The sequence below is a fragment of the Lachnoclostridium sp. An169 genome (genome assembly GCF_002160525.1).
Taxonomy (GTDB): domain Bacteria; phylum Bacillota; class Clostridia; order Lachnospirales; family Lachnospiraceae; genus Mediterraneibacter; species Mediterraneibacter cottocaccae.
Map to the genome: position 1 here is coordinate 1 of NZ_NFKT01000036.1, position 47,028 is coordinate 47,028.

The following is a 47,028-nucleotide window of genomic DNA, read 5'->3' on the forward strand; positions in this document are numbered from 1 at the left end:
GTCGTTAGCCATCTTTTTCTCTTTTTTATAGGATAAATTTCAGGGGAAGGCGTGACTCGCATGAGTCACGCCTTCCCCTGTTTAAAACTGTCTATTTCCCGACAGCCCCCTGCTTTTTCTTTCTCGTTCAATGGTCTGCTTGTCCTCGTCCTGCTTCAGTTCCCCGACGAAGTTCCAAATAATCTGGATTTTCTGCCGCCGGTGGCCGCTGGACTTGTCCGGCGCATGGACGATAATCTTCTTTACAAACTCGTTGACAATCGTAGGCGTGAGTTCGGTAATCCCTACATACTTCCGAATAACCGCCGCAAAACTGTCAAAATCCGCTTTGTCCTGCTCGTAGGTGCTTACCATTTCCCGGTCTGCCTTGACCTTTTCCGTCAGTTCTTTCTGCTCCGCTTCATACTCGGCAGATAACTTCAAAAACCGTTCGTGAGAGATTGTGCCGGATATATCGTCCTCATAGATACGCTTGAAAATCCGGTCGAGTTCCGCTATCCGTTTCTCGGCTTGGGCGATTTCCCGTTTACGCTTTTTTGCCGCCCTTTCCGCTTCCTCAAACCGCTGCTCATACACCGCTTTTTGAAAACGCATAATATCCTCAAAAAACATGGCGGTTACATCGAATATCCGGCGCAGCACAAACCGTTTCAGCGTTTCCTCGCGGATAAAGTGCATGGTACAATCTCCCGTATTGCTTTTGTACCTCGCGCAGCGGTAACAATCCTGCTCCGGGGTCATGTTCTTGCCCGTAGCAAAATGCAGTTTGCTTCCACAATCGGCACAGTAGAGTAAGCCGGAGAACAACCCTTGCCGTTCCGCTTGTTTGGCGGGGCGGCGTTTGTTTGCCCGAAGTTCCTGCACACGCTCAAATATATTGCGGTCAACAATAGCGGGTTGTGTGTCGGGGAAAATGCGGCAATTCTCCGGGGCGTTTTGCAGACGCTTTTTCAGTTTGTGGGATTTGGAGTAGGTTTTGAAGTTCACCGTACACCCCGTATATTCGGGGCGTTCCAAAATCCCCCGTATGGTTTCCATAGACCAGCGATAAGGATTGTCCGGCATGGGCTTCCCGTCCCGTTTTGCGTAGTACGCTTTGACGGTCAAAACCTTGCCGGTGGTCAATATCTTTGCTATCTGCATCGGCCCTTTCCCAGCAACGCACAAGTCAAAAATCCGCTTGACGATCTCGGCGGCTTCCTCGTCCACAATCCACTTTTTCTTGTCATTGGGGTCTTTTGCATACCCATAGGGCGGGTTGCTGCAAAGATGTTCCCCGGCGTTGCCCTTTGCCCGCATAACCGCGCGGATTTTCTTGCTGGTATCGCGTGCGTAGAAATCGTTGAACAGATTGCGGAATGGGGTAAAATCGTTGTCGCCCTTGTCGCTGTCCACACCGTCGTTGATGGCGATATACCGTATATCGCGCTCGGCAAAGAAACTCTCGGTGTAATAGCCGACTTTCAGATAGTCCCGCCCCATGCGGGACATATCCTTGACGATAACCGTTTTGACCTTTCCCGCTTCCGCAAGCCTTATCATCTCATTCCAACCGGGTCTATCGAAAGTTACGCCGGAAACGCCGTCGTCGATGAAAAAGGTTGGGTTGGGAAAACCGTTCTCCTCTACATATTTGAGCAAGATTTTCTTTTGAGACGGGATTTGTCAAGGGTATTTTCTGCGCAGAAAACGGAACAGGGATACGACTATGCTGCATAGTCGTATCCCTGTGTTCATTTTTCGCCGCATAGATATTTCTGAACGGCGGTAAGGCTTGCGAGTCCGTCTTTCACGCCAAGGTCGTAAACGGACTGGAGTATATCGGAATTTTTCTCCATCCGCCCAATTTGTATGGGACTTGAGGGACGGATGACAAGGGCTTTCCCCGCGGCTTCCAATTCCTTGAGTTCTTCGATTGTGTGATGATACAGCGCATGGCGATGCAGCAGCTTTTCAGCCATCGGGCTCTTTCCAAACCACAGTCGAATCAGAGCAGGCGACATGGGCTTTTTGCGGTATTCCATATCCCGCGTGAGAATGACAATCCGTTTTTCGCAGCCGAGGCTTTCGGCAAAGCGGAATGGAATGCTGTCGGAAATGCCGCCGTCAAGATAGGGCTTTCCGTCAATTATCACCGGTCTTGACACAAACGGCATGGAACCGGATGCCCGAAGTGCATCCATCTGGGCAAAGACGCTGTCGATTTTGATGTACTCTGGCATTCCGGTTTCCACATTCGTCACAACTGCGTAAAACGGAATCCCGGATTTTTTGTATGCCGCATCGTCAAAGGGGTCAAGCCTGCGGGGGACATCCTCATAGGCGTATTTTGTGCTGACGATGTTTCCCTCCCGCAGAAGCGGACGGAGACCCATATAATTCTTATCCGAATTGAACCGCTTATTATAGCGAATCACACGCCCCTTTTGCCCGGACAGGAAATTCACGCCAAACAACGCTCCGGCAGATACGCCCACAACACAGTCTGCCCTGATTCCGTGCTCCAGAAAAACATCCAGCACGCCGGCGGTATACATCCCCCGCATGGCGCCGCCTTCCAAAACCAAACCGACACGCATCATGACCGGTCACCTGCAAACCGGGCAAAAACCAGCTCCTCAATTTTTGCGCTGATGTAGGAGCCAGAGCCGCCAAGATCGGTGCGGTTTGTGACCCAGACGCAGGAGAGCTTATCGGCGGGGCTGATAAAAAAGTGGGTGCCAAATGCACCGCTCCAGCCGTATGTTCCGGCAGTGACAGGCAGTTTGCCCTTTTCGGGGTCCTGGCGAATTTTCACGCCCAGTCCCCACACCTGTCCGGGATCGGGCTCCAGGTGCATGGCAGGCGCTTCCGTGTGCATCCGTTCCACGGTTTCCGGTTTCAGAATGACTTTGCCCCTGTATGTGCCGCCGTTTGCCAGCATCTGGACGAAGCGGTCGTAATCCGTAAGGGTGGAAAACAGGCCACCGCATCCGGCAATATAGCCGGGACCTCGGTGGAGCATCCCGTCCATATCCTCCTTTGTTCCGGTAACATCCACCAGTTTTCCCTTTTTGCGCTTGTAGGCGTGGACAAGGCGGGCTTTCTGGGCTTCTGTCGGCCAGAATGAGGAATCCGTCATCCCCAGCGGTTCAAAAATTTCCCGCTGAAAATACTCTGCTGCATCCATGCCGGAAACCACCTCAATAACCCGGGTCAGCATATCAAAACCAGCCAGCGGGGAGTATCCCGTGCCTGTCCCCGGCTGAAAATCCAGCACATACCGGCTGAAAACATCTGCCTGCTGGGAGAGGCTCTCTCTGACCGACTTGTCTTTCATCATGGCAATCAGGCCCACTATGCCCTGTGCAAGGCCGGAGGAATGGCTCAGCAGATCTCTTATGGTGATTTCTCGGTCAGCAGGGACTGTTTTCACCCGGTCCATTCGGAAAAAAAGCAGCTTTTGCAGCAGTGAAAGCATATTCATTCCCGGCTTGAACTCATATCGCTTATCGGCGCAAACCTGCATATCTTTGAATTGCGGAAGGAATTTGGACAACGGGTCATCCAGGGTAATCAGCCCCCGATCCATCAATTTCAGAATACCCACCGCTGTTACAGGCTTGGTCATGGACATCATGCGGTAGATGGAGTCGTATTCGACAGGTGCACCTGCCGCCACATCGGCATAGCCCCACTTGTTTTGATAGACAACCTCTCCCGCCTTGCGCACCAGCAATGCTCCGCCGGAGATTTCATTGTTTTTGACATACCCGCTGATTGTTTGATCAATCTGATCCATATCTACTACAACTCCTTTTTGGTTAAAGCTTCCTGCCTGGGCATCAAATTGATAATTTTTCGGATGCTGAAATTCTCCGGCAGGCTGCCCATTCCCCGCTTGATCCATTCATCCACCATGCCGTACAGCGCACCCGCCAGCGCTGCTCGGGCATAAGACTCTTCCTCATCGACCTCAAATGTGGTGCGGCAGCAGGCAAAAATGTGATCTTTAATGAGGTGAGACGCATTGTTTTCATACAGTAGGCGAACCAGATGTCCGTTTGCGCGGTACTGCTCCAGAAGCTCCGGCCAGAAGTCCGTATAAAAGCTTTCAACCTCTTTCTGGCTGAAGTCCCGCCACCATTCGTCAGTGCATTTTTTCAGGTGCTGGACAAGAATATCGTCCATGGAATCAAAATTCCTGTAAAACGACACGCGCCCCACACCGGCGCGGGTACACAGCTCGGACACATTGATTTTGCTCAACGGCTTTTTCTCCATGAGCTGCAGCAGCGCCTGGGTCAGGCTTTCCATCACCATATCATGAGCTTCGTTTTTTCGTTCCGTCATCTGTTACACTCCCTGCAGCTTTGTTTCACTTGCTGAAAAAAGCCGCTTTTTTTCTTGCATTTTTTCCGTAAAGTGTTACACTTGTTTCATAGCAATTGTACACAGGCGTTCCCGATTTGTCAAGGCGAATTTCGGCATTTTCACAGGCAGGAGGTCGGAAGCATGGGATTCACAGAAAACACCCGGCTCAGGGAGATTTACAATGCAGAGCACCTGAAGCCGATCCGGGACAGTCTGATTTCCGGGGGGAAATTCTTTGCGGAAAACAGCTGCCTGACGCTGGCACAGGTTCAGCAGCGGAATCCCACATGGTATGTGGGGGATATGCTCTACGGCCTGCGGCGGCTGGAAGAGCCATACAAGGTCTGCTCCGTATATGGCGGTGAAGAAGACCCCCGCATGGCCGCCGTGAAGCTGACCTGGCTGCCCGCACGGGAGAAAAAACACGAGACCTTTTTCATTCTGCTGGCAGGCGGTGCTTACGGAGCGGTGTGCACCATGGTGGAGTCGCTCCCGGTGGCGGCAAGGCTCAATGAGCTTGGGTATTCCTGCTTCTGCCTGAACTACCGCACCGCGGTGCAGGAGAGTTTTGTTCACGGCTTAATGCCGCAGCCTTTGGAGGACCTGGCGGCGGCATGGCGGTATATCCGCGGCCATGCCGATGAATTTGGCGTTGACCCGCAGGACTACGCAGTGTCCGGCTTTTCCGCAGGGGGCCATACCGCAGCCCTCTGGGGGACGGAAAACCTGGGTGCAAGAAAATACGGGCTGCCCCAGCCGAAATGTCTGATTCTGGGCTATCCGCTGATTACCATGGAAAACGTGCCGGAGGGCCCTGTAAAAAAATATATGTGCACCGGAATGTTTGGCGCAGGCTTTACGCAGAAGGATATCCGGAGATATGATGCCAGCCGCCATATTGACGCAGGTTATCCGCCCGTATTTCTGGTTCGTGCATTGGATGACCCCACGGTTTCAAAAAAGGACGGAGACGGCATGAAAATGGCACTGGGCGAAAAATGCCGCATTTTTGAGGCAACAACCGGCGGACATGGATTCGGCCTGGGCAGCGCCACACCACTATGCGGCTGGGTGGAAGCCGCAGCACACTGGATGGAGGAATTGTGATGCTGGAAAAAGACAATGTTCATTTTTTTGATACCTCCGGGCTATCGGAAACCCCGGGTATCCGCGGGCGCTGCAATGCGGACTATCTGACCAAAGCGCTGAAGGCCCGATTTCCCGGCGAAGAGTTCACAGTCACCCGGGCGGAGATCAACGACACAGGTAAATACAAAAGCAATGTTAATATTCTGGTAAAGCTTCTGTGGGCAAAAACCGACTTGGAGGGCCTGCCGCCCTTCTGTCATGTAGTTATCAATCACAAAACCGGGACGGCAGAGGAAAACATCATCATCTGGAGCCCCCTTGCCTGGAATGACCGGTTTGCCGGGACGGCGGGTGGCGGCAGCAGCACCGGCAGCTACAGCCACATTACCGTGCCCAATAATGTGAGCCGGGGCTGGACGATACCCTATGCCCTCATCAACGGCTTCACTGCTGCCATCACAGATGCGGGCAACGAACAGTACGGCAATACCTGGGGGCAAAATCAGCAAACCGGTGAAATCTATTGGGACAGAATTGAGAACTGGCGTGCCAGAAGCACCCACGATATGACGGTGTTCGGCAAAGCTGTGGCGGAAATTCTCCACGACCGACCGGTTCGGTATGCCTATATGAACGGCGGAAGCGGCGGCGGGCGGCAGAGCATGGCGGAAGCGCAGGAGTTCCCGGAGGACTATGACGGAATTTGGGCCTGCTGCCCAGCCATTAACTGGGCAAAATTCATCATCTGCGGCTTCTGGCCACAGGCGGTGATGCGTTCCTACGGGTGTCCGCTGCACCCCAAAAAGCTGGAGTACTTTGCCGATGCCCTGCAAGCTTCCGTAGGCGGCCCGGACGCCTATTATCGTCTGGAGCAGCATCCGGTGAAATTTGACCCCGTTGTGCTGGTTGGGCAGAAAACCAAAGCGGGGGTGATTACCCAGACCGATGCCGAAATCATGCAGAAAATCTGGGAGGGTCCACGGCGGAAAGACGGCACGCCCTATTGGTTCGGTTTTCAGCCGGGGCAGAAAAACTGGAACAAAATCATCCCCATCGGCTGGTTTTACTATCCTCTGTTCAAAAAATGGCCCAAGCCTTTCCCTCTTGCAGATATCTGGGCCCGGTGGGTCACGGGTGACCCGAAGCAGAACTTTGACAAAATTACCATGGAAGAGCTGGAGCCGCTTTTTGACGCCAGCAGCGAAAAATTTCCCACCTGCAACATTGATAATGCAGATCTGCGGCCCTTTGCTGCCCACGGCGGCAAACTGATGATCGACCACGGCTGGGACGACCCCTTGATCCCCACCATGGGAACCATCGACTATTATCAACGGATGGTTCAGATTGTCGGGGGCCGTGAACAGGCGGACAAATTCTGCCGCCTGTATATCACCCCCGGCGATAATCACGGCAACTGTGTCGGCAACGGCCCGGGTATCACCCAGACCGACGGCATAAAGGCGCTTATAAACTGGGTGGAAAATGGCATTGCACCACAGGAGATCCGTGTAGTACAGGTTGACAAAAAGACCGGCAAAACTATCTGCGAGAGAACACAGAAACCATATTAAAAACCGGAGGGAAACATCATGGCAAAAAATCAGAAGCCCCAGCCCGAAGGCTGGCGAACCACAAGGACAGAGCGTATCAACTACTATATTGGCGACATCGGCCGCAGCCTGGAAGGGTACATAGTTACGGCGATGATGACACTGTTCCTGCTGTTTCAGGGAATTGACCTGATTAAGGTTTCTGCTGCGATTCTGGCAGTAAAGATCATTGATGCCTTTGACGATATTATTTTTGGATTTTTCATCGACAAGCTGGATATCAAGAAAAGCAAACTTCTGGGAAAGCTGGCAGGAAAGGGCAAATATCTGCCCTGGTATCGGGCGACCTTCTTTCTGTTCCCGATTTTTACCGTTATCTTCTTCCTGATGCCCCAGAATGCGCCGGAAGCAGTAAAGCTGATCTGGTTCACTGTCACCTACCTGCTGTATGATTTCACCTACACGCTGGTGGAGGTGCCCATGAACTCCATGATTGTTTCACTGACCGATAATATGGAAGAAAGAGATACCATCCTCAAGAACAAGGGCATTCTTGCCGGCATATTTACCATGCTGGCAGGTGTTATCTGGACGGTGCTCATCAGCGAGCATGTCGGCCTGCCTATTCAGGCAGTGGCATTGGTTTCCTCGGTGCTGTTCTTCTTTATGATGCTTCCCCTTGCAACCAAGGTCAAAGAACACAACGCCGAACTGAAGAATACGGAGGAAGCACAGTCCGCAGAGCACTATTCCTTTAAGGATATGCTTGGTTGTATCAAGACAAACAAGTATATGTTTATTATTTTGGTCAGTGTTCTGCTGTATACCGGCCTGCAAACCGGCGGTTCTCTTGGTACCTACGCATCCTTTTACCTTTACGGAAATTCTCTTATTCTGATTATACCGATTGCCATTGCATTTATTCCGCAGACCATCGCTCAGTTGAATACAGACCGGCTGTGCCGTAAATTCGGCAAGAAAAAAGTCTTCCTGGTATGCGGCTTGCTGGGGGCAGGAATCTATTCCTTAATCTACTTCAGCGGCTATCATAATTTTGCGCTGATCACCGTGCTTCTGGTGCTTCAGGCTATGCCAGGCAATATTTCCCAGATTGCAAAGACATTTTTCACTCCGGACACCATAGAGTACACCCGCTACAAAACCGGCAAGGATTGCTCCGGCATCTTCTTCTCGCTGAACGCCTTTGTCAATAAGCTCAGCAGCAGCATCTCGGCTTCTTTGGGCCTGTTCCTGCTGGGTCTTTCCGAGTGGGTGCCTGTAAAAGCGGAAAGCTTTGAGGAACTGGCCGCACTCAATATAACCCAGACGCAGGGCGCGCTGGATTCTCTGTGGATCATTTATATGCTGATTCCGGCAATCGGTACAATCCTCAGCGTTCTGGTCATGGTTTTCTATAAACTGAAGGACAAGGATGTTGCCCTAATGGCAAAATGCAATGCGGGCGAAATTACCCGTGAGGAATGCGAGGCACAGCTTTCCAGAAAATATTAAATGCACTGCAAACGCGCCTGTGGGCTTTCACGGGCGCGTTTTGAAAAGGCGGAGAAACTATGCTGAAAATACTCGATTTAAAAACCAATCACCGTAGCGAACCTTTGGGGATTGACGGCGTCCCTTACTTTGGCTGGAAGCTTTGCAGCAGCGAAAAAAATGTGACCCAGCAGGCCTACCAGCTGACCGTGGAGGATGTGCAGACGAAAGAAGTCGTTTGGGACAGCGGGGCGGTGTCCTCTTCCCAAAACAGCTTTGCAGACTATGCGGGCGCACCCTTGCATTCCTGCACGGAATACCGCTGGACGGTTCGCGTTTGGGATAATCACGGGGAATGTGCGGCGGCGAGCGCAGACTTTGAAACGGCGTTCCTTTGTACGGAGGACTGGAAGGCCCGGTGGGCGGAAAGCACGCTGGAGCGGGTTCCCGACCCGGATTATCCCATCGGCGCTTCCTGCGCACCGGTGCTGTTCCGGAAGAATTTTCGGCTGCCGCAGCAGCCCGTCCGCGCCAGACTGTATTCCACAGCATACGGCGTGTATCAGATTAAAATCAATGATCGCCGACCGGATGACCGGGAATTTGCACCGGAGTTTACCTCCTACGCCCATCGGCTCTACTACCAGACCTACGATGTGACAGCGCTGCTTCGCAGCGGGGACAACATGATGGAAATGTATGTAGGCGACGGCTGGTACTTCAGTGCCTTTGCCAGCCCTGTTGCAAAACACCCCCACGCATCCCCCGGCGTTCTTTTTCAGCTGGAACTTTGGTATGAGGACGGCACTCGGGGGCATATCATCAGCGACGGCGCCGAAAGCTGCGAGCTGTCCTATATTCTCTGCTCTGACCTGTTTCAGGGCGAAAAGCAGGATTTTACGCAGAGGCAGCAGATCCCGCAGCCGGTGGCTCTTCGGGATTACCCCATGAATATTCTGAGGGCCCAGCCCATGGATCCTATTCGGCCGGTGGCAGAGCTTCCTGCGCGGAGAGTTTTTCGTTCCCCCAAAGGGGAATGGATTGTCGATTTCGGTCAGGTGCTCGCCGGGCGTGCCCGGGTTCTGCTGGACGCCCCGCGGGGGACAACCGTAACGCTGGAATATTTTGAAGAGCTCGACTGCGATGGAAACTACCTGAACACCATGTTCGCCCCACAGCGGGATGTGGTTGTTACGGGGGATCTGCCCTTTGTCCACGAGGCACTGTTCACCTTCCATGGCTTCCGCTATCTTCGGGTGACCGGGCTGGATATTGTCCGCAAAGAGGACTTCACAGCGGTGCTTCTGACCACAGAGAAAGCAAATATCGGCAGCTTTCACTGCTCTGATGCACGGCTGAACCGGCTGTATCAGAATGTCCGCTGGTCCCAGGCCGGGAATATGATGTCGATTCCTACCGACTGCCCCACCAGGGAAAAGGCAGGGTGGACGGGAGATATGCTGATTTATGCGCCCACAGCGCTGTTGAACGAGGATGTGACACCATTTTTTACAAGCTGGCTTGCCGCTCTGCGGGATGAACAGGCAGAGGACGGCGCAATCATGGTTACAGCCCCTTATGCAAAGATGTACCATTCTGTGATTTTGGACGCCTGTAAGGTATTTGGAGACACAAAGCCCACCGGGGTGGCGGGGTGGTCGGACGCCATCGTCTGGGTGCCCTATGCCATGTATCAGAGCACCGGGAATATCCCTGTATTGCGGGAAAACTATGACGCCATGTGCCGTTGGGGCGACTACATCCTGCGCAGATCAAAAGAAAAACGCGGCAGCATGAACATCCCGTATGAATACGACCAATATCTCTGGAACACCGGCTTTCACTTCGGTGAATGGCTGGTGCCCTCCCGCCCGGACAACACCGGCCGGCAGTACGGCATCTGTGAAGAATCTGCTTTTTATGCAGCCCCGTTTTTTGGTTACAAGACCATCCGCTACCTGGCAGACATTGCAAAAGTGCTGGGAGATAAAGATAAAGCAGCCTGTTACCGGGAAGAGTCCGAGAAAATGCGCAGAGCAATTCAAAACGGAATTCTCCGTGCAGATCTGCTGCCAAGGCACCTTATGGGCGGATATGTACTGGCCTTTGCCTTTGACCTGGTGCCGGAGGACCTGCGGGACGATTTCAGGCAAAAACTGGTGTCGCTCATCCATGAGCGTGGAGACTGCCTGGACACCGGATTTCTGGCAACGCCGTTTCTGCTGGATGTACTGATGGATTTAGGAGAGGAAACGCTGGCAGAGACCATCCTCTGGCAGTCCAAACGCCCCGGATGGCTCTATGAGGTGGATCACGGAGCAACCACGATCTGGGAAGCCTGGGATGCGGATGAGGCGAGAAAAGGAGGCCGCTTTGTCAGCTTTAACCACTACGCCTTTGGCTGCGTGGATGATTTTCTTGCCCGCCGCATCGCGGGGTTGCAGCCGGAAGCGCCAGGATATACAAAGGTTCGCATTGCTCCCCGGCTCATGGGTGGGCTGACTTCTCTTGACAGAACCTTTTACTCGGAAAACGGAGAAATTCGTATTTTCGTAAAAAAAGACAAGCTGTCGGTTACCATTCCCTGCGGTGTGACCGCAAAAGTTGAATGGGGCGGAGGCGTCACGCAGACAGGAAGCGGAACCTATACCTTTGACCGCTTCGGCAGAAAGGAGTAAGGTCATGCTTTTTCACGCACAGGTGGCAGAGGGAATATTTCTGATTTCCTCGGATATCAGTGGGCCGAACAGCGACGGCCGCTCCTTAAAACCCGGCAGAGCCACAGCCAATTCCTATCTGGTCGTCGGGGAGGATAAGGCGCTGCTGTTTGATTTGGCTGTCAACGAACCGGGGGTTGTGAACTATGTCCGGAGTCTGACCGATCGGCCTGTATTCCCGGTTCTCAGTCACGGACATATTGACCATGTGTATCATCTGGAGGACTTTTCCGAGGTTTGGCTTCACAGCGGGGATATTCCCCTGCTGAAAGGCAAGGGGATCGGCACACGCAAAATAAAGCCCCTGCCGGTCATTCACGAGTTGGCAGACGGCGATACCATCGACCTCGGAGGCAGGCTGCTGGATGTGATCCATATTCCCGGTCATACCATGGGAAGCATTCTTCTGCTGGACAGAAATACGAAGGTGCTGCTTTCCGGGGACACATTTACCCGGCGGCTGCTGTATGGGATTTCGGGGGTTGTGCCGATGGATGAATTCTGCAATCGGCTGCGGCGGCTGTGGGACGTCCCTTTTGATTATGCGCTTTCCGCCCATGACCGCTGCGCACTCCCCAAAGAACATCTGCGTACCATGCTGGATGCGATTACCCATGACCTGCCCAATGCAGAAAAGAAATTTTCCATTCCCTTTGCAGGAAAGCTGTTGTGCCTGACACGGGGGGTTGAAACAGAGTTAGACTACTTTGATATGGCATATTGGAAGAAAGCGTGAGGTAATATTATGATTCATAACAACAGGATGGCAACATCTGACCCATTACCAAGCACCCGCGAAAAAGCAAACCGGGAGACTTCTGCCCGCGTCGCAGAGGAAGGTATTGTTCTGCTGGAAAACAAAGGTGTTCTGCCCTTTGACAGCGGTGTAAGCACCATTGCCCTGTATGGCAGCGGAGCACGGCACACCATCAAGGGAGGAACCGGCTCCGGGGATGTAAATGTACGGGATTATGTTACGGTGGAACAGGGACTGCTTAACAGCGGGTACTCCGTTGTGACCGGGGAGGTTTTGGCCGAATACGACGGGATTTTGCAGAATGCCCGGCTTATCTATGATGCCTCCGTCCGAGAGCGGGCAAAGGCCGGTGCTTTTGCAGGGCTGATTGCCATGATGTCCAATCCTTTCATCCCTCCCGTATTCCCCGGCCTGACGGAAGAAGTCCTTTGCCGGCATCCGGCGGATGCGGCGGTTTATGTTCTGTCCCGGAATTCCGGGGAAGGTGCTGACCGCAGAGCGGTCCCCGGGGACTATTACCTGAGCGAGCAGGAGATCAGCGACATCACCCTACTGGCAGGTCAATATCAGAAATTCGTCCTGCTTTTGAATGTGGGCGGCGTAGTGGAACTGTCCCCGGTGAAAGACCTGCCCGGCGCAATCGTTCTTATGGGGCAGGGCGGCAGCGGCTGTGGGGATGCCGCCGCAGCGGTGCTGTCCGGCAGAGAGACACCCTCCGGCAGGCTGACGGCAACCTGGGCCGTGCAGTATGCGGACTACCCGTTCGCCGCAGAATTCGGGGACATATATGATTCCTATTATAAAGAACAGCACCTCGTTGATGTGCCTGCCATCGTACCACTCAGGCCACGCCTGCGGTGTCATATCCATTTTCCAATTCCTCCTTGTAAAGTTCCTCTAATCTCCTTCGCAGGCTGTCCAGCTTTCCGTCCGCCATCTGCTGCTGAACCACTTCGGCACGTTCAAAAGAATCGCCAGCACAAAGAATATCTAAGTAATATTCCGTCTGGTCGAGTTTGTGACAGGCTTCCACAAACCGTGCGTGAACAGGTTCATAAGACAATTTTGGCGCATACCGCACCTTCCAGTCCCGCAGCACACGGGCATAATCGGACAGAACAGAAAAGCACAGCCGCTCGTTTTCCATAAGCTGCTGTGCTTCTGTTCGGATGCGCTTTGCATGGAGCGCCACTGCGCTGGGCGGTTTATCCGGGGAAAGGTGAAAGTCTGCTGCCAGCTTCTGCGCTGCATCATAGAGCGGCAAGCCGAACAGCTTTGCGGTGAAATCAATCACATCGCCGTGTTCCCCACAGGCAAAGCAATAATAGTGGTCGTCTGCCACATATAAGCTGGGATGCCGGTCGTTGTGAAACGGACAGAGCGCCATGCCGTAATGGTTGACCTCCATGCCGTATCGCTCCGCTGCCTCCCGGCAGCTTACGCCGTATTTTACAATTTCAAAAAGATTCATCGTACCTCCATTTCTGCGCAAAAAACAGCGGCCTACCCGTTTAGGGGCAAGCCGCCGTTCGCGTCTTATCTTATGCTGATTTCGTTTCTTTCTCCGGCGCTGCCGGTTCGTTCTTCGCTTCTCGCAAGGCTTTCTTTCGTGCGCCCTGCCGCTTGATCTGTGCCGCATACCGACAATCATCACTGCAATATTTCACATCTGACCTCGTTGTAGTGAACACCTTGCCGCAGTTTTCGCAGGTACACGCCCGGCTGCGGCTCTCCGCCGCCTCCTGCCGGTAAAATTTGGAGCGGCAGTTGGGGCCGCAGAACAGGGTGTTCGTCCGCTTGGATGCAAATTCCTGCCCGCAGCACTTGCAGGTCAGCGTGAAGGGCTGTCCGACAGCGTGTTCACCAGCCTTGATTTTCTGATAGCGCTCCCGGCTTTTGATTCGGTGCCGTTTGAGCTGCTCCTGCCGCTTGATTTCTTCCTCGCTCAGCTCCGTGACAGGCAACTCAAACCGCCCGATGAACCGCAGATGGATCTCCACTTCCTGCATCCGGTCACCGTCGATCTTTTCCGGGGCGTGGACGATGATTTTCTCAATAAACTCGTTGATCATGGGCGTGGTCAGCTCGGAGAAGTCCGTGTACTTCTTTGCCAGCTCCAGAAACTGCTTGGCTCGGTCGGTGTCCTCGGCAAAGGCGGACATCTGCGTTTCCATTTCGGAGACAGATTCCGTCAGTGCTTTTTGCTCCGCCTCATATTCCGCCAGCAGACTGTCGAAGCGTTCGCCGGTAATGCGCCCGACGGCAAAGGATTCATAGAGCTTCTTGATGATGGTATCCAGCTCAGAAATCCGCTTTTTCTCCTTGTTCAGCCTCCGCTTGGTTTCCTTGGCCGCTTCTGCCTGTCGCAGTTGGGAGGCGGAGCGTACCTTCTCCAGAAAAGCGTCCCGGTCAGAGATGGCAAAGGTACTGGCTGCCCGGATGGTTTCCAGGATCAGCTCCCGCAGCACCTTGCTGCGGATATAGTGTCCGCTGCAAGCGTGGGTGCGTTTCTGATGTGCCAGTGTATAGGTGGAGCAATCGTAAAAATCCGACGGATAGAGATTGTTCTTCGTGCCACCTCTTGAGCGGTGGTTCATCATCTTGGCTCCGCAATCGGCGCAGTACAAAAGGCCGGTCAGCGGATTCGCTTCACCCAGCGTGTCGATGCGCTTTGGCGTCTTGCGGAGCTTTTGCGCAAGCTCCCATGTTTCCTTATCCACGATGGCCTCGTGGGTGTCCTCAAAAATCAGCCAATCCTCCTTGGGATTCATCACGGCATTTTTATCCTTGTAGGACTGCTTGTGGGAGCGGAAATTCACCGTATGCCCCATATACTCCGGCTTGGAGAGGATTTGTCCCACGACATAGCCGCTCCAGTTATAGGGATTGGAAAATTCCTCTTTGCTTTTCCAGATGCCCTTGCCCTGCTTGCCAAAGTACACAGCAGGTGTTTCCACCTTATCCTCAAAAAGAATACGGGCAATATCGTAGGGACCTTTGCCCTCGATGGTCAATCGGAAAATACGCCGCACCACGGCAGCCGCTTCCTCGTCGATCAGCCAATGGTATTTGTTCTCCGGGTCTTTCTTGTAGCCATAGATGGCACAGTTGGTGGTGGGCTTGCCGGATTCCCCCTTGACACGAATGGCGGTTTTCTGCTTGCGGCTCAGGTCGCGCAGATACCATTCGTTCATGATGTTGAGGAAGGGGGCAAACTCATTGCTGTTCTGGTCGTCACTGTCCACGCTGTTGGCGATGGCGACAAAGTGAACACCGTGCTGCCGGAAGAATACCTCCGTGTAAAAGCCAGTTTGCAGATAGTCACGCCCCGCCCGGCTCATATCCTTGACGATCACATGGGCAACTTTGCCTGCCTCAATATCTGCGATGAGCTGCTTCCATGCCGGGCGCTCGAAATTGCCGCCGCTCCAGCCGTCGTCCGTATAGTGCCGGCAGTTGGTGTAGCCCCTCTGCTGGGCATAGCTTTCGAGATATTTTTTCTGATTCACGATGGAATTACTATCCCCGGCGTTGTCATCGTCACGGGACAGCCGCTCATAGAGAGCGGTAATTTTGCTTTCAGTCTGTTTCACGCTCATGATGCGCTCCTTTCAGACTGTCGGCTCATTTGTGGTGTCTCCATTATACCATAGGTTCCGTCACTTGTAACCATATCATTGCGTACAATCCGTAAAATTTTATCCTCCATGGTCTCGCCGCCGCTTTCGTTGAACACGACTCTGACCTTGTAGGTGGTGCCGCCGATTCGGCGGATGATAAACTGTTCTCGTTTGTTCTGCTCCATACTGTCCCTCCTTGAAAAACTCATCGTATTTTGGTATACTGATTGTGGTTCCGGCGATTGTAAGCCGAATGTGTCATATCTCTTTTCCATGGCGTTGCCGCGCTCTGCGTTCCTCCTTTTCCTTTGTTCTGCGTTGAGAAAGTAATCCGAGTAACTGTACATCAAATTACTTCTCACTAATAGGAGAAATACGGGGTGTAAATCGGAACTGTTTTTGAAAAAAAGAAAAATTCTTTTTCGGGGAGGTGAAGCTGTCGTGGAACCATGGGAGGATGAACTGCTGTGGGATGATGATTTTTCCGATGAGGAAGAAGATACCGAGGAGCAAATAGAGGAAGCCGACCTTGAAATGGATGAGGATAGCTTTGCCGATTGGGAGGATGCGTCTGACGGTGCGCCGGAGGACGAGACGCTGGAGGAAGCGCTTGCCGAGGAACGCACGCTGGAGCTGGAAAGCGAGCTGGAGCAGGACGAACACCCCAGAGACTATCATGCCGAGCTGGAGGACGAGGAAGAGGAAGCCGCGCCCACCAGCGAAAAACGGCTCAAACGGGAAATTCGCGCAGAAGCTTTGCGGCGTTTAGAGGAAGCAGCCAGGACGGAATCCGATTTTCTGAGCGTGGTAGACGAGTGGAACAAGCTGGACAGAAATCGGGAGCGCCGGGAACGTGACCACGAAAACCTGCGTGGGGATGTGCCGTTGGAGTTTCAGGCGGTACCTGATCCGAAGATTGCTCCCCTCTGGATGAATCTGCCGAGGTTCCGTCAGCTCTGTCAGGGAAACTTCCTCGACATCATCTTCTCCTGTCCCTACGAGTTGCACGAGCTGACAGCTAACCGCTTTCTCTCCAAGCTCTTTTTCACCCTCAGTGATGAACAGAAAGAAGTGCTGTATTACCTGTTCGTCAAGCAATACAGCACCACAAGGCTTGCCGCCATCCGAGGTCAGTCCGACCGGAACATCCGAAAGCTGCGGATGACCATTCAGAAGAAGCTGCAAAAGCGGATGTACGAGCATCTGAGCGAAAAGCTGGAAAACGATCATGGCCTTACGCTGCGGGAGCGCGAGTTCATGGAGGAATATGAAGCGTTGCTGCAAACCATGGGGAAGGATGCCGTGATTCGCCGGGAAAACAAAACAAAACCGAGAAAAAAGAAAGCCGCCCTTGACGATGCCAAGGACGGTTGATACAATAGTAATACGGTTAATATATAGATGGATTACGAATTGAGAGGAACAGCGTTATGAACAATCTGTTTGCGCAGTCCCGTTCCCACTGGGTGCGGTATGACCGCTATGAGATCAAGACCGGCAAGGACGGAAAACGCTATATTACGCCGGAGAAAACGGCAAAGCCCGATGTATATAACCCGCTGAAGGAATCCTCCGAGATGGTGCTGGAGGCGCTGAATGTGGGAATGCTGATGATGAACCGCAGTCTGGAGGACGAGGTGGAAAAGGCAATCATGGCCTTTGTGACCCATTACGGCCTGTTGGGGCTGATGACGGCGCTGCCCACCACGCCGTCCTTTATGGACTATGAGGCAGTCTATCTGCCGAAGAATCACTTCATCAAGGAAGAAAGCATGGCGACAGAGGATTACCTTGCTCTGTTCTATCCCTTTGACGAGCTGGATGTAGTGAAAAAAGGCGTGGAATCCAACTGGAATGTCTCCAATGACAGAACGATGATTGCCCTGACGATGACCTTCATGGATGAGCCGATGGCGAAGAACATGAGCTTCCAGCGGGAGTATGCTGAGCCGTATGACTGGGTAGCGCAGCAGTTCAAGGATTGGGCGTTCACGCTGACCACATCCATTCTGTACTACAACGACTACGACAGCATTGACGAGGATACAAGGAATCTTTACCGCAAGGCCATGGCTGCCTTCGGTGGCATTGCGCCTACTTATCATATTGAACTGCTGGAGAAACCGACCATCTATTGGGACTTCCATTCGTTGCTGCTGGGCATCCAGATGATGTTCAGCTTCATGCTGGTGGACGATGCGAAACCCCTGCGGCTGTGCAAGCACTGCCAGAAGGTGTTCCTCGGCAGCCGGGCCAATTCCGCGTTTTGCAGTGCCCGGTGCAAGAATCAGTATAATGTCTATAAAACACGGGCAAAGAGCCGGGAGGATAAAGACAATGGATGAGAATATGGCGCTTACCCCGTATGAAACAAAAGAAATTTTGTTTTATAAGACCGATAACGGGGATGTCAAGGTTGAAATTCTGCTATATCAGGAAAATTTGTGGCTGACACAGGCAAAGATGGCGGAGCTGTTTGAAGTGCAGAAAGCGGCCATCTCAAAGCATCTGAAAAACATCTTTGCCTCGGGTGAGTTGATGGAGGATTCAGTTGTTTCCATTTTGGAAACAACTGCGGCAGACGGGAAGAATTATCCTACAAAATACTATAATCTGGATGCAATCATTGCGGTCGGCTATCGGGTAAACTCCAAAAAGGCCACCATGTTCCGCATTTGGGCAAACAGGATATTGAAGGAGTATATTATCAAGGGCTATGTCATGGACGATGAGCGCCTGAAAGAGCCGCAGAACTTCTTCGGGAAAGATTATTTTGAAGAACAGTTAGAGCGCATCCGTGACATTCGCGCCAGTGAACGGCGCTTTTATCAGAAAATCACGGACATATACTCCCAATGCAGCGCAGACTATGATGTGGACAGTCCTGTTACAAAAGAGTTTTTCGCCACCGTACAAAACAAGCTGCATTACGCCATTACAAAGCATACCGCAGCGGAGATCATCTATGACCGGGCAGACAGCACGAAACCGAATATGGGCCTGACAACATGGAAAAATGCACCAAGCGGCAGAATCCGAAAATCCGATGTTGTGATAGCGAAGAACTATCTGGACGAAACCGAGATGAGTAGCCTGAACGAAATTGTCACAATGTATCTGGATTATGCTGAGCGGCAGGCGCGTCGTGGAAACATCATGTATATGAAGGATTGGGTCGCACGGCTGGATGCGTTTTTGCATCATAATAAATTCTCTGGACTACGCGGAACAGATGCAGGAAAAGAGCCGGGAAAGATGGCGTCTGACCGGTTTTATTTTCCTGATGTTTCCACTGTTCTGCGGTCTTCTCCTGTTTGCCGGACTCTGCTTTTTCCTGCCGTTCCTTGACACTGCCGCTGATCCGGATTCCGGATTTGGCGCCGCCCTGCTGACGATTGCCATGACCGCTTTTCTCATGAGGACATGGCTTCCCTCCATGGTATTATATGGACTCATAAACTGGTACTTTTCCCGATATATGAGCCAGGGGAGAAAGCTTCTCATCAAACGGATCATATCGGTTGCTGCTGTCATTCTGATTCTGGCGGGAATTGCCGCAGGTTTCTTTTATCCGCTCATCTGACGGAAGATGAATGACCATTTTCCCGCTTCTTCATCCACCGCAGCGAGATCACCAGCGTCACAATATTCAATATGAATCCCGGTATTACTTCGATCGTCGTTGTGCCGATCAGCATGATCCACTGGGCGTAGTCACCGGTCCCTGAAATGAGGGGACCGGCAATGCTCAGAATCAGTCCTGCTGCCGATATCGCCGCATATATCAGGTACTGCTTCTTCCCGCCTTTTTTCCCGCAGGATGCAAGAAAATATCCCGCCAGGCATCCGAGGATAAGCCCGGCTGATGTCAGCCAGTATCCGGCGCCCGAGCCATTGCCGACTGCTGTTCCTGCCACAAAAATTGATGTAGGGCCATCAGCACCGCCGATCAGATTTTCGATTCCCGCCATCTTCCGTCTGATCTGCCACAGATTCATTCCGTACTGCACAGCTCCAAGAACAATAAGCACGATCAGGAAAAGAAAGAGAAACCGTACCGGGCTTTTTCTTATCCGGTAATCCGAAAATTCCTCGTTAAATCTCTCTGCGACTTCTTCCGGGCTTCCCAGCTCCGCAAGTACTTCGTCCACCGTCTTCCCTTCCTCCAGTTTCAGATGAATCTCTGTTCCGATATCGCCGTTTATCCTGGCTTTCATCTTCGATGGAAGTTTTAAGTTTCTCTCCAGTGCATTTACATATTTCTTGATCTTTTTCTGTTCTTCTGTCATTTTCCTTCCTCCCCGCACAGACGGTCCACACATGCTGAAAACCGCTCCCATATTTCCTGATACTCTTCCAGAACACGTTTTCCGTCTTCCGTAATCTGGTAATACTTTTTCGGACTTACGCGTCCCTCCCCTGTCTTCCAGGAAGCCCGGATCAGTCCGTTATCTTCCAACCGGTACAACACAGGATAAAGCGTCCCTTCTTTCAATCGAAAGAAACTTTCTCCTTTCTTTTCCAGTTCCTGAAGGAGCTCATATCCATAAGTATCCCTCTCACAGATCAGTCTCAGCACAACCATATCCAGAACTCCCTTTTTCAACTGCTGCGCAAAACGGCTCTCCATGCTCCTCCTCCCTTCTCTTTCCGACAGCACATTCGGCATAATTTTTATATATATTTTGTTATTTTATATATTTAGTATTACTAAATATTTTATAACATAAATCCACAAAAAAAGCAAGCAAATACAGAGTGATTATTTCTAATCCGCTTCTCTTCTTTGCCTGCTTTATTTTCAGCTTTATATTTATGGCTTGCATCTGCCGCACGGCTCATATCCCTGACTGATCAGATCCTCGCGGCTTCCGGTATAAACTTCCTTATTTTTCTCCTTCATATCATCAACACTTGCACAGTCCGGATTATGGAATTTCCGGGTATTCGTATTCAGGACGTATTCCTGTTCCGCTGCCGTATGTGAATCTTTCTGCTCATCTTCCGCATCTGTCTCTTCCCAGTTCTCTCCGGTGGAGTAATCGATGACAATCTCCGGCTGCACGTTGTAGACATAGACATTAAAGCAAATGCCCTCCCCCTGATCCTCCACGGATTCGGCTTCCATCTGCACACCCGATGCCACCAGATTATCTCCTTCAAATATCGGAGTCACCCGGTACAGAACATGATTCTCTGTCTCATGCACGTACTCGGCAACCATATTTTCAAAGGGGAGCATCCCCTCGGTATTCATATATCTTGTGCCGGTAATCAGATTCTCTTCATTGGCATTTTCTCCGGAAAGCTGATAGCCGATCAGGTGACAGCGGTTGTACACATATCCGCCGTCTACAATGTCATATTCATGGTTTTCCCATCCGGTAGGGACAACGCTGCTGATATCCTCCCGGTCTTCCGTGGGCATCAGATCCTCTCCGATACACGCCTGGGCCGTACCGCATCTTCCCAGCCCGTCCAGTTCGCTGTATGTCTCATAAGACACCGTTGTGAGCTGCTCTTCTTCAAACTCCGGCTGATTTTCATTGATTTCCACATAGGGTTCCCCTGTATACTCGGGAACTTCCTGGACTGTCTCATAAGTCTCCGCGGAAGAATACGCCGCCGGTGTTCCTTCTGTAGAGGCAGGTAAGGCGGGCACTGTGCCGCAGGCTGTCAGCCCGACAACCAGAACTGCCATGACTGCGCTTACCCGGCACCACTTCCGCTCCCCATGCTGCGCACGTATTTTCTGATTCTCCCGATGAATAATCTGACTTAATTTATTCTCCCTGAACATTTTCTCCCCTTTTCCGAACGCATAAAAGGAAAGCAGCTCTCATCTGATCTGATAAACTGCTCTCCTGTTCGAGTCATTCCGCATATCTTTCATATGCCTGCTGCCCTGCACGCCTTTCCTAGCGGATATTTCCGCCTCTCCTGCGCGGATCCTGCGGCGGCCTTACGGGGACGCGCACTCTCTGAGGTTCGGGAATCAGTCCCGGAAACAGCCCGTTGAGTACGTCCTTTACTTTTTCTCCAAGATCTGTATATAAAATAAATTCATAGAAATATTTCTTCAACATCTGTATTACCTCCTGTCCAGATTTTGCTTCTGAAAGTATTCTATCAGAAGTTTTCTGTAAAGTCAGCCGTTTTACCACTTATTTTATAATTGTTTATAATTCCTTTATCTTTTTTTCAAATGCTTTTCTATTGAATTTTCTTCTGTCTGCCACTAAAATAACGTGTATGATCATGACCTTCCGCCCGACGGCGGAACGACTGCTGATCGAGGACTGATCATAATAAAGACTGATCAATAAAGACTGATTTAGTGGAGACTGACTTAATGGAGACTAAATTTATGAATGTACAGGCAAAGACAATTCTGATTGTTGACGATGATATCTATATCGGCGATATGCTGGAGGAAGTACTCACAAAGGAAGGCTACACTCCTGCACGTGCCTATTCGGGTACAGAGGCGCTTTTATATCTTTCCTCCCGCAGGCCGGATCTGATTCTTCTGGATCTGATGCTGCCCGGGCTCAGCGGGGAGGATCTTCTGCCTGCCCTGGAAGGAATCCCGGTTATCGTTATCAGTGCGAAAGCCGAAACCAGTGATAAGGTAGACCTTCTGATGGCCGGGGCATCCGACTATATGACCAAGCCATTTGATACCGCAGAACTTCTGGCGCGGATCGCGGTACAGCTCCGGAACGCCCCTTTTTCCGGCCGCACATCCATCCTTGCTTTTGGTGGCATTGCCCTGGACACGATGACACATTCCATCACCGTCTCCGGCACTCCGGTCCATCTGACAAGGACGGAGTATGCCATTTTAAAGCTCCTGATGCAGAACCCTTCCCAGGTAATCACCAAGTCTCTTCTTCTCGACAGAATCAGCCGGGATACGCCGGACTGCGTGGAAAGCTCTCTGAAGGTCCACATTAGCAACTTGCGAAAGAAACTGAAAAATGTCGATAACAACGATTACATTGAATCCGTCTGGGGAATCGGTTTTAAAATGCGTTCGGAACTTAACTGAATCTTTACCATTTCCTTTACCGTTTTCTTTACTCCTGCACGGTACATTCATTCTGTAAAAACACTGTAACAGGAGGTTATGTTATGGAATATATTCTGACAGCTGATTCGCTGTGCAAACATTACCGGCGCTTCAAGGCGCTCGACAATTTCTCTATTCATGTACCCAAAGGGGCGATCTATGGCTTTATCGGGAGAAACGGGGCAGGAAAGACAACCCTGATCCGCCTCATATGCGGGCTGCAGATTCCCACTTCCGGCACATATACGCTGTATGGAGTCAGCCACCGTGAAAAAGGGATCAGGAAATGCCGCCGCAGGGTCGGCGCCGTTGTCGAGACACCTTCCATCTATCTTGGCATGACTGCCGAAGAGAATCTGAAAGAGCAGTACCGGATTATCGGACTTCCTTCTTTTGACGGAATCGAAGAACTTCTGGATCTGGTAGAGCTTAATAACACCGGAAAGAAAAAGGCCCGGAACTTTTCCCTCGGAATGCGCCAGCGCCTTGGTATCGCCATCGCTCTGGCAGGGAATCCGGATTTTCTTATCCTCGATGAGCCGGTGAACGGGCTCGATCCCCAGGGAATCATTGAGATGCGGGAACTGATCCTGAAGCTGAACCGGGAAAAAGGAATTACTTTTCTGATCTCAAGCCATATACTGGATGAACTCTCACGCCTTGCCACCCACTACGGTTTTATCGATTCAGGGCGCATGGTGCGTGAGATCAGTGCACGGGAACTGGATGCTGCCTGCCGCAAATGCATTCGTGTCCAGGTATCCGATATCCATGCCCTGGCGCGGGTTCTCGATGAAATGGGAGCCGAATACAACATTTTTTCTGACACAATGGCCGATATCTATGCGAAACCCAACATTTCCCAGCTCACACTTGCCCTCTCCGAACAGGGATGCGATGTGATATCCCTGACAGAACGCGAGGAAAGTCTGGAAAGCTATTATGTTAATCTGGTAGGAGGGAAGAGCGATGAGTAGATTATTGAATGCGGAATTTAGCCGCTTGTGGAAAAACAGATTTTTCTACATGCTTCTTCTGTTTATGTTTGCCTTTGGGCTGGTCGTACAGATTTTTCAGTATCTTGACCACACATACACCGGACTGGACTGGCAGACAGAAACAGGCTTTTTTGCCTACTCCTGTGTAATCGGTATCCTTCAGGCAGCTTTTATCAGCCTCTTTACCGGGACGGAATATAGCGACGGTACGATCCGCAACAAACTGATTCTGGGACACAGCCGCAGCGCCATATACCTTGCCGTACTGATCGTAAACACAGCCGCCGGGCTTTTGATGTGTATCGCCTTCATGTTCGGCTCACTGCTGACCGGCCTGCCCCTGTCCGGCTTTTTTACCAATGATATCCGGATGATCCTCGTGATGGTTCTGTGTACTTTTTTCATGACTCTGTCCTTCACATCACTGGCTCATCTGACAGCTATGCTCTGCCAGAGCCGGGCGGCTGCATCTGTGATCAATCTTCTGTGCGTATTTCTCCTGCTGTTCTCCTCCGTCATGATCCAGGCACGGCTGCAGGAACCCGAATTATATGAATATTATTATCTGAACGATGCGGGGGAAGTAAGTCTGAGTGATCCGGAGCCCAATCCCGGCTATCTTCGTGGTACGAAGAGGCAGGTATATGAATTCCTGGATGATTTTCTTCCCACAGGACAGTCCCTTGCACTAACGCAGCTTGAAGTGGAAAATCCTCTCAGACTGGATCTTTACTCCGCAGCAATCACCATTGTATCAACAGGCGTTGGGATCTTCGTATTCCGCAGGAAAGATATCAAATAAAATTCAAACCGGGCAAACACGGTTCAGAAAAGTTTTAAGGAGATTTTGTATGGAATTCTGGTTATGGCTCACTGTTTTCATTCTCCTGGCTGCCGTCCTGTATCTGGCAGTCAGTCTCTGTCTTATCAGAAAATCGGCAGAGGAAATTCTGAATACACTGGAAGACAGTCTTTCTTCTAACACCAATGTTCTCATCAGTATATCAAGCCGCGACCACAGCATGAGAAAACTTGCGGACAGACTGAATAAAGAACTAAAGAAACTAAATTATGAACGGCGCCGCTATCAGATGGGCGACTGGGAACTAAAAGACACCATAACCGGGATCTCTCATGATCTGCGCACTCCGCTGACTGCGGTCTGCGGTTACCTGGATCTTCTGGATAAAGAAGATCTCTCCGGAGATGCCGCACGTTATCTGAAAATCATCCGAAGCCGCACCATGACTCTGCGTCAGCTGACAGAGGAGCTCTTCCGCTACACGGTCTCCGCTTGCCCCACATCCGGCGGATCCGGTTCTTCCGGAGATCCGGTCATTTTAAACCGGGTTCTGGAGGACAGCATCTCCACATTCTACGCAGCCCTGATCAGCCGGAAGATCACGCCGGAGATCTGCATCTGCGAGGAAAAAGTTTCCCGGATTCTAAACCGCAGCGCTCTCTCACGTATTTTCGGAAACATTATCAGCAATGCCCTGAAATACAGCGACGGCGATCTCCGGATCACCCTGGAAGGAAACGGAACCGTCACATTCTCAAACCACGCCTCCCGGCTTGACGAAGTCAAAGTCGGAAGGCTGTTTGACCGCTTTTATACAGTGGAAACCGCATCGCAGGAATCCACCGGACTGGGGCTTTCCATCGCACGGGCGCTGACCGGGCAGATGCACGGTACAATTACGGCAGAATACGAAAACGGGGTGCTGACTGTGCGGGTGGTATTTCCCGATTAACTATATCATTCTGTTGAAATACTCCTGCGTAACCTGGAGCTGCTTTTTCAAAATCATCTTCCACATAGCAGGATGAATCTCTCCGCTTCCCTTGGAAACTTTTGTACGCCGAATGCTGCCGTCTGCGTCTATTTTTCTATAAAAGTAGTGATCTGTGTCTTTGTACATTTCCCACCCATCCCGCTCGCAGAATCTCTTTAGTTCTTTCCATCTCGGCATACAATACCCTCTCCTATTTTCTCCGCATCATCCGTGATCAGCGCTTTAAATATATAGGGCACATGTCCCTTTCTGTTCGGCGCTTTGCTGTACATCTGGTAATTCTCATAATACTCTGATGCATAATCCATAATCGAGTAAGCAAGCAGCCTTCTCGCAGCTGCCTCCGTGGGTGCATTCTCCACCAGATCAATTTCATTCAGAGAAAGCGTAACTGACCCGTCCTCTTCATCAAACCGTTCTGCAGTAAAGGTGTAGCCGTCCAGAATTTCCTGCATTGTTTCCAGATTTGACAACCACATTCTGTCCCGTGTTCTTTTTATAAACTTCGGCTTATCATGAACGACAGAATCAACCACACTGCTCCATTCTTTTCTTACATCCGTTGCATTTTCCATTACCATTTCTATCATCTCCTTTTCGTACCTCCATTATAGCAAAAGTGTACACTATGTCAACAGTGTACACTTTTAATTATATGTCATTCATTCTGTTTTATTCTCAAAATAGGCTGCCTGCCAATTTTAATTCGAACTTATTATGTATACCAGGCACGCTCCTAGCAGCCCAGAATTTCTTTCACCGCCGCAGCAATCTCGTCATCCTGACAGTTTGCGAAGAAATATTCCTGGAATTTCTCACCGCTTAATGCTCCTTTGACAAGATCCTGATCCAGTTCTTTTAAGATATCTGTCAGCTTTCTGTAAGATACCGCTCTCACACCGTCGAGGATCTTCTTGTTGCGCTGCTCCGGTACGGCGCGCTCTCTCGGATATCCCTGTCCGCTCTCTTCCACATACAGTTTTTCAAAGATATATTCCAGGTTCAGGTCGCCGCCCCATCCGTATCCTTTGGCAAACGGGATGGCGATCGCATTTCCGTCGTTGATCTGTGCAAATGTGTAAGCGTCAAGCGGGTCTTCCACATGTCCGCAGATTACGCCCGGGAAAGAATTGCAGGCGAGCATCGCGCCTTCTCCGGTTCCGCATCCTGTGATCACATAATCCACAGCTTTGGAGTTCAGCAGCACTGCCGCAAGAATTCCCACCTGTACATATGTAAGCTGGCACTCGTCGTCTGCCGTATACATTCCATAGTTAAATACTTCGTGTCCCATAGGTTCCACAACTTTTTTCAGCGCGTTGCAGATCACTTCATTTTTTGCCGCCTGGCTGTTCTCATTGATAAGTGCGATTTTCATCCTTATCTTCCTCCTGATCATCTGAAATTTACGCACCGTATCATTCTTACGGTACTCATGCGAAAAAGGACTTCCCGCGATGGTTCGGTCCTCTCCCTCATTTTTTTCTTATTGTAACATAAAAAATAAGCAATTTCCCGTGTTTTATTTGCAAAAATGTTGCAAATCTTTTCATCCTTTATGCTCTGCTTCTGTCACTGCATCTCCTCCCCGTCCTCAATCAGCAGGGCATCGAGCTGCTTCATGTCCTCCCCGTCAATCTCATAATCCCCGTCATCATTCCTTCTTACATGCAGGGTGATATCCTGTGCCGCCCCGTAGAGGGGACCGTTGTCCATTCCTTCTTTGAGCACCTCGTAGTAAATGCGGTACACCTCTGTCTGCATTTCCTCATCTCCGGGCATGGCGCCGCCCTGCATGACACTGTCCGTGATCTGCTGCGCATATTCCTCCGCCCGCCGGGTAAACGTCTCATATGTATCCACAAACAGGCTGACCGGCTTCACTTTCAGAGGCACTGCAAAGCTTCCGTCCTCTTCCTTCTGCGCTTCTCCCACCGTGTAGTTCACGCTTCTGGCGATCTCCCCGAAAAGCTCCCGGTACTGGGGCTGCAGATCTTCCGGCATGGCGGATGACTCGAACTCTCCCATGGTAGCGTCCAGATTGTTTTCAAACACTGCGTCCGCCTCTTCTTCCGACGCCCCGGTGATCTCCATATATTCTTCCGTCTCATTTTTATAAGAAACGTCAAGCACCGCCTGCACATAGGCGGAAGCGTCAAAACGGTTCAGCCAGAGATATGCTCCGATCCCGGCCGCCGCCACTATGCAGAGGGCAAGAACTATGACCGCTGCTTTTTTTCCTGTTATTTTTCCCATATCTTTCCTCCCTGGATTTCTGTTATTTTCACACCGCAGTATAACATCCCGGTACAGGAAAAAAGGGCGAATCCTGTCGCCCTTTTGAGAAATTTCTGTTTACTCGATCCTCTGATAGCAATCCACGGTCAGCGTGGAGTTGGACCGTTCGTCCGTTACCGATGCACGGATCTCGTCGGAGTAATTCAACGGGTAAAGAAGCGGCTGCAGATCCAGCTCTTCCGGAACCAGTTTCTGTCTCCACTGTTCGATTTCTTCCGGCGTATCATACCACTGCATACTCACGCCGCCTGAAGCTCCCGCTCCGGAAGCGAATACGGTGCGGCGCACTTCCACAGATGTTATCGCGTAACCGGCAATGGTTCTGTCCGTCTGCACGCCATACTTTTCCAGAAGCCGGCAGGACCGCTCGAAAAACGGATAGATCACGAGCTGGCCGGAGTTCCTTACATTTTCTCCTGTAATCTCCACAAATCCCAGAGGGAGAGACGATGTCAGCTGTCCCATAGTCATATCCAGAATATCCTCACGGTAAGCCTCCACCAGAGTGTCTTTTTCCTCAGCGCTGAGTTTCATTACATTTTCCGTCACCCCGTCGTTCCACGAAAAACGTTTTTCTCCCGTATTCTCCAGTTTCATCCCCGGATAGGCGATCTCCTTGTACTCTTCCGTATCATAGACCGAAGCAAACGCCATCAGATCCTCCTGTTCCACCGGATAACGGCGGTACTTTCTGCTCCCGTCCTTCATGTGCCAGCACACCACGGCCTGGGTATATTCCCCGCTCATATCCCGGTGCTCTCCCTGTTTCTCTTTTTCGAGAAGGGAAGACGCCCATGCGGTTCCCGCCGTCTTTCCCTCACCGGAAAGGACGTACTGATCCAGCTGGTCATCAATCTCCATTCTTCCGCCTTCCAGAACAATACTGGAATAATAATGGTTGTTCATCCCAAGCCCGTATATGCTCACCGCCATACTGCTGACTTCGCCCTCTCCCGGGAAATATCCGTCATACACGGAGGCTCCCGCAAGAAACAGCCCTGCTACGATCCCCGCAGCCCCGCAGGAGGAAACCATCTGCCATCTGCGGCGGAAGAAACATCCCTTATTTCTTCCGGTCACCGCCCCGAATACTCCATGGACAACCGCAGCCGCAATCGCACCGGAAGCCACCGCTGCTGCGCCGGCGAGCGCTGTATTCAGGGAATCCCCGGATGTGTTTCCGCCATTTCCCATCAGCTCCGTCACAAAGCTTCCCATCCACGCTCCGGCAAAAAAGGAGAGAACCCACTGCGCGCACCGCTCGGAGGCAGCAAGCGCGAACGCCCTTCCGGAACCTTCGGTTTTCCGCTTTTTCTGTGCCGCGGCAAAGAGAAGGAACGAAAAGACAATCCATAGTACCGCCGCCAGAATATGCCCTTTTTCCGGGAAGAATCTCATCAGGTCGGCCTTCTCATAATAACTGCCGCCTCCCAGGGCACCGCCAAGCGCCATGGGGTCAAGCACCACCGTCAGGTTTTCAAGAAGGGGGATCCTGTAGTAAGTATGAAAATAATGTTCCGCGTAAGCTGTCAGGGTATAGCCGGTAAAAATCCCTCCCCCGACGATCAGGAAGAGACAGGTCAGCGCCGCGGAAAGTCCGTGCCCGCACACCGCCGCAGACAGAACCGCCAGATGATAAAAAACCAGAAATACCAGAGCCGAAATCATCACCGCCGTTCCTGTATACCCTGCCGCATACGCAGCGAACTGCACGTCGATCATGCTCTGATACAGACCGCAGGCAGTCAGCACGATCGCCATGGGGATCAGAAAATGAATCAGGCCGTGGACATATCTGCTCCAGAACACGGTTTCCCTTTTCACCGGGAGACTGTAATAGAAATCAAGCTTTTTCGGCTGAAAAAGATAAAAGAATTCGATAAATCCAAGGGCAAGTCCGAGTATTTCACTGATCCAGATCAGTTCCCTGCTCCCCGCTCCGAAGAAATTATAGTTTGTGTCAAGCGTAAGCTGGGCCGCTGCCAGGAATCCGTAGATCAGGAGGAGCCCCCACGACAGGAACGCCGCCGCGTGCCCGCGCCCCGCCTCTCTGATCCATTTACTGAAGTACTTTTCTGATGTCATAACCGGTATCCTCCATTTTCGCAATAAACGTTTCTTCCAGACTTAAGGGGATCTCTTTCATGAACAGCGGTCCCAGGCTCCGGATCTCCCGCACGATCTCCTCTGTCCCGTCCGTCACTGTCAGGGTAATAAAATTCTCCACCTGGCGGACTCTTAAGACACGGGGATCGTTTTTCAGTCTGTCCAGGTTCGTCTGATCCGGAAATACACACTGGAATTTGCGGACATGTTCTGCCCTCTCCCGCAGATCTCCCGCCGTCACCACACCGCCCTTGTGCAGAATGGCAATGTTCCCGCAGAGATCTTCCAGGTCCCCCAGCTTGTGGGAAGCCATAATAACCGTAAAATTCCGCTGTTCCATGGCTTTTTTAAACAGGTTCTTCATCACCTCTGTCACAATGGGGTCCAGACCGTCAAACACCTCATCGCAGAGAAGATATTTTGTTCCGGAACAGAGCGCCATAATCAGAAATGCCTGTCGCTTCATCCCCTTGGAAAAGGTCCTCAGCGGACGCATGGTGTCGAGATTCAACGTTTCTGCCATATACTGCGCCTCCTCCCCGTCCATGTCCGGATAGTGGTTCCCGTACAGCCGGATCATGGAATTCATGGATGCATTGGGAAAATAATAGGGATCATCGGGCAGATAGAAAAACTGTTTCCTGCAGGACGGGCAGAACGGATCCTCCTCCCCGTCAATCTGTATCTCTCCGGAATCCGCCTCCAGAATACCCGCGAGAATACGCAGAAGCGTGGTCTTCCCGGCGCCGTTTGTCCCCAGAAGTCCGAACATCTCCCCGTCCGGTATATCAAGCGTAATATGATTCACCGCGCAGATATCGTCAAATTTTTTTGTCAGTTCACTGATATGTATCACAGACAGCTCCCCTTTCTTCTCCTGTTTCTGTCATGTTTTTCTGTTATCTGTTCTGTTTTTATGCTGTTTTCCACAGAAGGCCCCGGACCTGTCCACATCATTTTTCAGACCTGTCCGCTGCTGTGATTATAACATTGTTACAATTTTATTACAACATCAGTGCTATATATTAATAATTTATTAATATTTAACCTGGATTTATATTGAATCCTCCCCCGCTGTGTTCAAAACATATGAAGTCTTCTGAAAATGACCGCCTGAAAGAGCATTACGGCACCACTGTTGAGATTCCTGTCTGCCGCATCGGCGCCACCATCGGCGTTCACGCCGGCCCCACCTCAATCGGGTATGGACTTATCCGGCACGCGCAGCTCCCCGGCGGAGAATAAAAAAAACGGGAGATACACCGCTGAATTACAAACCATATCATTCAGCCTGTGTATCTCCCGAAATTTTCTCTGCTTTTTATTATACCTTATATCATACTTTCTGTTATGATTTTCTTTACGCCTTATATATCTGCCCCTGTCGTCAGTCCTGCAGATCAAAGCGGATCTTCATATATGCCCGGATCTCATCCACACATTTCTTAAATCCGAGTTTTCCGCTGTTCAGACAGAGATCGTAGTTTCTCGCATCTGCCCATTCATGTCCGGTGTGGTAACGGTAGAAGTCTCCTCTGTACTTGTCTGTCTTTTCGATGTATTTCTGCATCTCCTTCTCCGTCATACTGTGGCGCTCCATAGCGCGGTCCAGACAGAACTGCCGGTCCGCATGAACAAACACGCTCACCACATTCGGATAATCCCGGAGCACATAATCTGCACACCGTCCGATAATCACACAGGATTCCTTCGCAGCCAGTTCCTTGATTATCTTCGCCTGATAGTTGAACAGATTGTCATCTGAGACAAAATCCCGATCCTCCGGAGTAAGCAGTTCTCCGTCATAAGGACGGCTCAGGATCTTAAACCAGGGCGCATGTCTCATTTTCTCGTCCGACATGCCGAACAGCCTCTCGTTGATGCCGCTGTCCTCGGAAGCCATGCGCAGGATCTCCCTGCTGTAGCAGTTGATGCCCAGCTCCTGTGCCAGCATCGCACCGATTGTCTTACCGCCGCTTCCGTACTGCCTCGAAACTGTAATCACAATATTTCTCATAAGATGCACCCCCTATTCGCCGAGATAAGCTTTCTTGATGGAATCATCTTCCAGAAGATCTTTTGCCTTTCCTTCCAGTACGATGTTTCCTGTCTCCAGAACATATGCACGGTCCGCAATGGAGAGTGCCTTTTTCGCATTCTGCTCTACAAGAAGAACTGTAGTTCCGCTCTTGCTCACCGCCTGGATAATATCGAAGATCTCATTTACCAGAATCGGTGAAAGTCCCATGGACGGCTCATCCATAAGAATGATCTTCGGCTTTGACATCAGCGCGCGCCCCATAGCGAGCATCTGCTGCTCACCGCCGCTTAAGGTTCCCGCCATCTGGTTCTTTCTCTCCTCCAGACGCGGGAATCTCTCATAGACATTTTTCAGGCTCTCCTCGATCTCATTTCTGTCTTTCCTTGTATAGGCGCCCATCTTCAGGTTCTCATATACACTCAGCTCCGAGAACACCCGGCGCCCCTCCGGCACATGCGCCATTCCCATGGAAACGATCTTGTGCGCCGGAACTTTTGTAATGTCCTTTCCCTCGAACATAATGCTGCCTTTCTTCGGAGACAGCAGGCCGGTAACAGTGTGCAGGATCGTCGTCTTTCCCGCGCCGTTGGCGCCGATCAGTGCGATGACCTCCCCCTGGTCTACATGGAAGGATACCCCCTTGATCGCCTGAATCACACCGTAATATACTTCCAGATCTCTGACTTCAAGCATTGACATAGCAGTTTCCCTCCTATTCTCCCAGATATGCCGTGATAACCTGCGGGTTGTTCAGCACATCTGTTGTTTTTCCCTGTGCAAGCACTTCTCCAAAGTTCAGAACAGTAAGCCGCTCGCAGATTCCGCTGACCAGTTTCATATCATGTTCGATCAGCAGGATTGTCATATGGAAATTCTTTCTCACAAACCGGATCATCTCCATCAGCTCCCCGGTCTCATTGGGGTTCATGCCCGCTGCCGGCTCATCCAGAAGAAGGAGTTTCGGCTCTGTGGCGAGGGCCCTGGCAATCTCCAGTCTTCTCTGCTTTCCGTAGGGAAGATTTGCCGCGGTAAGGTCTGCCTCCTGATCCAGGTTGAACACTTTCAAAAGCTCCATCGCCTGCTCGTCCATCTCACGCTCCACCTTCCGGTAATTGGGAAGCCGCAGGATCCCCTCGATGGTGGAATAGTGATGTTTGTTGTGAAGTCCTGCCTTTACATTATCCAGAACGCTCAGTTTCTGGAAAAGCCGGATATTCTGGAATGTCCTGGCGATTCCCGCCTTGCTGATATCGATGGTCTTCTTCCCCGTGATGTCCTGCCCGTCAAGGAGAACCTTCCCCGTATCCGGCTTATACACACCGGTCAGAAGGTTGAATACCGTCGTCTTTCCCGCTCCATTCGGACCGATCAGGCCGTAGAGCTCTTCCTTTTCGATAGAAATGTCAAATCCATTTACCGCACGGAGACCGCCGAAGGAAATACCGAGATTTTTCACATCCAATAATGCCGCCATTATTTCACAGCCTCCTTTTTCCTCTTTCCGAAGGAAAGGTATTTTTCTCTCCACTCGATCGCCTTGGGAGCCCAGTTAAAGAGCATCATAATAATCAGGACAATCGCGTAGATCAGCATTCTGTAATCGTTAAGTCCGCGGAGCATCTCCGGGAGAAGGGTCAGGATCACAGCCGCAATAATCGATCCGCGGATGCTTCCGATTCCGCCCAGGACAACGAATACGAGAATGGAGATGGACATATTATATCCGAAGTTGTTGGTGTTCGCAGTCAGTGTGGAGAGGTTGTGCGCATAGAGAACGCCGGCGCCTCCTGCCAGTGCTGCGGAAACCGTAAACGCCATCAGCTTGTATTTTGTCACATTGATGCCGATGGACTCCGCTGCAATCCGGTTGTCACGGATTGCCATAATCGCACGTCCGTCCCTGGAATTAATCAAATTCATCACAATGAAAAGTGTAATCAGGATCAGAACCACTCCGATCAGGAATGTAGCGTCCCTCGGTGTTCCCGTAATCCCCTGAGGTCCGTTCATGATTACCGTCCCGTCCGGTTCCATGTTCAGGCTCATCACATCCTTTGTAGAGAAGTGGAAACCGTTGGAATCCACACCGATGAACATGACATTGACCAGATTCTTGATAATCTCGCCGAATGCAAGAGTGACGATAGCCAGGTAGTCTCCTTTCAGGCGGAGTACCGGGATTCCGATAATGATTCCAAACACTGCCGCCACCGCAATACCGATCAGCAGGGCCAGGAAGAACCGCAGCGGCGCCACTGTGATAACGTCTTTCATGCATTTCGAGAAAAATGCGCTGGAAAAGGCGCCCACACACATGAATCCCGCATGTCCCAGACTGAGTTCACCCAGGATACCGACAACAAGATTCAGGGAAACCGCCAGTATTATATAGATACACAGCGGTACCATCAGACCCTGGAGCAGGCTGGAAATATTCCCCGTACTGATCAGAATCTGCATAACGAGGAACGCGACGATCACGATTCCATAGGTAATCATATTGCTTTTTGTAGTTTTCTTCATATTCTTTAACTTTTTCATCTTCCCTGTCACCTACACTTTCTCCTGAATCTTTTTCCCTAAAATTCCAGTAGGTTTCACAAGGAGCACAATAATCAGCACTGCAAACACAAGGGCGTCCGCCATCTGTGATGAAATGTAGGCGCGTCCCAGAATCTCGATCACACCGAGAAGAATGCCGCCGACAAACGCTCCGGATATGGATCCGATGCCTCCGAATACCGCAGCCACGAACGCCTTGATTCCCGGCATGGCCCCTGTATACGGATCCAGGCTCGGGTAGGCGGAACAGAGAAGCACGCCTGCGACCGCCGCCAGAGCGGAACCAATCGCAAAGGTCAGGGCGATGGTACCGTTTACATTAATTCCCATCAGCTGTGCAGCGCCGCGGTCTTCCGACACCGCGCGCATTGCCTGTCCCGGTTTGGACTTCTGCACGAACAGAGTCAGCACAATCATGATCACGATACATGCCGCAATCGTCACGATCGTAACACCGCTGATCTTAAGCTGTCCTCCTGCAAGGCTTAATCCGCTCCATTTCACAACAGACGGAAATGTCTGTGTATTTGCGCCGAATACAAGCAGCGCGATATTCTGGAGCAGATAGCTGACACCGATTGCCGTGATCAGCACCGCCAGAGAAGACGATGCATTCCGCAGAGGCTTATATGCAATCCGCTCGATCACAACGCCGAGTACCGTACATACCACTACCGCGATCAGAATTGCCGGAAGAACCGGGACGCCAAGCTGGGTCATACTGATCAGCGCCGTGTATGCACCGATCATAATGACATCCCCGTGGGCAAAATTCAGCATCTTAGCAATACCGTATACCATGGTATATCCAAGAGCAATGATCGCATAGACGCTTCCCAGGCTTAATCCATTGATCAGATACGATATAAAGCTCATAGTCATTCCCTCTCATCTTTATTTTATCTATAGTTTTCGCGTATCGGTTAATTATATCACAGCCGTCGCAAGGATGGCAATAAAAAAAATCAATGTGCGCCGCCGTGGATCAGCTCCAGAGCGCGCTTCAGTTCCGCCGCATCCGTCTGTCCAGGAGCCGAAGCCCTTCCCGCTGTGCCGAACGTAACTGCCGATCCGAATACGCCTCCGCCAAGCCGGCTGATCACTCCCAGAGCGCCCATGGCCATCGTGATGACAGGACATTTTGCATATTTTTCCGTCATCTCCTGCGTAGCCGAAAGCAGAGTCAGGACATCCCTCCTGTTCTGCGGCATGACTGCAATCTTCACAATATCTGCCCCAGTCTCCTGCATCCGGCGCAGCCGGGAAATAATTCTCTCCTCCGGAGGCGTCTTTTCAAAATCATGGCTGGACGCAACCACCTTCACACCGCATCCGTGCGCTGCCTCTATAATCTCTTCTGCTGTTCCGGTGTCCTGTACGTTTTCTTTCCCGCCGAACACTTCCACATCCACCAGATCCGCCAGCCCTGTCCTTATGACATTTCTGTTCAGTTCCACATAAGCATCCGGTTCCACGTCCTTCTCTCCGCCTTCCTTCGCCGTGCGGAAAGTAAACAGAAGAGGCATCTCTCCAAGTTTTTCCCTGAGAATTTTCAGCATCTTTTCCACCTCAGCCGGGCAGAAAACATTCTCATACCAGTCTGCTCTCCACTCCGCCAGATCTGCCGCACTCTGCCTGAGCATCTGTGCCTGCTGCACGATCTCCTCTTCTGTTCTTCCTGTAATCGGAACGCATATCTTCGGCATTCCCGCTCCGATTTCCACATTTCTGACCTTTACAGTCTTCATTGTTCTTCTCCTCCGGTTTCAAATCAAAACCGGGGAGATGTGTTTTTCTCTCTCAGCACATCTCCCCGGTCGTTTTTCATCACATTTCAGCCCGGCGTCTCTCCGGCGGACTTCTGCAACTCTTACATTACAGTGTAAGCTCCGTCATGAATTACAACAACGGTAGGCTCTTTGGATGGCTCGCCGTCCTCGCCCCATGTGATCTGCTTTCCTGTAAGACCGTCAACTGTAATCTCTGTCATTGCAGTCTTCATTGCATCACAAATATCGGAAACGCTCATATCCGGCGTAATACCTGCCTTCTCTGCCGCTGCCTTGATTACATACAGGCAGTCGTAAGCATCTGCTGCAAACTGAATCGGGGTATCACCGAACTCAGCTTCGTAATTCGCAACAAATGTCTGTGTCGCCTCATCATCTGCAGTCGGAGTAAACGGTGTCAGGAACATAACGCCCTCTGCAAGCGATGCGTCAAATCCGTCCAGGTTAAGGATTCCATCCATACCGTCCACGCCAAACCACTTCGGCGCATATCCCATTCTGTCTGCCTGAGCAAGAATCAGGGAAGCCTCCTGATAGTAAATCGGAAGGAATACAAGCTCAGCGCCTGCATCTTTTGCCTTCTGAAGCTGTACATTGAAATCGGAATTGCTGTCAGATGTAAATGCCTCTGCAGATACAATCTCCAGTCCCTTCACATCAGCCTCAGCCGCAAAATTCTGATAAATACCTGTAGAATATGTGCTTGAGCTGTCGTAGATCACACCGATCTTTGTAGCCAGTCCGTTATCTGCAATGTAATCTGCAGAAACAGTACCCTGGCTCGGGTCTGAGAAGCACATACGGAATGCATTGTCATACTGAACACTTTCCACAGATGTAGCTGACGGAGTGAACTGGAACATATTGTCCACATGTGTCTCCTCAACTACCGCAACACACGGAGTGGAAGTAACTGTTCCGACCAGCATCTGCATTCCCCAGTCTTTCAGAGTATTGTAAGCATTCACGGATTTCTCGGAATCACTCTGGTCATCCTCAAACTTATAGGAGATCTGGTATCCGTTGATTCCGCCTGCCTCGTTGATCTCATCAACTGCAAGCTGAATACCGTTCTTTACTGCTGTTCCGTAGATTGCGTTATCTCCTGTCGTAGGTCCGATGCCACCGATCATGAATGTATCGGAACCTGTAGATCCTGAATTACTGTTGCCGTCTCCACCGTTGCTTCCGCATGCAGCCAGGGAAACAACGAGTGCCGATGCAAGTGCAACACTTGCTGCTTTTTTCATCATTTTCATAATAATAACTCCTCCTTCTTTCGCTGCTAATGGATATATTAACCTTGAAGGAGGAGTTTGTCAAGCGAAAAAACAGATTGCGCTCTATTTTTTTTATTTCTACGCCACAATAAATCTGATATCTTTCAGGTGATACAGCGGAACCAGCGGAATCAGGATAGGCGTGCTCTCCACATATTTCCGGTATTCCGGATCAGCTCCGTAATTCTTGTTCTGCCGGATTTCCAGGCGTTTCGCCCCGCTGAACATGACATAGACAATCAGGATATAGCCGAGAACTGCAATCACCCACTGTATTGCTCCTTCCAGCGCACCGAACCCGGAGATCAGCACACCTGTCCAGAAGAGCACTTCCCCGAGGTAGTTGGGACAGCGCACGATCCTGTACAGCCCCGTATCGCAGAACCGCCCGGGATTCTTCTCCTTTGCAGCGGATTTCTGTTTATCCGCGATGCTCTCAATAATCAGAGCAGCCGCCATAATCACAGCCGCAACAACCGCCGTAATACTGTCGGATGATCCTCCGTCTGCCGCGCTGCCTGCCGCCCGGTAAAACACCGGGGAGATCTGAAGCACATACATAACAGCAACACATACCCAGATTGCCGCTTTTACAAACACCGGCATGGGCTTATCCCCGCCTGCCGTTTTCAGCGTTTTCCGGTAGGAAGCGCTCCGTATCTCCCGCCAGAGCAGGAAGCCTCCGAGCCGGATTCCGTAAACAACAAACAGCAGACAGAGTATTATCGTCCATATTCCAAGCCCCCGTCCATACAGAACCAGAATCGCAATTCCCGCTCCGCACACGGCAAAGCCGTATCCCACGGAAAGGAAATAGACAAACTTATAAAAACCAACTGCACACAGTACCGCACAGACGATTAAAATAATCCAGATCTGTGGCGGGAATGCCGCCTGCACCATTTCGCCAAAACTCATCGTTCTCTCCTCACTTTTCTCTCCTATTTTTTATAGCACTCTTTGATATATTCTCTGAAACTCAGCTTCCCGTATTTATCTTCGCCGACTAGCTCGTTTGTCAGAGTCCACTTTGAGAAACGGATAATTGCTTCCTTTCCGTTTTTCTTACATTTATTAATGAAGGCAAGGACACTGAACAGCCATACCGGAGCGCGTTTGATAACCGGCTCCTTTCCTGCTGCCGCGAAGAACATCCTGGCAATCTCTTCATATGAATAGGTCTCGTTTCCACCCACATTGTATACCTTGTTCCGGTCTTTCATATGCAGAACGATGAAATCCGCAAAATCACTTGTATCGATTACATTAGCATGAGCATCCTGCTTTCCGAGCAGAGTAACTTCTCCTTTCTCAATCATGGGCATAAACACTTTCGCAATATCATAGAAATATCCGGTAGGACGGTGAATCACATAGGGAATTCCGCTCTTTTTCAGCGCCTCCTCAAACATCGCCTTGGCGTGGAGCATGGGAACCTTCGGATCGCTGTCCGCCTTGATCACGGAAATGTAGGTGAATCCTTTCACTCCCGCCTTTTCTGCCTCTTTGAGCAGATTCAGATTTCCCTGCGATTTCCGGCGTACTCTTTTCCGTCATATCCGCTGCCACAACCTCATATCCATCCCGGATCAGCGCCTTTAAAATATCCGTACCAAGTTTTCCAAATGCACCTGCAAGAACTACTTTCATTTCTTCCTCTTCACTCCTCTTTTACGCCCGCCGGTCACTGAAAAAAGCGATTTAAAAAGTCCGACAGCTGCTTGCCGGAAATATCTGTCCTCGGTCCGATTGCAAGCACCAGTTCCGCCAGAATCGGGGCGAATCCGGCATCCTCCCGCCGTCCGTTTCGGGCAAGAAGGCTCCGGATCTTCTCTTCTATCTGTCCCCGGAGCATAAGATGCCTGCTGTCCACCTCCGAGGAAGAACCTCCGGACTGGAGAAACTGGGACCACACTTCCCTGTAAATGGAAGAGAAACGCTCAACCGCCGCGTGAATCTCTATGATCCCGTCCGTGATTCCGTCCGACGCGGCGATTCCCTCATCCATCTCGGAAAGCGCCTGAAACCAGTCATCAAGCATAATCGAAGCCACAAGGCTGTCCTTACTGTCAAAGTAATTGTAGATCGTTCCCACCGCAATGGAACATTCCCTTGCAATTTCTCTTAAGGATACTGCGCCGTACCCTTCTGACAGCAGTTTCTTTCTCGCGCTCTCCAGTATCTTCTTTCTCGCTTCATCAATAATCTTTGGCATGATTTTCACCTTTCTGTTTTTATGAACATGTTCATTTAGAGAGTAGCAGAATTTGTCAGCATTGTCAATTATTTATCAATTACTTGTCGCAAATCTTTAGCACATTCTTTATTTTTTCTGAAAATTATTGCAGACAGCAAAAAAAGCCGTAAGTACGAAGCAGCTTTAAAACATCACGTTCCGATAATATATCGTCCAAAACTGTTTTGGCTGTTTCCTGCTTACGGCGTTTGCATACACCATACATAACATGTCTTATAATCATAATTTTTCAATGTGATTGATTTCATACCTGATAATAACTGAACACATCGAATGCCCGCGCATCATCGGTCACTGCGTTGAGCACAAGAGGCCGTGACAGATCCAGGCTGAAGATTCCCAGGAAGGATCTGGCGTCAATTGTTTTTCTTCCGGAGATCAGATCGAACTCTCCCTTAAAATCAGCGATTTCTCTCGAAAACTTTTCTACCATATCGACGGATTCAAAACGGATATTCATTGTTTTTTTCATATTCCCTACCTCCTGAAAAAGAAAAGAGACAACAAATACGCTGTCCGTCTCTGGACCAACTTATTTATTGTCTCTTTCTTCTGCAACTGCAGTTACAAATTTTTTATAGATGTATTCTATCAGATTCGACGGGGAAGGTCAAGAACTTTTTTCATTAACCTTACCTGATCCCGTGCTTTACAATATCCGCCTGCACGCTTCCCTTCACATCAAACACGATCCGGTCTGCCGTCTGGGGCGTCAGGATGAGAGATGTCATCACGTTCTCTCCATCGTTTGCGAAGATCTCTGCAGAATACCGGTCAAGCAGAATCCTAAGCCGGATCTTTCCTTCCCGGATTCTGACCTTCATGCTGCGCCGGCATACACAATCCCTGCGCAGCCCGGACCATGTCCGGTCAAAGGTAAGGATTTCATTTTCCGGATCAAGGCTTATCTCCGTATAGAAGCGCTCGTCCTTTGCCACAAGAATCCGGAGACCGCTGCACTCTGACACATCCAGGTCCAGGGAAAGGTCCATCACTCTCCCTCGGATTCCCTCCAGCTCCATCTCTCCCCGGAGAGTTTCGCCCCTGTATTCCGTCCGATCCGTATAGTGCTCCTCCAGTTCCCTGACCGGAACCGCGCAGAGTCTTCCATCTCTTACTGACAGTTCTCTGGGGCAGGTCATCATGCCGTTCCAGCGGTGTCCTTCCGGGAACAGATTCATGTCCCAGGATTTCATCCAGGCAATCATTATTCTCCTGCCATCCGCTGTCCCAAGGGTCTGGGGCGCATAAAAGTCAAGCCCGTAATCCGGAGACTGAACCATTTCCCTGTGGAACTGATATTTCTCCCTGTCATAGCTTCCGATCAGTCCGATCACACCATTTCCGTTGTGGAACTCCAACCCCTCTGCCATCATGTCCTGAGGCGATGTAAGAAGGATTTGCTTTTCGTCCAGTGGGAAGAAATCCGGGCACTCCCACATTTTTCCGTATCTGTTTTCGCATTTATCAAGAATGGAACAGAATTTCCAGTCCTTCAGATCCTCCGAGGAAAACAGGGCGATCTGTCCGCTTCCATCTGCCGCACGACTTCCCACTACTGCATAATACATCCCGTCCTCTTTCCACACTTTCGGGTCACGGAAATCCTCCAGGCTGCTTCCTTCCGGAAGCTGGGATGCCGTAATCACCGGATTCTCCTCTGCTTTCACATAGTCGATACCGTCGCCGACTGCCACGCACTGGTTCTGGCGCACTGCCTTTTTCCCATCGGGAAGGTCAATCTCCGATACCCCCGTATAGATCAGGACCTGCTTTCCATCCTTCTCCACAGCTCCGCCGGAGAAGACTCCCGCTTCGTCGTAAGGCTCATCCGGCGCAAGTGCTGCCGGGAGATACTCCCACTTCACGAAATCTTTTGTTTTCACATGTCCCCAGTGCATGGAATCCCATCCGGTTCCATAGGGATTATACTGGTAAAACAGGTGGTACTCGTCCTGATAGACGGAAAAACCATTTGGATCGTTCATCCAGCCCACCGGCACAGACATATGAAAAACAGGTCTCTGTTCCGCCGGTATTTTTACTGTCTCTTCCTTTTCATATTTTCTTGCTCTGTCCAACTTTGTACTGCCCATTTACTTGTCTCCTGCTCTTTCTTTTAATTGTTTTCTTTTTTACTGATTCTCGCTGCCGAGAGATTCCTGATACTGGTCGAAATATTTCTGCTTGATGGCAAGATAGTCTGACAGACCGTAATCTTCCATTTTCTGCAGATATTCGTCCCATTCTTCCTCAATACCGCCGTTTAAGATCCAGTCCGCCTTCTTCTGCTCGGCATATTTTTTGATGTCCGTATCGTACTGGGACACTTTGTTGGTATCATCGATACTCATAAATACATTCGGGTAAACATACTCGCTTTTCATATCTTCCAGATAAATTTCATGCATGTTGTCCAGACGCCATTTTGCATCGTCGGGCTGGGTCACATACACATCATAATAGTCGTTGAGCACTGCCAGCGGTCCGTTCACCGACTGCGCCTGTCTGACCTCCACCGGTGACTCGTCTCCCAGGTCAAGATGCCTGAGCATCGGTCCGCCTTCCGCATTGGTGCTCATCTCAAATATATTGGCAGCGCCCTCTTCCCCGTAAGTTCCCCAGTTGTTCTGTATCGACTGAAGCGGCGCATACATCTGGTCGATCCATGCCGCAGCCAGAGCCGTGTCCCGGCAGCTGGTAGTCAGAACACAGCGTCCTCTGTCAAATCCGCTCGTCTCGCTGCCGTTCTGACGCGTAATGTTTACCAGGCCGTCGGGACCTGCAAGCGCCGGCATCATCACATAGTCGTCATAGTTGTCGATGTTTGCAATGTCCCAGGTAAAGCAAAGCCCGTATCTGTGGTTCTTTCCCTTTGCCACATAGGTTGACCATTCCTGGGTAAATGCCTCCGGATCAGTCAGCCCCTGCTCGACCAGAGAATGAAGCCACTCGATACCTTCCTTATATCCTTCCTGAACCGTCGTATAGATCACTTCTCCCTCATCAGTCACTGCGAAATGATCTGCCGTATCACCATATCCTTCTCCGAAACCGTTAATCAGGATCGCCGGATCCTGGTCGCCGTTGTTGATAATGAAGGACATGGGAATCACATCTCCCTGGATGTCAAACTCTTCCTCCAGAGCATCTGCATTATCCCGGAATGCGATCAGCGCCTGTTCCAGTTCATCCACGGTTTCCGGCACATCAATATCCAGGAAATCCAGCCACTTTTTGTTAATGTACGGAATTCCGCCGATTGCCTGAATAGCTTCCTTTCCCTCGCCGAGCTGCTCGATCCACGGGAAGGAATAAATATGTCCGTCAGGGGCGGTACACATGGTCCGGTACTCCGGATACTTTTCAAATACAGCCTGAAGGTTCGGCATATATTTGTCGATCAGGTCCTCCAGGGGAATGATGATTCCCTGCTTTGCATATCTTAACAGGTCATAATCGCTCATCCCCGCTGTAAACAGGCCGTCCGGCAGATTTCCGAACTGGGCAAGCGCCAGGTTCTTCTTGTCCGCAAACTGGTCGTCCACAAAACAGGTCCAGTCAATATGTACGTTTGTCTGTTCCTCCAGTCTCTGGAAGATCAGTTTTTCATTGGGCTCCTGGGTTGTCGTTGCCGGAGCGCTTGTGATAAAGGACAGTTCCGCCGTCTCTTCCAGCGGGAAAGCCACGTCCTCAACCGGGGTATCCGGATCCGGGTCTGCCCTGCGGGCGTCACTGCTGCTGCATCCAAACAGTGAAAATGTTAAAACGAAGGACAGTCCAAGCCCTGTCAGTCTTTTCCATCTCTTTTTCATTGATCATCGGCCTCCTCTAACCTTTTACGGAACCTACCATGATTCCCTTGTCAAAATACTTCTGGAAGAACGGATACATTACGATCAGCGGCAGACTTGATACAACAATCGTCGCATATTTCAAAAGCTCCGCAACTTTTGACATCTCCGCCGTGCTCTGGATATCTGCGATCATTCCCGGCTGCGGCGTATTCTGCACCAGAATGGATCTCAGCACAAGCTGCAGAGGCTGAAGGTCTGCATCGTTCAGATAGATCATGGCGTCAAAATAGCTGTTCCACATACCCACGAATGACCAGAGGGCAAGCACTGCGATGATCGGTTTGCACACCGGCATCATGATCTTGAAGAAATGCTGGATCTCATTGGCCCCGTCGATCGCGGACGCTTCTCTGAGCTCGCCCGGGATGGACTGGTAGTAGGTCCTTGCAAGAATCATGTTCCACACATTAAATGCTCCCGGGATCAGAATCGCCCAGATCGTATTGACCATGTGAAGGTTGTTGATCAGAATAAAGGTCGGGATCAGGCCGCCTCCGAAAAACATGGTGATAATAAATATAATGTTAAAAAACTTCCGTCCCACAAAATCTTTCTTCGACATGGGATAGGCTGCAAGCAGTGTTACAAAAACCGAGATAACCGTAAATGCCGCCGAATAGAACAGGGCGTTGAAAAATCCGCGCCAGATCATCTCATTTTCCAGGACTCTCCGGTATGCATCCAGTGTCCAGTCCGCAAAATGGAAGCTGATTCCCTGGTTATTGAGCACGTTCGGATCCATAAAGGATGCAATCACAATATATACAAGCGGGACGAAAACAGCCAGCACAAATAATCCGAGCAGCGTGTACCCGACGCCGAGAATAATGCGGTCCGATGTCCCGAGTTTCATTTTTCTTCTTGTTTCCACAAAACAGCCCTCCCTTTTATAATCCTTCTCCGTCGTTTAATTTCGACACGATCCAGTTCACAAGAATCAGAAGAATTACATTGATCACTGAGTTAAAAAGTCCTACCGCCGTTGAATAACCGTAATCGCCGTTCAGAAGACCGATCCGGTATACATATGTAGAAAGGATCTCGGAAGCCGGAAGGTTCATGTCTGTCTGCAGTGCATAGGCTTTCTCGAATCCGATGCTCATAATATTTCCCGCCTGAAGGATAAACTGAATCACGATAATGTTCTTGATTGCGGGCAGCTGCACATAGCGGATCTGCTGCAGGATATTGGCTCCATCCACAATCGCCGCCTCTTCCAGATCCTTGCTTGCGTTCGCCAGCGCCGCCGTGTACATAATGGAGGACCACCCTGCGGTCTGCCAGATGCCGCTGGCGATATAGATGGTACGGAACGCTTCCGGCATGGTCATCCAGTTTGTATTAATCCCGAGCAGTGAGTTGATCGGTCCCACCGGCGAGAGAAAGATGCGGACCATACCGCAGAGGACGATAACGGAAATAAAGTTGGGCGCGTAGATCAGAAGCTGAATCTTTTTCTTGATTCCCGCCCTGCGGATCTGATTTAACAGAAGCGCAAGAATTATCGGAATCGGGAATCCCCAGAGCAGTCCGTAGACGCTAAGCTTCAGTGTGTTCAGCAGATAATCCATAAAATCGGGCGAGGACAGGAACCTCTGGAAATACTCCAGTCCCACCCACGGGCTGCCCAGAACGCCCTCGATTACATTGTAATCCTCGAATGCAATCAGCACGCCACCCATGGGTCCGTATTTGAAAATCAGTGTCAGCAGAAGCCCGGGCAGCAGAAAAAATACGTAAAGCTGCCAGTTTCTTTTTACATACCTCAGTTTCTCCCCCGGCGATTGTCTCACAGCCGCCGTGGCTTTTTTCCGAAGAACTTTCATTTTCTTCTCCCTTCCTTTTACATTTGCACATTTTGTAACTTTCGACCGGTCATTTTATACATAGCGTTTTGTTATGTTGACATTATATTAACATCAATTATGCATAATGTCAACATTATTTTTACATTTTCACCATTATTTTATTGTGCATTTGCACACTTTCGTGTGAATTCATTTTACATAAAACAGCTTTCATATTATTATATTTTCTGATTGCACCTTCTCTATTTTACATTTGACAAATCTTCCATAATCTATTAAAGTAAATGTAACAGTAATTTCGCCGCTTTTCCGGGCGGCAGATCGGAGAACAGAATGGGTAAAAAAGTTACGATTCAGGATATTGCAGACAGCCTTGGACTTTCCAGAAACACTGTTTCAAAGGCATTGAATAATACCGGCGTACTGGCAGATGATACCCGCCGCAGAATTCTTGAGAAAGCTGCAGAAATGGGGTACAGCAGATTCATATACGTGCAGCAGGAACCTTTCATCCAGACAGGTGAGGTCAAAGAACTTGCGCTGATCACCCAGAATATGCCATATGGTTCCCATTTTGGAACCTTTGCTCTGAATACCTTTCAGGAGAAAATCAGCCAGAATAACTTCCGGCTTTCCATGTTTCCGGCACGTGACGAGGAAATTCGTGCCCTCCAGCTGCCTCTTGGCCTGGATAAAGATAACATTGAGGGAATCGTATGCATGGAGCTGTTTGACCCGGATTATATAGAAATGCTGGGATCGCTCGGTCTGCCTCTTCTCTTTGTCGATACGGCTTATGATACTGATTTTACACAGATTGACGCAGACTTTCTGCTGATGGAAAACCATGCCAGTGTGTTCCGGCTGACGGATACCCTTATCCAGAACGGGTTCCAGAGACTCGCATTTGCCGGCGACTGCCGTCACTGCCGTTCTTTCTTTGAACGCTATCAGGGATTTGCTGACGCGCTCAGGGCAAACGGACTCTCCCCGGTCAACACACAGTTTTCCGACCCGGATACTTTCTCTGATTCCGGACTCCTTGCAGAAGCCGTAAAAAGGCTTCTCGTCCTTCCCGACGCCTTTATCTGTGCAAACGACTTTGTCGCAGTTGACCTGATCCGTTCTTTCAAAAAACAGGGGATCCGTGTACCGGAAGATGTCCGCATTACCGGATTCGACAACGCCGCCGAATCCAGGATCATCGAACCACATCTCACTACCGTTGACATCCCCAGCTCTAAAATGGGATATATTGCTGCGGATATGCTGCTTTCCCGGATCGCAGATCCGGAGATTCCCTACCGGATTACCCATGTGCGGACAACAGTAAAGTACAGGGAGTCCACAGGTGTTCTGAAGATATAAAAGGGAGGAAAAATCCTCCCTTTTTTTGTGCGGATATCTGCCATAAAACAGATAAAAAGAACCTCTGGGATATTACTCCCAGAGGTCCCGGTATCTGCCGTACTTTTATCATGTACCTTCAAAACTACATACAAAGAATCAATCATCCGTCTGTTCCCTTCCTGGTTATGCCCTCGACCTATTAGTAGCAGTCAGCTCCATGCCTTACGGCACTT

47 protein-coding genes and 1 pseudogene are annotated in these 47,028 nt (G+C 50.6%); 16 read left to right on the top strand and 32 right to left on the bottom strand.

Annotation, left to right across the window (positions count from 1 at the left end; all coding sequences use genetic code 11):
- Positions 1-81 precede the first annotated feature (81 nt).
- The 4 genes from B5F07_RS18705 to B5F07_RS18720 all read right to left on the bottom strand — a co-directional run bounded on the left by B5F07_RS18705 (position 82) and on the right by B5F07_RS18720 (position 4,332).
- Positions 82-1,662: a DUF4368 domain-containing protein gene (locus B5F07_RS18705; protein WP_087162735.1), complete on the bottom strand. Its 1,581-nt coding sequence runs from the start codon at positions 1,660-1,662 to the stop codon at positions 82-84.
- Positions 1,663-1,733: 71 nt separating this feature from the next.
- A complete protein-coding gene (locus B5F07_RS18710) occupies positions 1,734-2,582 on the bottom strand; it encodes a patatin-like phospholipase family protein (protein WP_330397886.1) in 849 nt (282 codons plus the stop codon).
- Positions 2,579-3,781, bottom strand: coding sequence for a serine hydrolase domain-containing protein (locus B5F07_RS18715; RefSeq protein ID WP_162613175.1), 1,203 nt, complete (start codon positions 3,779-3,781; stop codon positions 2,579-2,581). Before B5F07_RS18715 ends, B5F07_RS18710 begins: the two co-directional genes overlap by 4 nt.
- A 5-nt stretch (positions 3,782-3,786) precedes the next feature.
- Positions 3,787-4,332, bottom strand: coding sequence for a TetR/AcrR family transcriptional regulator (locus tag B5F07_RS18720; protein ID WP_087162737.1), 546 nt, complete (start codon positions 4,330-4,332; stop codon positions 3,787-3,789).
- A 162-nt stretch (positions 4,333-4,494) separates the two neighbouring features.
- Here B5F07_RS18720 and B5F07_RS18725 point away from each other — a divergent pair, with 162 nt between their 5' ends.
- The 6 genes and pseudogenes from B5F07_RS18725 to B5F07_RS23750 form a co-directional block, all read left to right on the top strand.
- Entirely contained in the window at positions 4,495-5,460 is a 966-nt protein-coding gene (locus tag B5F07_RS18725) for an alpha/beta hydrolase (protein WP_087162738.1), read from the top strand.
- Complete coding sequence (locus B5F07_RS18730; RefSeq protein ID WP_087162739.1) at positions 5,415-7,016, top strand: tannase/feruloyl esterase family alpha/beta hydrolase; 1,602 nt, start codon at positions 5,415-5,417, stop codon at positions 7,014-7,016. Before B5F07_RS18725 ends, B5F07_RS18730 begins: the two co-directional genes overlap by 46 nt.
- An 18-nt stretch (positions 7,017-7,034) precedes the next feature.
- Positions 7,035-8,507: an MFS transporter gene (locus B5F07_RS18735; RefSeq protein ID WP_087162740.1), complete on the top strand. Its 1,473-nt coding sequence runs from the start codon at positions 7,035-7,037 to the stop codon at positions 8,505-8,507.
- Positions 8,508-8,566: 59 nt separating this feature from the next.
- Positions 8,567-11,164, top strand: coding sequence for a family 78 glycoside hydrolase catalytic domain (locus tag B5F07_RS18740; RefSeq protein ID WP_087162741.1), 2,598 nt, complete (start codon positions 8,567-8,569; stop codon positions 11,162-11,164).
- A gap of 4 nt (positions 11,165-11,168) precedes the next feature.
- Positions 11,169-11,939 carry an MBL fold metallo-hydrolase gene (locus B5F07_RS18745; RefSeq protein ID WP_087162742.1) on the top strand — a complete coding sequence of 257 codons (771 nt, stop codon included), beginning with the start codon at positions 11,169-11,171 and terminating at the stop codon, positions 11,937-11,939.
- Positions 11,940-11,966: 27 nt separating this feature from the next.
- Positions 11,967-12,716: pseudogene (locus tag B5F07_RS23750) on the top strand (glycoside hydrolase family 3 protein); the annotation flags it as partial.
- A gap of 85 nt (positions 12,717-12,801) precedes the next feature.
- Here the strand turns inward: B5F07_RS23750 and B5F07_RS18755 are convergent.
- From B5F07_RS18755 to B5F07_RS18765, 3 genes are all read right to left on the bottom strand, one after another.
- On the bottom strand, positions 12,802-13,431 hold the full coding sequence (locus B5F07_RS18755) for a CHC2 zinc finger domain-containing protein (RefSeq protein WP_087162744.1): 630 nt from the start codon (positions 13,429-13,431) through the stop codon (positions 12,802-12,804).
- A gap of 70 nt (positions 13,432-13,501) precedes the next feature.
- Entirely contained in the window at positions 13,502-15,559 is a 2,058-nt protein-coding gene (locus tag B5F07_RS18760) for a recombinase family protein (protein WP_087162745.1), read from the bottom strand.
- A complete protein-coding gene (locus B5F07_RS18765; RefSeq protein ID WP_009260070.1) occupies positions 15,556-15,765 on the bottom strand; it encodes a transposon-encoded TnpW family protein in 210 nt (69 codons plus the stop codon). The genes B5F07_RS18760 and B5F07_RS18765 overlap by 4 nt, the downstream gene beginning before the upstream one ends.
- A gap of 256 nt (positions 15,766-16,021) precedes the next feature.
- On the opposite strand from B5F07_RS18765, the gene B5F07_RS18770 reads away from it, so the two are divergent.
- The 4 genes from B5F07_RS18770 to B5F07_RS18785 are packed head-to-tail and all read left to right on the top strand — an operon-like array spanning position 16,022 to position 19,163.
- Positions 16,022-16,954, top strand: a complete 933-nt coding sequence (locus B5F07_RS18770; RefSeq protein ID WP_087162773.1) for a hypothetical protein — start codon at positions 16,022-16,024, stop codon at positions 16,952-16,954.
- Between the two features lie 56 nt (positions 16,955-17,010).
- Positions 17,011-17,925, top strand: coding sequence for a hypothetical protein (locus B5F07_RS18775; RefSeq protein ID WP_087162746.1), 915 nt, complete (start codon positions 17,011-17,013; stop codon positions 17,923-17,925).
- A complete protein-coding gene (locus B5F07_RS18780; protein ID WP_242972594.1) occupies positions 17,918-18,928 on the top strand; it encodes a virulence RhuM family protein in 1,011 nt (336 codons plus the stop codon). Before B5F07_RS18775 ends, B5F07_RS18780 begins: the two co-directional genes overlap by 8 nt.
- A complete protein-coding gene (locus B5F07_RS18785; protein WP_087162747.1) occupies positions 18,864-19,163 on the top strand; it encodes a hypothetical protein in 300 nt (99 codons plus the stop codon). The genes B5F07_RS18780 and B5F07_RS18785 overlap by 65 nt, the downstream gene beginning before the upstream one ends.
- Here B5F07_RS18785 and B5F07_RS18790 read toward each other — a convergent pair.
- From B5F07_RS18790 to B5F07_RS22695, 4 genes are all read right to left on the bottom strand, one after another.
- Positions 19,156-19,869: an HAAS signaling domain-containing protein gene (locus tag B5F07_RS18790; protein WP_087162748.1), complete on the bottom strand. Its 714-nt coding sequence runs from the start codon at positions 19,867-19,869 to the stop codon at positions 19,156-19,158. The genes B5F07_RS18785 and B5F07_RS18790 overlap by 8 nt on opposite strands.
- A complete protein-coding gene (locus B5F07_RS18795; RefSeq protein ID WP_087162749.1) occupies positions 19,866-20,210 on the bottom strand; it encodes a PadR family transcriptional regulator in 345 nt (114 codons plus the stop codon). Before B5F07_RS18795 ends, B5F07_RS18790 begins: the two co-directional genes overlap by 4 nt.
- Positions 20,211-20,393: 183 nt before the next feature.
- Positions 20,394-21,380: a DNA/RNA non-specific endonuclease gene (locus tag B5F07_RS18800; protein WP_242972595.1), complete on the bottom strand. Its 987-nt coding sequence runs from the start codon at positions 21,378-21,380 to the stop codon at positions 20,394-20,396.
- Positions 21,381-21,498: 118 nt separating this feature from the next.
- Positions 21,499-21,666 carry a hypothetical protein gene (locus B5F07_RS22695; RefSeq protein WP_162613176.1) on the bottom strand — a complete coding sequence of 56 codons (168 nt, stop codon included), beginning with the start codon at positions 21,664-21,666 and terminating at the stop codon, positions 21,499-21,501.
- Between the two features lie 266 nt (positions 21,667-21,932).
- Between B5F07_RS22695 and B5F07_RS18805 the strand changes: the two genes are divergently transcribed.
- The 4 genes from B5F07_RS18805 to B5F07_RS18820 all read left to right on the top strand — a co-directional run bounded on the left by B5F07_RS18805 (position 21,933) and on the right by B5F07_RS18820 (position 25,404).
- The gene (locus B5F07_RS18805; protein WP_242972596.1) at positions 21,933-22,631 is read left to right on the top strand and encodes a response regulator transcription factor; all 699 of its coding nucleotides are present in this window, start codon (positions 21,933-21,935) and stop codon (positions 22,629-22,631) included.
- 83 nt (positions 22,632-22,714) lie between these two features.
- Positions 22,715-23,629: an ABC transporter ATP-binding protein gene (locus B5F07_RS18810; RefSeq protein WP_087162750.1), complete on the top strand. Its 915-nt coding sequence runs from the start codon at positions 22,715-22,717 to the stop codon at positions 23,627-23,629.
- Positions 23,622-24,452, top strand: coding sequence for an ABC transporter permease subunit (locus B5F07_RS18815; protein ID WP_087162751.1), 831 nt, complete (start codon positions 23,622-23,624; stop codon positions 24,450-24,452). The genes B5F07_RS18810 and B5F07_RS18815 overlap by 8 nt, the downstream gene beginning before the upstream one ends.
- A gap of 49 nt (positions 24,453-24,501) precedes the next feature.
- Positions 24,502-25,404 carry a sensor histidine kinase gene (locus B5F07_RS18820; protein WP_087162752.1) on the top strand — a complete coding sequence of 301 codons (903 nt, stop codon included), beginning with the start codon at positions 24,502-24,504 and terminating at the stop codon, positions 25,402-25,404.
- Here the strand turns inward: B5F07_RS18820 and B5F07_RS18825 are convergent, their stop codons facing one another.
- From B5F07_RS18825 to B5F07_RS18850, 6 genes are all read right to left on the bottom strand, one after another.
- Positions 25,405-25,623 (bottom strand): hypothetical protein, encoded by a 219-nt coding sequence (locus tag B5F07_RS18825; RefSeq protein ID WP_087162753.1) that lies wholly within the window; start codon positions 25,621-25,623, stop codon positions 25,405-25,407. It abuts the gene before it with no gap.
- A complete protein-coding gene (locus B5F07_RS18830) occupies positions 25,602-26,027 on the bottom strand; it encodes a hypothetical protein (RefSeq protein ID WP_162613177.1) in 426 nt (141 codons plus the stop codon). The genes B5F07_RS18825 and B5F07_RS18830 overlap by 22 nt, the downstream gene beginning before the upstream one ends.
- A 155-nt stretch (positions 26,028-26,182) precedes the next feature.
- On the bottom strand, positions 26,183-26,824 hold the full coding sequence (locus B5F07_RS18835) for an RpiB/LacA/LacB family sugar-phosphate isomerase (protein ID WP_087162755.1): 642 nt from the start codon (positions 26,822-26,824) through the stop codon (positions 26,183-26,185).
- 194 nt (positions 26,825-27,018) lie between these two features.
- Positions 27,019-27,702, bottom strand: coding sequence for a hypothetical protein (locus B5F07_RS18840; RefSeq protein WP_087162756.1), 684 nt, complete (start codon positions 27,700-27,702; stop codon positions 27,019-27,021).
- A 99-nt stretch (positions 27,703-27,801) separates the two neighbouring features.
- Positions 27,802-29,829 carry a DUF6449 domain-containing protein gene (locus B5F07_RS18845; RefSeq protein WP_087162757.1) on the bottom strand — a complete coding sequence of 676 codons (2,028 nt, stop codon included), beginning with the start codon at positions 29,827-29,829 and terminating at the stop codon, positions 27,802-27,804.
- Positions 29,804-30,706, bottom strand: a complete 903-nt coding sequence (locus B5F07_RS18850) for an ABC transporter ATP-binding protein (protein ID WP_087162758.1) — start codon at positions 30,704-30,706, stop codon at positions 29,804-29,806. The genes B5F07_RS18845 and B5F07_RS18850 overlap by 26 nt, the downstream gene beginning before the upstream one ends.
- Before the next feature lie 233 nt (positions 30,707-30,939).
- Here B5F07_RS18850 and B5F07_RS22700 point away from each other — a divergent pair, with 233 nt between their 5' ends.
- Entirely contained in the window at positions 30,940-31,095 is a 156-nt protein-coding gene (locus B5F07_RS22700; protein ID WP_162613178.1) for a hypothetical protein, read from the top strand.
- Positions 31,096-31,237: 142 nt separating this feature from the next.
- Here B5F07_RS22700 and B5F07_RS18855 read toward each other — a convergent pair whose 3' ends face one another.
- The 15 genes from B5F07_RS18855 to B5F07_RS18925 form a co-directional block, all read right to left on the bottom strand.
- The gene (locus B5F07_RS18855; protein ID WP_087162759.1) at positions 31,238-31,867 is read right to left on the bottom strand and encodes a cytidylate kinase-like family protein; all 630 of its coding nucleotides are present in this window, start codon (positions 31,865-31,867) and stop codon (positions 31,238-31,240) included.
- Positions 31,868-31,879: 12 nt separating this feature from the next.
- Positions 31,880-32,590 (bottom strand): ABC transporter ATP-binding protein, encoded by a 711-nt coding sequence (locus B5F07_RS18860; RefSeq protein WP_087162760.1) that lies wholly within the window; start codon positions 32,588-32,590, stop codon positions 31,880-31,882.
- Between the two features lie 13 nt (positions 32,591-32,603).
- A complete protein-coding gene (locus B5F07_RS18865) occupies positions 32,604-33,365 on the bottom strand; it encodes an ABC transporter ATP-binding protein (protein WP_087162761.1) in 762 nt (253 codons plus the stop codon).
- Complete coding sequence (locus B5F07_RS18870) at positions 33,365-34,432, bottom strand: branched-chain amino acid ABC transporter permease (protein WP_087162776.1); 1,068 nt, start codon at positions 34,430-34,432, stop codon at positions 33,365-33,367. Before B5F07_RS18870 ends, B5F07_RS18865 begins: the two co-directional genes overlap by 1 nt.
- Before the next feature lie 12 nt (positions 34,433-34,444).
- On the bottom strand, positions 34,445-35,329 hold the full coding sequence (locus B5F07_RS18875) for a branched-chain amino acid ABC transporter permease (protein WP_087162762.1): 885 nt from the start codon (positions 35,327-35,329) through the stop codon (positions 34,445-34,447).
- A gap of 89 nt (positions 35,330-35,418) precedes the next feature.
- Entirely contained in the window at positions 35,419-36,201 is a 783-nt protein-coding gene (gene aroD / locus B5F07_RS18880; RefSeq protein ID WP_087162763.1) for a type I 3-dehydroquinate dehydratase, read from the bottom strand.
- Between the two features lie 122 nt (positions 36,202-36,323).
- Positions 36,324-37,502, bottom strand: a complete 1,179-nt coding sequence (locus B5F07_RS18885) for an ABC transporter substrate-binding protein (protein WP_087162764.1) — start codon at positions 37,500-37,502, stop codon at positions 36,324-36,326.
- Positions 37,503-37,601: 99 nt separating this feature from the next.
- Positions 37,602-38,441, bottom strand: a complete 840-nt coding sequence (locus tag B5F07_RS18890) for a DUF1295 domain-containing protein (RefSeq protein WP_087162765.1) — start codon at positions 38,439-38,441, stop codon at positions 37,602-37,604.
- A 23-nt stretch (positions 38,442-38,464) separates the two neighbouring features.
- Positions 38,465-39,010, bottom strand: a complete 546-nt coding sequence (locus B5F07_RS18895; protein ID WP_242972597.1) for an SDR family oxidoreductase — start codon at positions 39,008-39,010, stop codon at positions 38,465-38,467.
- A 197-nt stretch (positions 39,011-39,207) separates the two neighbouring features.
- Positions 39,208-39,738, bottom strand: a complete 531-nt coding sequence (locus B5F07_RS18900) for a TetR/AcrR family transcriptional regulator (RefSeq protein ID WP_087162766.1) — start codon at positions 39,736-39,738, stop codon at positions 39,208-39,210.
- 286 nt (positions 39,739-40,024) lie between these two features.
- Complete coding sequence (locus tag B5F07_RS18905; protein ID WP_087162767.1) at positions 40,025-40,252, bottom strand: hypothetical protein; 228 nt, start codon at positions 40,250-40,252, stop codon at positions 40,025-40,027.
- 160 nt (positions 40,253-40,412) lie between these two features.
- Positions 40,413-41,876, bottom strand: a complete 1,464-nt coding sequence (locus B5F07_RS18910; RefSeq protein ID WP_087162768.1) for a glycoside hydrolase family 32 protein — start codon at positions 41,874-41,876, stop codon at positions 40,413-40,415.
- 39 nt (positions 41,877-41,915) lie between these two features.
- Positions 41,916-43,595: an extracellular solute-binding protein gene (locus B5F07_RS18915; protein ID WP_087162769.1), complete on the bottom strand. Its 1,680-nt coding sequence runs from the start codon at positions 43,593-43,595 to the stop codon at positions 41,916-41,918.
- Positions 43,596-43,611: 16 nt separating this feature from the next.
- Positions 43,612-44,490 (bottom strand): carbohydrate ABC transporter permease, encoded by an 879-nt coding sequence (locus B5F07_RS18920; protein ID WP_087162777.1) that lies wholly within the window; start codon positions 44,488-44,490, stop codon positions 43,612-43,614.
- A gap of 34 nt (positions 44,491-44,524) precedes the next feature.
- Positions 44,525-45,463 (bottom strand): ABC transporter permease, encoded by a 939-nt coding sequence (locus tag B5F07_RS18925; protein WP_087162770.1) that lies wholly within the window; start codon positions 45,461-45,463, stop codon positions 44,525-44,527.
- Positions 45,464-45,778: 315 nt separating this feature from the next.
- Here B5F07_RS18925 and B5F07_RS18930 point away from each other — a divergent pair, with 315 nt between their 5' ends.
- Positions 45,779-46,813: a LacI family DNA-binding transcriptional regulator gene (locus B5F07_RS18930; protein ID WP_087162771.1), complete on the top strand. Its 1,035-nt coding sequence runs from the start codon at positions 45,779-45,781 to the stop codon at positions 46,811-46,813.
- Positions 46,814-47,028: the final 215 nt, after the last annotated feature.

Excerpts from the sequence above, each read along its gene's own strand:
- B5F07_RS18855 (WP_087162759.1), bottom strand. The coding sequence starts at position 31,867 with ATGAGAAATATTGTGATTACAGTTTCGAGGCAGTACGGAAGCGGCGGT.
- B5F07_RS22700 (WP_162613178.1), top strand. The coding sequence starts at position 30,940 with ATGAAGTCTTCTGAAAATGACCGCCTGAAAGAGCATTACGGCACCACT.
- B5F07_RS18910 (WP_087162768.1), bottom strand. The coding sequence starts at position 41,876 with ATGGGCAGTACAAAGTTGGACAGAGCAAGAAAATATGAAAAGGAAGAG.
- B5F07_RS18810 (WP_087162750.1), top strand. The coding sequence starts at position 22,715 with ATGGAATATATTCTGACAGCTGATTCGCTGTGCAAACATTACCGGCGC.
- B5F07_RS22695 (WP_162613176.1), bottom strand. The coding sequence starts at position 21,666 with ATGTTGAAGAAATATTTCTATGAATTTATTTTATATACAGATCTTGGA.
- B5F07_RS18755 (WP_087162744.1), bottom strand. The coding sequence starts at position 13,431 with ATGAATCTTTTTGAAATTGTAAAATACGGCGTAAGCTGCCGGGAGGCA.
- B5F07_RS18930 (WP_087162771.1), top strand. The coding sequence starts at position 45,779 with ATGGGTAAAAAAGTTACGATTCAGGATATTGCAGACAGCCTTGGACTT.
- B5F07_RS18830 (WP_162613177.1), bottom strand. The coding sequence starts at position 26,027 with ATGGTAATGGAAAATGCAACGGATGTAAGAAAAGAATGGAGCAGTGTG.
- B5F07_RS18760 (WP_087162745.1), bottom strand. The coding sequence starts at position 15,559 with ATGAGCGTGAAACAGACTGAAAGCAAAATTACCGCTCTCTATGAGCGG.
- B5F07_RS18825 (WP_087162753.1), bottom strand. The coding sequence starts at position 25,623 with ATGCCGAGATGGAAAGAACTAAAGAGATTCTGCGAGCGGGATGGGTGG.
- B5F07_RS18730 (WP_087162739.1), top strand. The coding sequence starts at position 5,415 with ATGCGGCTGGGTGGAAGCCGCAGCACACTGGATGGAGGAATTGTGATG.
- B5F07_RS18905 (WP_087162767.1), bottom strand. The coding sequence starts at position 40,252 with ATGAAAAAAACAATGAATATCCGTTTTGAATCCGTCGATATGGTAGAA.
- B5F07_RS18800 (WP_242972595.1), bottom strand. The coding sequence starts at position 21,380 with ATGTTCAGGGAGAATAAATTAAGTCAGATTATTCATCGGGAGAATCAG.
- B5F07_RS18790 (WP_087162748.1), bottom strand. The coding sequence starts at position 19,869 with ATGACAGAAGAACAGAAAAAGATCAAGAAATATGTAAATGCACTGGAG.
- B5F07_RS18835 (WP_087162755.1), bottom strand. The coding sequence starts at position 26,824 with ATGAAAATCGCACTTATCAATGAGAACAGCCAGGCGGCAAAAAATGAA.
- B5F07_RS18845 (WP_087162757.1), bottom strand. The coding sequence starts at position 29,829 with ATGACATCAGAAAAGTACTTCAGTAAATGGATCAGAGAGGCGGGGCGC.
- B5F07_RS18885 (WP_087162764.1), bottom strand. The coding sequence starts at position 37,502 with ATGAAAATGATGAAAAAAGCAGCAAGTGTTGCACTTGCATCGGCACTC.
- B5F07_RS18785 (WP_087162747.1), top strand. The coding sequence starts at position 18,864 with ATGTTTCCACTGTTCTGCGGTCTTCTCCTGTTTGCCGGACTCTGCTTT.
- B5F07_RS18925 (WP_087162770.1), bottom strand. The coding sequence starts at position 45,463 with ATGAAAGTTCTTCGGAAAAAAGCCACGGCGGCTGTGAGACAATCGCCG.
- B5F07_RS18860 (WP_087162760.1), bottom strand. The coding sequence starts at position 32,590 with ATGTCAATGCTTGAAGTCAGAGATCTGGAAGTATATTACGGTGTGATT.
- B5F07_RS18805 (WP_242972596.1), top strand. The coding sequence starts at position 21,933 with ATGGAGACTAAATTTATGAATGTACAGGCAAAGACAATTCTGATTGTT.
- B5F07_RS18870 (WP_087162776.1), bottom strand. The coding sequence starts at position 34,432 with ATGAAAAAGTTAAAGAATATGAAGAAAACTACAAAAAGCAATATGATT.
- B5F07_RS18900 (WP_087162766.1), bottom strand. The coding sequence starts at position 39,738 with ATGCCAAAGATTATTGATGAAGCGAGAAAGAAGATACTGGAGAGCGCG.
- B5F07_RS18725 (WP_087162738.1), top strand. The coding sequence starts at position 4,495 with ATGGGATTCACAGAAAACACCCGGCTCAGGGAGATTTACAATGCAGAG.
- B5F07_RS18720 (WP_087162737.1), bottom strand. The coding sequence starts at position 4,332 with ATGACGGAACGAAAAAACGAAGCTCATGATATGGTGATGGAAAGCCTG.
- B5F07_RS18735 (WP_087162740.1), top strand. The coding sequence starts at position 7,035 with ATGGCAAAAAATCAGAAGCCCCAGCCCGAAGGCTGGCGAACCACAAGG.
- B5F07_RS18915 (WP_087162769.1), bottom strand. The coding sequence starts at position 43,595 with ATGAAAAAGAGATGGAAAAGACTGACAGGGCTTGGACTGTCCTTCGTT.
- B5F07_RS18820 (WP_087162752.1), top strand. The coding sequence starts at position 24,502 with ATGGAATTCTGGTTATGGCTCACTGTTTTCATTCTCCTGGCTGCCGTC.
- B5F07_RS18780 (WP_242972594.1), top strand. The coding sequence starts at position 17,918 with ATGGATGAGAATATGGCGCTTACCCCGTATGAAACAAAAGAAATTTTG.
- B5F07_RS18890 (WP_087162765.1), bottom strand. The coding sequence starts at position 38,441 with ATGAGTTTTGGCGAAATGGTGCAGGCGGCATTCCCGCCACAGATCTGG.
- B5F07_RS18865 (WP_087162761.1), bottom strand. The coding sequence starts at position 33,365 with ATGGCGGCATTATTGGATGTGAAAAATCTCGGTATTTCCTTCGGCGGT.
- B5F07_RS18775 (WP_087162746.1), top strand. The coding sequence starts at position 17,011 with ATGAACAATCTGTTTGCGCAGTCCCGTTCCCACTGGGTGCGGTATGAC.
- B5F07_RS18840 (WP_087162756.1), bottom strand. The coding sequence starts at position 27,702 with ATGGGAAAAATAACAGGAAAAAAAGCAGCGGTCATAGTTCTTGCCCTC.
- B5F07_RS18710 (WP_330397886.1), bottom strand. The coding sequence starts at position 2,582 with ATGATGCGTGTCGGTTTGGTTTTGGAAGGCGGCGCCATGCGGGGGATG.
- B5F07_RS18745 (WP_087162742.1), top strand. The coding sequence starts at position 11,169 with ATGCTTTTTCACGCACAGGTGGCAGAGGGAATATTTCTGATTTCCTCG.
- aroD (WP_087162763.1), bottom strand. The coding sequence starts at position 36,201 with ATGAAGACTGTAAAGGTCAGAAATGTGGAAATCGGAGCGGGAATGCCG.
- B5F07_RS18815 (WP_087162751.1), top strand. The coding sequence starts at position 23,622 with ATGAGTAGATTATTGAATGCGGAATTTAGCCGCTTGTGGAAAAACAGA.
- B5F07_RS18740 (WP_087162741.1), top strand. The coding sequence starts at position 8,567 with ATGCTGAAAATACTCGATTTAAAAACCAATCACCGTAGCGAACCTTTG.
- B5F07_RS18875 (WP_087162762.1), bottom strand. The coding sequence starts at position 35,329 with ATGAGCTTTATATCGTATCTGATCAATGGATTAAGCCTGGGAAGCGTC.
- B5F07_RS18715 (WP_162613175.1), bottom strand. The coding sequence starts at position 3,781 with ATGGATCAGATTGATCAAACAATCAGCGGGTATGTCAAAAACAATGAA.
- B5F07_RS18920 (WP_087162777.1), bottom strand. The coding sequence starts at position 44,490 with ATGAAACTCGGGACATCGGACCGCATTATTCTCGGCGTCGGGTACACG.
- B5F07_RS18795 (WP_087162749.1), bottom strand. The coding sequence starts at position 20,210 with ATGGAGAGCCGTTTTGCGCAGCAGTTGAAAAAGGGAGTTCTGGATATG.
- B5F07_RS18765 (WP_009260070.1), bottom strand. The coding sequence starts at position 15,765 with ATGGAGCAGAACAAACGAGAACAGTTTATCATCCGCCGAATCGGCGGC.